The 56,308-nt window shown below is 73.1% G+C and carries 52 protein-coding genes (1 of these 52 cut by a window edge); 24 read left to right on the forward strand and 28 right to left on the reverse strand.

What is annotated here, in order from left to right:
- The 3 genes from ACFQSB_RS26845 to ACFQSB_RS26855 form a co-directional block, all read left to right on the forward strand.
- Positions 1–1,002, forward strand: a 1,002-nt coding sequence (locus tag ACFQSB_RS26845; RefSeq protein WP_380829706.1) for a DMT family transporter, incomplete at its 5' end; no start/stop codon positions are given.
- The gene (locus ACFQSB_RS26850) at positions 999–1,973 is read left to right on the forward strand and encodes a glutathione S-transferase family protein (RefSeq protein WP_380829707.1); all 975 of its coding nucleotides are present in this window, start codon (positions 999–1,001) and stop codon (positions 1,971–1,973) included. The genes ACFQSB_RS26845 and ACFQSB_RS26850, both read left to right, overlap by 4 nt.
- A 501-nt stretch (positions 1,974–2,474) precedes the next feature.
- Positions 2,475–4,730 carry a M4 family metallopeptidase gene (locus ACFQSB_RS26855; protein WP_380829708.1) on the forward strand — a complete coding sequence of 752 codons (2,256 nt, stop codon included), beginning with the start codon at positions 2,475–2,477 and terminating at the stop codon, positions 4,728–4,730.
- Positions 4,731–4,807: 77 nt separating this feature from the next.
- Here ACFQSB_RS26855 and ACFQSB_RS26860 read toward each other — a convergent pair whose 3' ends face one another.
- The 8 genes from ACFQSB_RS26860 to ACFQSB_RS26895 form a co-directional block, all read right to left on the reverse strand.
- Complete coding sequence (locus ACFQSB_RS26860) at positions 4,808–7,639, reverse strand: ATP-binding protein (protein WP_380829709.1); 2,832 nt, start codon at positions 7,637–7,639, stop codon at positions 4,808–4,810.
- A gap of 172 nt (positions 7,640–7,811) precedes the next feature.
- The gene (locus ACFQSB_RS26865; RefSeq protein ID WP_380829710.1) at positions 7,812–10,790 is read right to left on the reverse strand and encodes a CDP-glycerol glycerophosphotransferase family protein; all 2,979 of its coding nucleotides are present in this window, start codon (positions 10,788–10,790) and stop codon (positions 7,812–7,814) included.
- Between the two features lie 71 nt (positions 10,791–10,861).
- The gene (locus ACFQSB_RS26870) at positions 10,862–11,176 is read right to left on the reverse strand and encodes an MGMT family protein (protein WP_380829711.1); all 315 of its coding nucleotides are present in this window, start codon (positions 11,174–11,176) and stop codon (positions 10,862–10,864) included.
- A complete protein-coding gene (locus ACFQSB_RS26875; RefSeq protein ID WP_380829712.1) occupies positions 11,164–11,538 on the reverse strand; it encodes a hypothetical protein in 375 nt (124 codons plus the stop codon). The genes ACFQSB_RS26870 and ACFQSB_RS26875 overlap by 13 nt, the downstream gene beginning before the upstream one ends.
- 124 nt (positions 11,539–11,662) lie before the next feature.
- A complete protein-coding gene (locus ACFQSB_RS26880) occupies positions 11,663–12,841 on the reverse strand; it encodes a S8 family serine peptidase (protein WP_380829714.1) in 1,179 nt (392 codons plus the stop codon).
- Positions 12,835–13,779 (reverse strand): hypothetical protein, encoded by a 945-nt coding sequence (locus ACFQSB_RS26885; RefSeq protein WP_380829716.1) that lies wholly within the window; start codon positions 13,777–13,779, stop codon positions 12,835–12,837. Before ACFQSB_RS26885 ends, ACFQSB_RS26880 begins: the two co-directional genes overlap by 7 nt.
- Positions 13,769–15,064 (reverse strand): S8 family serine peptidase, encoded by a 1,296-nt coding sequence (locus tag ACFQSB_RS26890; RefSeq protein WP_380829717.1) that lies wholly within the window; start codon positions 15,062–15,064, stop codon positions 13,769–13,771. The genes ACFQSB_RS26885 and ACFQSB_RS26890 overlap by 11 nt, the downstream gene beginning before the upstream one ends.
- Before the next feature lie 140 nt (positions 15,065–15,204).
- The gene (locus tag ACFQSB_RS26895; RefSeq protein ID WP_354840491.1) at positions 15,205–15,924 is read right to left on the reverse strand and encodes a hypothetical protein; all 720 of its coding nucleotides are present in this window, start codon (positions 15,922–15,924) and stop codon (positions 15,205–15,207) included.
- Positions 15,925–16,049: 125 nt separating this feature from the next.
- Between ACFQSB_RS26895 and ACFQSB_RS26900 the strand changes: the two genes are divergently transcribed.
- Positions 16,050–16,664, forward strand: coding sequence for a hypothetical protein (locus ACFQSB_RS26900; protein WP_380829718.1), 615 nt, complete (start codon positions 16,050–16,052; stop codon positions 16,662–16,664).
- Positions 16,664–16,969 carry a winged helix-turn-helix domain-containing protein gene (locus ACFQSB_RS26905; RefSeq protein WP_380829719.1) on the forward strand — a complete coding sequence of 102 codons (306 nt, stop codon included), beginning with the start codon at positions 16,664–16,666 and terminating at the stop codon, positions 16,967–16,969. Before ACFQSB_RS26900 ends, ACFQSB_RS26905 begins: the two co-directional genes overlap by 1 nt.
- A gap of 91 nt (positions 16,970–17,060) precedes the next feature.
- Here ACFQSB_RS26905 and moeZ read toward each other — a convergent pair whose 3' ends face one another.
- Together moeZ and ACFQSB_RS26915 are read right to left on the reverse strand one after the other, a co-directional pair.
- The gene (gene moeZ / locus ACFQSB_RS26910; RefSeq protein ID WP_354840483.1) at positions 17,061–18,239 is read right to left on the reverse strand and encodes an adenylyltransferase/sulfurtransferase MoeZ; all 1,179 of its coding nucleotides are present in this window, start codon (positions 18,237–18,239) and stop codon (positions 17,061–17,063) included.
- Between the two features lie 166 nt (positions 18,240–18,405).
- On the reverse strand, positions 18,406–19,317 hold the full coding sequence (locus ACFQSB_RS26915; protein WP_380829720.1) for an alpha/beta fold hydrolase: 912 nt from the start codon (positions 19,315–19,317) through the stop codon (positions 18,406–18,408).
- 327 nt (positions 19,318–19,644) lie between these two features.
- Between ACFQSB_RS26915 and ACFQSB_RS26920 the strand changes: the two genes are divergently transcribed.
- Positions 19,645–20,169 (forward strand): hypothetical protein, encoded by a 525-nt coding sequence (locus ACFQSB_RS26920; protein ID WP_380829721.1) that lies wholly within the window; start codon positions 19,645–19,647, stop codon positions 20,167–20,169.
- A gap of 246 nt (positions 20,170–20,415) precedes the next feature.
- On the opposite strand, the gene ku is transcribed toward ACFQSB_RS26920, so the two are convergent.
- A complete protein-coding gene (gene ku / locus ACFQSB_RS26925; RefSeq protein WP_380829722.1) occupies positions 20,416–21,333 on the reverse strand; it encodes a non-homologous end joining protein Ku in 918 nt (305 codons plus the stop codon).
- A gap of 177 nt (positions 21,334–21,510) precedes the next feature.
- Between ku and ligD the strand changes: the two genes are divergently transcribed.
- The 4 genes from ligD (at position 21,511) to ACFQSB_RS26945 (ending at position 23,817) form a co-directional block, all read left to right on the forward strand.
- A complete protein-coding gene (gene ligD / locus ACFQSB_RS26930) occupies positions 21,511–22,419 on the forward strand; it encodes a non-homologous end-joining DNA ligase (RefSeq protein ID WP_380829724.1) in 909 nt (302 codons plus the stop codon).
- 63 nt (positions 22,420–22,482) lie between these two features.
- Entirely contained in the window at positions 22,483–22,716 is a 234-nt protein-coding gene (locus ACFQSB_RS26935; RefSeq protein ID WP_354840469.1) for a hypothetical protein, read from the forward strand.
- A gap of 111 nt (positions 22,717–22,827) precedes the next feature.
- On the forward strand, positions 22,828–23,448 hold the full coding sequence (locus ACFQSB_RS26940; RefSeq protein ID WP_214412694.1) for a TetR/AcrR family transcriptional regulator: 621 nt from the start codon (positions 22,828–22,830) through the stop codon (positions 23,446–23,448).
- A gap of 138 nt (positions 23,449–23,586) precedes the next feature.
- On the forward strand, positions 23,587–23,817 hold the full coding sequence (locus tag ACFQSB_RS26945; protein ID WP_354840466.1) for a DUF3107 domain-containing protein: 231 nt from the start codon (positions 23,587–23,589) through the stop codon (positions 23,815–23,817).
- 356 nt (positions 23,818–24,173) lie between these two features.
- Here the strand turns inward: ACFQSB_RS26945 and ACFQSB_RS26950 are convergent, their stop codons facing one another.
- Positions 24,174–24,887 (reverse strand): ferritin-like fold-containing protein, encoded by a 714-nt coding sequence (locus tag ACFQSB_RS26950; protein ID WP_380829725.1) that lies wholly within the window; start codon positions 24,885–24,887, stop codon positions 24,174–24,176.
- Between the two features lie 466 nt (positions 24,888–25,353).
- Here ACFQSB_RS26950 and ACFQSB_RS26955 point away from each other — a divergent pair, with 466 nt between their 5' ends.
- On the forward strand, positions 25,354–27,219 hold the full coding sequence (locus ACFQSB_RS26955; RefSeq protein ID WP_380829726.1) for a DEAD/DEAH box helicase: 1,866 nt from the start codon (positions 25,354–25,356) through the stop codon (positions 27,217–27,219).
- 199 nt (positions 27,220–27,418) lie between these two features.
- Positions 27,419–28,294 (forward strand): alpha/beta fold hydrolase, encoded by an 876-nt coding sequence (locus ACFQSB_RS26960; protein WP_354840458.1) that lies wholly within the window; start codon positions 27,419–27,421, stop codon positions 28,292–28,294.
- Positions 28,295–28,335: 41 nt separating this feature from the next.
- Here ACFQSB_RS26960 and ACFQSB_RS26965 read toward each other — a convergent pair whose 3' ends face one another.
- The 3 genes from ACFQSB_RS26965 to ACFQSB_RS26975 all read right to left on the reverse strand — a co-directional run bounded on the left by ACFQSB_RS26965 (position 28,336) and on the right by ACFQSB_RS26975 (position 30,788).
- Positions 28,336–29,256, reverse strand: a complete 921-nt coding sequence (locus ACFQSB_RS26965) for a RecB family exonuclease (RefSeq protein WP_380829727.1) — start codon at positions 29,254–29,256, stop codon at positions 28,336–28,338.
- 1 nt (position 29,257) lies between these two features.
- Complete coding sequence (locus ACFQSB_RS26970) at positions 29,258–29,986, reverse strand: MBL fold metallo-hydrolase (protein ID WP_354840454.1); 729 nt, start codon at positions 29,984–29,986, stop codon at positions 29,258–29,260.
- 121 nt (positions 29,987–30,107) lie between these two features.
- Positions 30,108–30,788, reverse strand: a complete 681-nt coding sequence (locus ACFQSB_RS26975) for a DUF6758 family protein (protein WP_354840451.1) — start codon at positions 30,786–30,788, stop codon at positions 30,108–30,110.
- A 27-nt stretch (positions 30,789–30,815) separates the two neighbouring features.
- On the opposite strand from ACFQSB_RS26975, the gene ACFQSB_RS26980 reads away from it, so the two are divergent.
- Entirely contained in the window at positions 30,816–31,223 is a 408-nt protein-coding gene (locus tag ACFQSB_RS26980; RefSeq protein ID WP_380829728.1) for an NUDIX hydrolase, read from the forward strand.
- Positions 31,224–31,359: 136 nt separating this feature from the next.
- Here the strand turns inward: ACFQSB_RS26980 and ACFQSB_RS26985 are convergent, their stop codons facing one another.
- Both ACFQSB_RS26985 and ACFQSB_RS26990 read right to left on the reverse strand, forming a co-directional pair.
- Positions 31,360–34,941 (reverse strand): hypothetical protein, encoded by a 3,582-nt coding sequence (locus tag ACFQSB_RS26985; RefSeq protein WP_380829729.1) that lies wholly within the window; start codon positions 34,939–34,941, stop codon positions 31,360–31,362.
- A gap of 272 nt (positions 34,942–35,213) precedes the next feature.
- Positions 35,214–36,350, reverse strand: a complete 1,137-nt coding sequence (locus tag ACFQSB_RS26990; protein ID WP_380829731.1) for a CPBP family intramembrane glutamic endopeptidase — start codon at positions 36,348–36,350, stop codon at positions 35,214–35,216.
- Between the two features lie 160 nt (positions 36,351–36,510).
- Between ACFQSB_RS26990 and ACFQSB_RS26995 the strand changes: the two genes are divergently transcribed.
- On the forward strand, positions 36,511–37,209 hold the full coding sequence (locus ACFQSB_RS26995) for a hypothetical protein (protein WP_380829732.1): 699 nt from the start codon (positions 36,511–36,513) through the stop codon (positions 37,207–37,209).
- Positions 37,210–37,356: 147 nt separating this feature from the next.
- The gene (locus tag ACFQSB_RS27000) at positions 37,357–37,941 is read left to right on the forward strand and encodes a DUF6529 family protein (RefSeq protein WP_354840437.1); all 585 of its coding nucleotides are present in this window, start codon (positions 37,357–37,359) and stop codon (positions 37,939–37,941) included.
- A gap of 15 nt (positions 37,942–37,956) precedes the next feature.
- Here ACFQSB_RS27000 and ACFQSB_RS27005 read toward each other — a convergent pair whose 3' ends face one another.
- The gene (locus ACFQSB_RS27005) at positions 37,957–38,898 is read right to left on the reverse strand and encodes an HpcH/HpaI aldolase/citrate lyase family protein (protein WP_380829733.1); all 942 of its coding nucleotides are present in this window, start codon (positions 38,896–38,898) and stop codon (positions 37,957–37,959) included.
- A gap of 143 nt (positions 38,899–39,041) precedes the next feature.
- Between ACFQSB_RS27005 and ACFQSB_RS27010 the strand changes: the two genes are divergently transcribed.
- Complete coding sequence (locus ACFQSB_RS27010; RefSeq protein ID WP_380829734.1) at positions 39,042–39,611, forward strand: biotin transporter BioY; 570 nt, start codon at positions 39,042–39,044, stop codon at positions 39,609–39,611.
- A 407-nt stretch (positions 39,612–40,018) separates the two neighbouring features.
- Here the strand turns inward: ACFQSB_RS27010 and ACFQSB_RS27015 are convergent, their stop codons facing one another.
- Positions 40,019–41,041, reverse strand: coding sequence for an EamA family transporter (locus ACFQSB_RS27015; RefSeq protein WP_380829736.1), 1,023 nt, complete (start codon positions 41,039–41,041; stop codon positions 40,019–40,021).
- A 143-nt stretch (positions 41,042–41,184) separates the two neighbouring features.
- On the opposite strand from ACFQSB_RS27015, the gene ACFQSB_RS27020 reads away from it, so the two are divergent.
- The 3 genes from ACFQSB_RS27020 (at position 41,185) to ACFQSB_RS27030 (ending at position 44,368) form a co-directional block, all read left to right on the forward strand.
- Positions 41,185–42,477, forward strand: a complete 1,293-nt coding sequence (locus ACFQSB_RS27020; protein WP_380829737.1) for a magnesium transporter MgtE N-terminal domain-containing protein — start codon at positions 41,185–41,187, stop codon at positions 42,475–42,477.
- Positions 42,467–42,970, forward strand: coding sequence for a DUF1003 domain-containing protein (locus ACFQSB_RS27025; protein WP_380829738.1), 504 nt, complete (start codon positions 42,467–42,469; stop codon positions 42,968–42,970). The genes ACFQSB_RS27020 and ACFQSB_RS27025 overlap by 11 nt, the downstream gene beginning before the upstream one ends.
- A gap of 258 nt (positions 42,971–43,228) precedes the next feature.
- Entirely contained in the window at positions 43,229–44,368 is a 1,140-nt protein-coding gene (locus tag ACFQSB_RS27030; protein WP_354840420.1) for an Mrp/NBP35 family ATP-binding protein, read from the forward strand.
- A 220-nt stretch (positions 44,369–44,588) separates the two neighbouring features.
- Here the strand turns inward: ACFQSB_RS27030 and ACFQSB_RS27035 are convergent, their stop codons facing one another.
- The 4 genes from ACFQSB_RS27035 to sigE all read right to left on the reverse strand — a co-directional run bounded on the left by ACFQSB_RS27035 (position 44,589) and on the right by sigE (position 48,230).
- Positions 44,589–44,984, reverse strand: coding sequence for a sec-independent translocase (locus ACFQSB_RS27035; protein WP_354840417.1), 396 nt, complete (start codon positions 44,982–44,984; stop codon positions 44,589–44,591).
- Positions 44,985–45,103: 119 nt separating this feature from the next.
- The gene (locus ACFQSB_RS27040; protein ID WP_380829739.1) at positions 45,104–46,819 is read right to left on the reverse strand and encodes a S1C family serine protease; all 1,716 of its coding nucleotides are present in this window, start codon (positions 46,817–46,819) and stop codon (positions 45,104–45,106) included.
- A 227-nt stretch (positions 46,820–47,046) separates the two neighbouring features.
- On the reverse strand, positions 47,047–47,574 hold the full coding sequence (locus ACFQSB_RS27045; RefSeq protein WP_380829740.1) for an anti-sigma factor family protein: 528 nt from the start codon (positions 47,572–47,574) through the stop codon (positions 47,047–47,049).
- Complete coding sequence (gene sigE / locus ACFQSB_RS27050; protein ID WP_354840408.1) at positions 47,571–48,230, reverse strand: RNA polymerase sigma factor SigE; 660 nt, start codon at positions 48,228–48,230, stop codon at positions 47,571–47,573. Before sigE ends, ACFQSB_RS27045 begins: the two co-directional genes overlap by 4 nt.
- Before the next feature lie 187 nt (positions 48,231–48,417).
- Between sigE and ACFQSB_RS27055 the strand changes: the two genes are divergently transcribed.
- Complete coding sequence (locus ACFQSB_RS27055) at positions 48,418–49,068, forward strand: O-methyltransferase (RefSeq protein ID WP_354840405.1); 651 nt, start codon at positions 48,418–48,420, stop codon at positions 49,066–49,068.
- Positions 49,069–49,175: 107 nt separating this feature from the next.
- Here ACFQSB_RS27055 and ACFQSB_RS27060 read toward each other — a convergent pair whose 3' ends face one another.
- Both ACFQSB_RS27060 and ACFQSB_RS27065 read right to left on the reverse strand, forming a co-directional pair.
- The gene (locus tag ACFQSB_RS27060) at positions 49,176–50,615 is read right to left on the reverse strand and encodes a leucyl aminopeptidase (RefSeq protein WP_380829741.1); all 1,440 of its coding nucleotides are present in this window, start codon (positions 50,613–50,615) and stop codon (positions 49,176–49,178) included.
- Positions 50,616–50,720: 105 nt separating this feature from the next.
- Entirely contained in the window at positions 50,721–50,888 is a 168-nt protein-coding gene (locus tag ACFQSB_RS27065) for a DUF3117 domain-containing protein (protein WP_114033903.1), read from the reverse strand.
- 179 nt (positions 50,889–51,067) lie between these two features.
- Between ACFQSB_RS27065 and ACFQSB_RS27070 the strand changes: the two genes are divergently transcribed.
- A complete protein-coding gene (locus ACFQSB_RS27070; RefSeq protein WP_380829742.1) occupies positions 51,068–51,856 on the forward strand; it encodes a PaaX family transcriptional regulator in 789 nt (262 codons plus the stop codon).
- Positions 51,856–52,668, forward strand: coding sequence for an enoyl-CoA hydratase-related protein (locus ACFQSB_RS27075; RefSeq protein WP_380829744.1), 813 nt, complete (start codon positions 51,856–51,858; stop codon positions 52,666–52,668). Before ACFQSB_RS27070 ends, ACFQSB_RS27075 begins: the two co-directional genes overlap by 1 nt.
- Before the next feature lie 14 nt (positions 52,669–52,682).
- Here the strand turns inward: ACFQSB_RS27075 and ACFQSB_RS27080 are convergent, their stop codons facing one another.
- Together ACFQSB_RS27080 and ACFQSB_RS27085 are read right to left on the reverse strand one after the other, a co-directional pair.
- Positions 52,683–53,240 carry a DNA-3-methyladenine glycosylase I gene (locus ACFQSB_RS27080; protein WP_380829745.1) on the reverse strand — a complete coding sequence of 186 codons (558 nt, stop codon included), beginning with the start codon at positions 53,238–53,240 and terminating at the stop codon, positions 52,683–52,685.
- A complete protein-coding gene (locus ACFQSB_RS27085) occupies positions 53,230–54,033 on the reverse strand; it encodes a hypothetical protein (RefSeq protein ID WP_380829746.1) in 804 nt (267 codons plus the stop codon). Before ACFQSB_RS27085 ends, ACFQSB_RS27080 begins: the two co-directional genes overlap by 11 nt.
- A gap of 154 nt (positions 54,034–54,187) precedes the next feature.
- Between ACFQSB_RS27085 and ACFQSB_RS27090 the strand changes: the two genes are divergently transcribed.
- Positions 54,188–54,472, forward strand: coding sequence for a hypothetical protein (locus tag ACFQSB_RS27090; protein WP_380829747.1), 285 nt, complete (start codon positions 54,188–54,190; stop codon positions 54,470–54,472).
- A gap of 12 nt (positions 54,473–54,484) precedes the next feature.
- On the opposite strand, the gene ACFQSB_RS27095 is transcribed toward ACFQSB_RS27090, so the two are convergent.
- Positions 54,485–55,072, reverse strand: coding sequence for an LOG family protein (locus ACFQSB_RS27095; protein WP_354927472.1), 588 nt, complete (start codon positions 55,070–55,072; stop codon positions 54,485–54,487).
- Positions 55,073–55,586: 514 nt separating this feature from the next.
- Between ACFQSB_RS27095 and ACFQSB_RS27100 the strand changes: the two genes are divergently transcribed.
- On the forward strand, positions 55,587–56,308 hold the start of the coding sequence (locus tag ACFQSB_RS27100) for an endo-1,4-beta-xylanase (RefSeq protein WP_380829748.1). It continues 787 nt past the right edge of the window; 722 of the gene's 1,509 nt are visible here — the first part of the coding sequence; its start codon is at positions 55,587–55,589; its stop codon lies off the right edge, out of view.

The following is a 56,308-nucleotide window of genomic DNA, read 5'->3' on the forward strand; positions in this document are numbered from 1 at the left end:
AACGACAGGGCTACGACCCGATTGGGGGGCGCGCGGGCGGCGGCCGGCCGGTGGGGCCGGGCGCGCCGCGCGGCGGGCGCCGGGACGGCGATGTTCTGCGTCGGGACGCTGACCGCGGTGTCCCCGGCGTTGCACCACTACCCCGTCTACGGCGGCCAGGCCCTGCGCTACGCGCTGGGCGGGCTGGTGCTGCTGGCGGTCATGCGGGCGCGTGGGCTGTCCCACCTGCGGCTGACCGGCAGGGAGATGGGGCTGATCACGTTGCTGGCCGTCGTCGGGCTGGCCGTCTTCAACGTCCTGGTCATCGAGTCCACCCGGCACGCCGACCCCGCGACCGTGGGGACGGTCGTCGCGACCGTGCCGGTCGTCCTCGCCCTCGCCGGGCCGCTCATGGAGCGGCGACGGCCCACCCCGCACCTGGTGGCGGCGGCCGCGATCGTGGCGGGCGGCGCAGGGGTGGCCACCGGGCTCGGCGGCGGCACGCCCCTCGGCGTGGTGCTGGCTCTGGGCGTGCTCGCGTGCGAGGTGGGGTTCTCGCTGCTCGCCGTCCCCCTGCTGGCGCGCCTGGGCGCGGTGCGCGTCTCGGCGTACGCGACGATCGCCGCGGTGCCGCTGCTGCTGGTGGCGGGCGTGGCGGTGGACGGACGGGCGGCGCTGCGCGTTCCCACGGCGGCCGAGGCGGCGGCGCTGGCCTACCTGGCGGTCGTGGTGACCGCGTTCGCGTTCTTCTGCTGGTACGACGCGCTGCCCCGCCTCGGGGCCGAGCGCGCGGGGCTGTTCTCCGGGTTCCTGCCGGTCGGGGCCATCGTCGGGACCGTCGTCCTCGGCACCGGCCGGCCCAACGGCGCCGAGATCGCGGGCGCGGCGCTGGTCGTCGCCGGCCTGGTGTTCGGGCTGCGCCCGCGCCGCCGCCCGGAGGCGGCCCCGCCGCGCGAGCCGGGCGGCGATGGTGTAGTCCTGAGCGGGAGGCCCTGTGCCGGCCAGGAAGGAGCACCTCGGTGACAGATACGGCAGCCGTGGCGAGCCCGGTGGACTTCACCGTCCATGGGGACTACGGCCTGAAGAAGTCCACCAGCGCGACCGGCGCGTTCACCCGCCCGCCGTACAGCTTCCGCGACCGCGTGAGCGCCGACGGCGGCGGGTACCCGGCCGAGCCAGGCCGCTACCACCTCTACGTGTCGCTGGCCTGCCCCTGGGCGCACCGGTCGGTCATCGTACGGGCGCTGAAGGGGCTGGAGGACGTCGTGTCGATGTCGGTCGTGGACCCGGTCCGCGACGGGCGCGGCTGGGCGTTCCGCGAGGGCCCCGGCCACACGGCCGACCCGGTCAACGGCTTCACCCTGCTGCGCGAGGCGTACGAGGCGAGCGATCCGGGGTACGACGGGCACGTGTCGGTCCCCGTGCTGTGGGACCGCCAGAGCGGGCGCATCGTCAGCAACAACTTCCCCGACATCTCGATCGACCTCGGCACGCAGTTCGAGCGGTGGGCCGACGCCTCCGTCGACCTCTACCCCGCCGACCTGCGGCCGCAGATCGACGAGCTGAACGACCGGGTGTACGCCACCGTCAACAACGGGGTGTACCGCTGCGGCTTCGCCACCGGCCAGCAGCCCTACGACGAGGCGGTCCAGGCCCTGTTCGCGACCCTGGACGAGCTGGAGGAGCGCCTCGCCTCCGGCCGGTACCTGTTCGGCGACCGGCTGACCGAGGCGGACGTGCGGCTGTGGGTGACGCTGGCGCGCTTCGACGCGGTGTACGTCACCCACTTCAAGGCCAACCTGCGCCGCCTGGTCGACTACCCGAACCTGTGGGCGTACGCCCGCGATCTCTACCAGCGCCCGGCCTTCGGCGGGACGACCGACTTCGACCACATCAAGCGGCACTACTACCAGACCCACCCTCAGATCAACCCGTCCCGCATCGTCCCGGCCGGTCCGCTGACCGACTGGACCGCCCCGCACGGCCGCGGCTGACCGAGCGACCCGTCCCCCGACCGCCCGGCTCCTGACCGCCCGGCCCTCGATCAGCCGGCCGAAGAGTAGCGCGCTGTTCCCGCACGCTGTTCCCGCGCGCTGTTTCCGCATGCTCTCCACCCGGATAAGAGCCACTTCAGAGCATTTTTCCGTACATGTACGGATGTACCTACGGATGTTCAAGCCTCACGCGCGCACCTAGCGTCTCGGGCGCGGGCCGGTTCGCTCCCGGCCCGGGACGCGAGAACAGGAGCGCCCTGACGTGACATTCCCGCCCCTCCCGCCGTAGCCGTCGCTCCCGCCATGGGAGATGTTCTCCGGCGGATGGCGCGGCCAGACCCCCCGCCCATACCGCTCCGTCCGCCGGGCTCGCCATTCATTTCTCTCATCACCCCCCAATCCCACCTGTCATGCCGCCGGGCTACCCCCCTGCGGTGCGACGGCCGTGCCCGCCCGACCGGCGACCGGCGCAGGTGGGAGGCAGAGAAAGGAAGAACGCGCATGAGGCGCAGAGCTCTACTGGCCGCCGTGGCCTGCGTGGCCACGGTCGCCGTTGTGGCACCCGCCACCCCCGCGGGCGCCAAGCCCTCGCCCGGGGCCAAGAAAGAGGTCAACTCCTCCGTCGCCGCGGCCGAGCGCGCCGCCGCGGACCCGTCGCAGCGCGCCGCGGCCGCCGCTGACCAGGCCGTGGCCAGCGGCCTCGACGACCTCCGGCTGAGCCTGAACGAGGTATACAAGCGCACCAACGTGACCGCCGGCGCGGGCGGCGTCTACTCCGTCGCCTACGAGCGCTCCTACAAGGGCCTTCCGGTGGTCGGCGGCGACGCGGTCGTGATCGCCGACTCCTCGGGACGGGTGCGCGACACCGCGGCCGCCTCCGCCGCCATGCCCACCGGCCTGTCGACCACGCCTGCGGTGAGCGCGGAGAGCGCCACCGCGACCGCCAAGACCAAGCTGGAGCGGGTGGACGACAGCGCCGCCCCACGCCTGGTGATGCTCGCCTGGGGCAAGAAGCCGCGCCTGACGTGGGAGGCGACGGTCGCCGGCATCGCCGCCGGCAAGCCGAGCATCCAGCATGTCTTCGTCGACGCCGCCACAGGCGAGATCGCCGACTCCTACGACGACGTGCGCGCGGGTACAGGCACCGGCTACTACTACGGCAGCGTCACGATCAACACCAGCGGCTCGGGCAGCTCGTACTCGATGACCGACTCCACCCGCAGTGGCCTGCGCTGCGGCGGGCAGAACGGCTCGGCGTACACCGGCACCGACGACGCCTGGGGCAACGGCTCGGGGACGAACCTGGAGACCGCCTGCGTCGACGCCCTGTACGGCGTCCAGCGCGAGTGGGACATGCTGGGCTCGTGGCTCGGCCGCAACGGCATCAACGGCAGCGGCGGCGGCTTCCCGACCCGCGTGGGCCTGAACGACGTCAACGCCTACTGGAACGGCAGCTACACCAACTTCGGGCACTCGCAGGACGGCGCCCGCCAGGCCACGCCGATCGACGTGGTGTCCCACGAGTTCGGCCACGCGATCTTCCAGACCACCCCCGGCGGCGCCGGCTCGGGCAACGAGAACGGCGGCATCAACGAGTCCACCGGCGACATCTTCGGCTCGCTCACCGAGGCCTACGCCAACAACCCCAACGACCCGCCGGACTACCAGGTCGGCGAGGAGGTCGACCTCGTCGGGGACGGGCCGATCAGGTACATGTACAACCCGTCGCTCGCCGGCGACCCCAACTGCTGGTCGTCCTCGATCCCGAGCACCGAGGTGCACTCGGCGGCCGGCCCGCTCAACCACTGGTTCTACCTGCTGGCCGAGGGCTCCGCGCCGGGCGGCGGCAAGCCGAACAGCCCGATCTGCTCCAGCGGCCCCTCCTCGGTGACCGGTCTCGGCATCCAGAAGGCCGGCAAGATCTACATGGGCGCCCTGCAGCGCAAGACGTCGAGCTGGCGGTACGCCAACATCCGCTCGGCCTCCCTCGCGGCGGCCGTGGAGCTGTACGGCGCGACGAGCACGGAGTGCGCGACCACCAAGGCGGCGTGGAACTCGATCAACGTGCCCGCGCAGTCCGGTGAGCCGTCCTGCACCCCCAGCTCCAGCAACGACTTCTCGCTGACGCTGAGCCCGACCGCGGGTTCGGTGGCCCCGGGCTCGTCGGCCACCTCGACGGTCGCCACGGCGACCACCGCGGGCAGCGCGCAGACGGTCGCGCTGTCGGCGTCCGGCCTGCCCTCCGGCGCGAGCGCGAGCTTCAGCCCGTCCTCGGTCACCTCGGGCTCGTCGTCCACGCTGACCATCTCCACCAGTAGCTCGACCCCGGCCGGAACCTACAGCGTGACGATCACCGGAACCGGGACGGGCGCCACCCACACCGCGGTGTACTCGCTGACCGTGACGGGCACCTCCGGCACCCGCACGTTCACCAACGGCACCGACTACACCATCAACGACGGGTCCACCGTCACCAGTCCGGTCACCTCGACCGCCAGCGGGAACGCGGTCTCCCCGGTGCAGGTCAGCGTGACCATCAACCACCCCTGCGCGTACGACCTGGGCATCCGGCTGCGCGGGCCGAGCGGAACCTACTACACGCTGAAGTCCAGCGGCAGCGGAAGCTGCGCGTCCTTCGGCACCCGCACCTACTCGGTCGCCGTGAGCCAGGTGGCGGCGGGCCAGTGGGCGCTGGAGGTCAGCGACAACTACCTCCTCGACACCGGCTACCTGGACAGCTGGACCATCACCGTCTAGGCCGGCGCACTTCCAGGCCCCCGGGATCGCACCTGGTCCCGGGGGCTTCCGCGTGCCCGGCGGCCTGGACATCTCGGTCAGACGGGCAGGGTGACCTCGGTCCTGGATCGGACGCCGAGCTTGCGCAGCACGGTGGCGACGTGGCTCTCGACCGTGCGCCTGGACAGGAACAGCACGTCCGCGATCTCCCGGTTGGTGCGGCCGAGCGCGACCAGCCGGGCCACCTCCCGCTCGCGCTGCGACAGCGCGCCGGCGCCGTTGCGCAGCGGCCGGTTGGCGCGCGGACGGGGAAGGTGGATCTCCACGCCGATGTCGCGCAGCACGCGCCGGCACCGGGCGGCGTCGTGGGTGGCGCCCATCTCGCCGTACCGCTCGGCCAGTTCGGTGAAGGCCGCTGCGGCGCCGCCGTCGCCGAGGGCGAGCCTGGCCCTCGCCTCCCCCTCGCCGGCCCGCGCCGCCGCGTACGGCTGCGGCATGGCCGTGTAGGCCTCGCGGGCCTGCGCGTAGCGGGCGGCGGCGTCGGCGTGCCGGCGTTCGGCGGCGGCCAGGGCGCCGCGTGCCACCTCCAGCGCGGCGTCGGCGTTGGGCGCGATGCGCCCGGCGATGCCGCGGGCGTACTCGGCGACCAGGTCGGCGGCCCGTCCCGTCCGCCCGCCCCAGACCATGGCCGCGACGGCCGAGGGCACCAGGCCGGCGCCCCACACCCAGACCCCCTTGCGGCGCAGCAGGCCCACCGCCCGTTCGGCCTCGGTGACCGCGCGGTCGAGCGCGCCGCGGGCCAGGTGCAGCTCGATCATCCCGCCGGCGGCGGCCAGCACGATGGGGACGTACCGCGCCTCGGGCGCGTCGAGGCCGGCGCTGTGGAAGTGCTTGGTGGCCTCGTCCCACTCTCCGGTGGCCACGGCGAGCCAGCCCAGCACCAGCCACAGGTCCACCACGATGAGCGGCGTCTCGGTCGCCAGCTCCCCGAGGGCGGCCGCGCGGTCGCGCAGGCCCTCCCAGCGGCCGGTCAGCCACTCTCTGCGGATGGTCGAGACGTCCAGCAGGTAGGCGGGGTACTTCGCGCCGGTCTCCGCGGCCAGCCGCCGCCCCTCCCGGCCGAACCTCTCGGCGGCGGCGTAGTGGCCGAGCGTCGTCGCCGAGTCGTGCAAGTTGCAGTACGCGCGGGCGGCCTCGCGCCGGACCGCCGTCGACGGGTCGCCGGAGGGCAGCGTCGCCGCCACGGCGAAGGCGCGGGGCGAGCCGATAATCATCTCCAGGGAGGCCCGGTTGGCCAGGACGGCCGCGGTCAGCTCGGGGTCGTCGGCGGTCGCCACGAGCGCCTCGGCACGCTCCATCCACTCCTGGTGCTTGGCCAGCGGCTCGACGCCCCACCCCGGCATGGCCAGGCTGGCCCAGCCGCGGGCGGCCAGGGTCGGCCGGTGGCTCAGCTCGGCGCAGGCCGCCATGATCTCGGGGCGGCCCGCCGCGGTGTCGCCGGCCTGGTTGGACAGCACGACCCCGAGGCTCAGCCGGGCCTCGGCGCGCAGGTCGCGGGACAGGAAGTCGTCTCTCAGCACGTGGCGCAGCAGCCGCACCACCCGCTGGTGGGACAGGCCGGTCGCCGCGAAGCGGCCGAGCATCAGGGCGAGCGGGCCGCGTTCGGGCGCGGGCAGGCCGGGGTCGTCCAGCATGCCCTCGATGACCTCGACCGCCACGGCGGTGTCGCCGAGGGCGGCGGCCTGCTGGGCGGCGGCGGTGCCGTGGCGCAGCCACGCCTCGGTGTCGCCGGCGTGCCGCGCGTGGAAGGCCAGCTGCACCATGGGCGGGGAGTCCATCGCCAGCAGCGCGCCCATCGCCCGTTCGTGCCCGGACCTGCGCTCCGGACCGGGGATCGCGTCGTACACCGCCTGCTGGGCCAGCGCGTGGCGGAAGCCGTACCGGCCGCCCGCGTGCTCGTGCAGGACCCCGGCCCGCAGCGCCTCGCCGAGCCCGGCCGAGGTGCCGCCGACGGCCGTGAGCAACTGCTCGCCCGCGGGGAGCCGCAGCAGCGCCGCCGCCTGCACCGCGCCGACGGCCGCCGCCGACAGCCCGGCCATGCGGTCGGCCATGGCCTCGCGCAGCAGCAGCGGCACGGCGGCGCGGTCGAGCGCGTCCGGGTCCAGCGCGCCGGGCAGGGACCGCACGACCTCCTCCACGACGAACGGGATTCCGGCCGTGCGCTCATGCAGCCGCTCGACGAACCGGGACGACAGGTCGGACCTGTCGAGCAGCGCCCCGGCCAGGCTCGCCACGTCCGAGACGTCCAGCGGGGCGAGCGGCACCACGACGCTGGTGGTGTCGGGCTGGTGGCGGTAGGCGCGGCCGAGGGGCGAGCGGCCCGCGCCCTGGTCCTCGCGCCGGTAGGTGGCCACGAGGGCGACCCCGGCGGGCGGCTGGTCGGCCAGGAAGCGCAGCAGATCGCGGGTGCCGTCGTCGGCCCAGTGGAGGTCCTCGATGACCAGGACGGCGGGCGCGACGGCGGCCAGCAGGGCGCGGATGGCGCGGAACACCCGGTGCCGCTCGGCCCGGGGATCCTCGAGCGGGGGCGGGGACGGCGGCAGCGCGCCGGACAGCTCGGGCAGGTAACCGCGCAGGGCGCCGGTCACCGGGTTGAGCGCCCCGGCCTCGGGGAGCCGGCCGGCGATGTCGCGCAGCGCCTCGAACACCGGGCCGTAGGGGAAGGGCTCGCGGATCTGGTGGCAGTGGCCGAGCAGGACGACCCGGTCGCCCGAGGCCAGACGGCCGAGCGCGGCGCGGACCAGACGCGTCTTGCCGATGCCGGCCTCGCCCTCGACGAGGACCACGGCCGGCGGGCGGGTCATCGCGTCGATCAGAGCCCGCAACTCGGAGGCGCGGCCTACCAGTGCGGGCGCGGGCACGCCGCTCATCCACTGCTCCAAGGTACGGGTTGCATGACCCCCCGGGTCAGTTATCCACGTACCGTCGGTCAAGGTCAACCCTTGGGCGTAACAGGCTTGTTGCGGATGCGGTCAAGCGGCACAAGGGGGGCTCATGTTCCCCCGGTGCCGCGCGGCGCGCCCCCGCGCGGCGTCGGCGGCGTCAGCGGGCGGGGGTGTGGTGGGGGTCCGCCGTGAAGGTGTGGTCGACGAGACGGGTGGTGGCCTTGCCGTCGTCGCGGGGGGCGTAGGTGCGGACGAACTCGTCGTAGCGGTCGGTGAAGTCGCCGGAGAGGGCGTCGATCAGGCGCACGGCCTCGATGACGTCGCCGCTCTCGCTCAGCAGCGGCCCAGGGGCCTGGGTGCGCAGGTCGAGATAGAGGCCGCGGGAGTTGCGGTAACGCTCCAAGTCGTAGCCGAAGAAGATCATCGGGCGGCCGGTGGCGGCGAAGTCGAACATGACCGAGGAGTAGTCGGTGATCAGCACGTCCGCGATCAGCAGCAGGTCGGCGATATCGGGATAAGTGGTGACGTCGAGGGCGAAGGGGTACTCCCGGCTGACCGGCCCCGGCCGGACCAGCGAAGCCGGCCCCGGCACCACCAGCCCGGCGCCCACCGGCGGCGCCTGCATCATGTGGCCCCGCACCAGCAGCACGTGGTCGCGGCCGAGCACCCGCCGGGCCTCGGCCAGATCGAGGCGCACCGAGGAGTTCCTGCGGTCGTGGTCGCGCCACGTGGGCGCGTACAGCACCACCCGCCTGCCCGCCGGGATGCCCAGGCCGCGCCGCACGGCCGCCGCCAGCTCCGCCCGCTCGGGCGAGGACAGCACGTCGTTGCGCGGCAGGCCGGAGGAAAGGATCTCCCCGCCGTACCCGAAGGCCCGGCGCAGCACCTCCGACGCCCACGGACTCTGGGTGACCAGAAGGTCCCAGTTCGCGACCTCGGCGGCCTGGCGGTACCAGGCGGCCGGCCGGGGTTCGCGGGACATGTGGCGCTGGTCGCCGCCGACGCGCTTGAGCGGCGTGCCGTGCCAGGTCTGCACGCAGATCTGGTCCTCGCGGGCCCGGAACCACTGGGGCAGCAGCGTGTTGGTGATGATGTGCCGCGACCGGGCCAGCGCGGTGTAGTGCTCGCGGCTGCCCTCGCGCACGATGGTCGGCGCGATGCCCGGGCCGAGGCCGAGCGCGGCGGAGTCCGGCGGGACGAACGCGCCGTCCTTGACCACCCAGATGTGCTCGCGGTCGTCGCCGCGGCGCAACCGCTCCTCGTACACCGCCCGGGCGTTGTCGGAGTAGGACCGGCCGTCGAAGGAGAGGTACACCGTCGCGTCGCGCAGCTCACGGCGCCGCTCGGCGGGGTAGTGCACCCGGCGCAGCGCCCACAGGCCGCCCGCGCCCTTCTCGTCGTCGGGACGGCGCTCGGCGGCGACCAGGACGGGCACGTCGAAACGCGTCGCCACCAGGCGGTACTCGCGGCCGTCGACGATGTGGACGCCCTCGTCCAGGGTGTCGAGCAGGCGGTGGTCGACGCGCAGCGGCGCGGTGGTGCCCTTGCCGCCCGCGACCGACAGGCTCCAGGTGCCCGACCCCAGCGCCACCGTGCCGCCGAAACGCGGCAGCGCGCCCGGCGGCACGCGCACGGAGAAACCCGCCCCGGAACGCGCCAGCGGCACGCGGTAGGTCAGGCCCGCGCGCTGGCGCAGCACCAGGTCGCGCTGGCCGGGCTCGGTGTCGGGGTAGGTGCCCGCCAGGGTGAGGACCCCGTCGTCGCCCCACCCGGCCGAGGTGATGACCGGCCAGACGCGGTGCGCCGCGACGACGGCGCGGTCGCGGCGGTCGCGCAGCACGGTGATCTCGCGGCGGCCGACCCCGATGCGGGTCTCGGCGTCGTCGTCCATCATCACCGGCGCGGCCGGATCGCCCCGCGGCTCCACCCACAGCCTGCGGGCGTCCTGCTCCTTCATCAGCGCCGGCACGGCCAGCGCGACCGAGAAGCGCGTGCCCCCCTCGACCGGAGTGAAGTCGGCGGCCATGCGGTGGCCGCCGAGACGGGCCCGGCCCTTGGTGGCCGTGACCCCGGGAAGGAAACCGGTCAGCTCGACCTGGTCGCCCTCGTGGGTCACGCCCGTCAGCTCGGCGCGCGTCGGCTGCAGCACCACCTGGAACACCCGGTCGGAGGTCCACGCCGGCCGCACCCACCACCCGGGACGGACCCGCAGGCCCGCGGGCCGTTCGGTGCGGCCCATGACCGGGCCGCGCAGGGCGCCGGTGGCCCGGGCGCCCCGGCTCCAGATGACGATGTCAGCCCACCAGGTCGTGGTGTCGGGGACCGCCGGACGGCCGCGCAGCATGCGCTGGGCGCCGTGGACGGCGGCGCGGAGGGCCGCGCGCCAGCGCAGCGACCACGGGCGGACCTCGGCGACGAAGCCGGCCCAGTCGTAGTTGCACCCGGGCTCGGCGGCGTCGTGCGTGGCCTGCGGCCGGTAGGCGCGACGGGTGCGGGCCGTGATGGGCGGCACCCAGCGCGGGCCGCGCAGCACCACGGTGGCGCGGTTGAGGCGCCGGCTGCGCACCGACAGCCCCACCAGATAGGCGTGCCCGGTGACCCGCAGCCGCCCCTCGTGCCAGGAGACGTCGGCGACCTCGGTCAGCGGGACCAGGTCGGACCTGCGCAGCCGGAACAGCGGCCGCGGCGCGATGACCGGCAGGTCGGCGTACCAGGCCAGCCCCCGCCGCACCCGCTTGGACGGCTCGGCGGTCGCCGCGACCAGCCCCGCGAGCTCGTCGCCCTCGGCGAGCTCGCGCGGGTCGCGGTGCTCGATGAGGTGGTAGGCGAGCCGGCGGGCGACCGGCAGGCGCCGCTTGACCGAGGCGTCGACGCCGGACAGATAGTCGCGCAGCAGGTCGATGGCCTGGCGCAGGCGGGTGGCGTCCCGGCGGGCGGCCGTCTCGAGGCGCAGGCCGAGCGGCCCGTTGAGCGCCTCGTAGTGCAGCCTGCGGCGCTGGGCGCGGGTCAGCCCCGCGGGGTCGACCGCCGCGATCACGGCGTCGAGCGGATCTCCCCTGTCATGGAGGTCCTGGGCGGCCCGCAGCCGGTCGGCGACGATGTCACCGTTCCGCGCGGGCGTGGCACCGGTGGCCATCGGGGAGGCACCGCCTTTCCAGTCTCACCGCGAGGGGCGTTTCTGGAATGGTAATGCGAGTTACTGAGAAATCACTGATGATCTCCCTGCCACCGGGCGTGGCGCATATCTGCTCTTTCCCCCCTCATCGGCGTGCCCTCCTCGCGCCAGCGGGACAGGCACCGGTTCTCGTGCCCCCGCACCGGATGGCCGTCCGCGCGGACGACGCGCCACCAGGGGACACCGCCGCCCCAGGTGGACATCACCCGGCCGACCTGCCGCGGCCCGCCCTCGCCGAGGTACTCGGCGACGTCACCGTAGGACATGACCTTGCCCGGCGGGATGCGCTCGACCAGGTCGAGCACCCGCTCGGCGAAGGGGGGCGGGTCTCCGGTCACGTGCTCCACTGGGCGGGCCCGAGGGAGATGATCTCCTCCAGCTTGCCGAACTCGTAGGTCGCCTCCCCGTTGACCTGCTCGACGATGCCCTCACGGATGCCGTACGCCTCGCCGTCCTCGCCGACCAGGCTGCCGCCCAGCATCTCGGCCAGGCGGGCGAGCTGGGCGACCTGCCAGTCGGAGGTCGGCTCCAGGTACAGGCGCCCCTGCCATAGGGCGACGACGTGCTCGGTCTCGCCGTGGCGGGCGAAGATCTGGCCGGACTCCGGCGTTCCCCGCAGCTCCAGGCCGGCGTCCGCCGACGCCGTCACCTCGGTGAGCTCGGCGTAGGCGAGCGGCGATAGGCGTTGTACGCGCAACTCGTATCCCACGAGATGGGAACCCTAGCGAATCTTGACCGCTCACCGGTATGGAAAAGGGCCACAACGGTCAGAACGCATCCGAAATGCCACCGAACCTCCGCCAAACAGCGCCCTGTTCGCGGCCCGTATGTGATCATTGCCGTTCGGCCCGCCGGGTGAGCACGACGACGGCTCCGCCGAACCCGACCAGGCCGAGCAGGATGCCGGCGCCGTAGACCCACAGCCGCACGGGGTCGGCCCCCGGCGGGGTGGGGGCCGGGGCGGTCGTGCCGCCGCCGAAGTGCAGGCCCTTGCGCACCGCCACCGAGCCGCGGTAGCCGACGAGCTCGCCCGCGCGGGCGAGCGCGGCGGCGGCGTCGACGACGCCGAACCCGGCCTTGTCGTCATAGCCGCCGCGCGGCCCCCCCTTGGTGGAGGAGGAGACCGCCCGGGAGACCAGGTCGGGGGTGAGGCTCGGGTATCTCGCCTTGATCAGGGCGGCCACCCCGGCCACCAGGGCCGTGGCGGCGCTGCTCCCCTCCACCTCCACGTAGCCGCCGCCCGGGACCGCCGCCGGGACGCCGACGCCGGGCGCGCCGACCAGCACCGAGAGGTTGTCGCTGCTGAACGCGGCCGGCCGGCCGCGGCGGTCGACGGCGCCGACGCCGATCACCCCGGCGTAGCCCGCCGGGAAGCTCCAGAAGGAGGTGCCGCGCTTCTGCGCCGCCTGCGTGTCGCCGTCGTTGCCCACGGCCGCCACCAGCACCACCCCGCGCGCCAGCGCGTACGCGACCGCCTCGCGGTCGGCGCGCTGGGCGGCGTACTCGCCCAGCGACATGCTGATGACCTGGACCCCGTGGTCGGTGGCGTACCGCACCGCCCGCGACAGCGGGCTCTCGGCCGGCAGCCCGAGGCCGTCGTCGGGCGCGATCAGGTTGTCCTCGGGCTCGCCCTCGTCGATCACCGGGACCGACAGGATGCGCGCCTCGGGCGCCACGCCGATGAGCCCGCCGTCGCGCCCCGAACCGGCGATGAGCGAGGCCATCGCGGTGCCGTGCGGGCCGGAGGAGATGGTCTCGTCGTCGAAGATGCTCGACCGCATGTCGGGCGCGACGGTGACCTTGTCCTTCAGGACCGGGGTCCTGACGTCGACGATGCTGTCGATCACGGCGACGGTCACGCCCGCGCCGCGGCTGGTCTTCCACGCCTGCTCGGCGTTGATCGCGTCGAGCACCCACCGCTGCCGGTCGCGCACGTCCTGCCCCGCCGCGGGCCCGGCGAGCAGCCCGGCGAGCGCGAGCGCCGCGCCGAGCGCGCCAGCCGCCCTCAACACACGTTCCCCTGCGTGCACCGGGGGATGTCGGGAGGCGCGGCGAGACCGCGGGCGATGTGCCCGGCGATCGACTGGGCCGTCGGCCACAGCTCGCTGTGGGTGATCTCCTCGGGCGGCACGGCGGCGCGGGTGCGGCCGTCGGCGTACCCGGCGGTGGAGAAGACGATGTACGGGCCCGCGCCGGTCCAGCCGGTGCGCTGGCGCTGCGCGGCCCCGAACCGGTCGGTGGCCGTGCCGGGGAAGGCCACCGGCCGGACGCCGACGCGGTCGTCCACGGGAAGGTCGGCGGCGGTGTCCACCCTCTTCTCCTCATCGGCCAGCACGGCCACCCCCACGGTCACCACGAAGGTCGAGGTCTGGTCGACGTAGGTCGCGCGCAGCATGGTGCGGCAACCGTGCTCGCGCAGCACCGAGGCGACGGGGGCGTCGACCACGGAGGGGCACCGCGCCTCGGGAGCGATGCCCACGCGGCGGGCGAACTGGCGGACCCGGGAGAGCCCGAGGTACTCGACCTGGGCCGGGAAGACGGCGTCGGCCCGCCACGCCTGCCAGCGCCGCGCGACGTCCTGCTCGGCGTAGCGGGCGCGCTCGGCGACCGTCAGCGGCCGGGAACGCGTCTCCTGCAGCACCCCGACCGAGCCGAGCAGCACGTTGATCGCGGCGATGGCCAGGATCGTGCCCATGATCAGCAAGAACAGGGAGCGAAACCGGATGCCGCGCTCGAGCTCCTCGCGGTCTCGCGCCGCCCGCAGGCCCGCCGCGCGGGCACGCGAGCCGCTCCACGACCGCGCTCCCCCGCCGGCCGGGCCGGCCTCGGACCGGAAGGGCCCCGAGCGCGGGCGGAGACCGCCCGTGGGGAGCCGGGGCGCGCCGCGCGCGCCACCGGCACGCGCGGGCCAGGGCGTCACCGGCCGCGCCCGTGGCTCCTCAGGCGACATACTTCGATGCTACGTCGGCGCCCGCCGCCACCGGCCCCCTCGCCTCCCTCACATTGCTTGGTGTCCGCCTCGCGCCTCTGGCGGCCCTCGCCCGCCTGCCGCGCCCGCCGCGCCGCAGGAGCACCACCACCGCCGCCAGGCTCACCCCCGTGCCCGCGGTCGCGGCCAGGGCGATCCCGCCGTACAGAGTGATCATGCCCGTGTCGCGGCGCACCACACGCACCGGCGGCAGCGGCGCGGGCCCGGCGCCGAGCCCGGCGGACATGGGCAGGTCGGCGTCCTGGGCGCCGGGCCCCGAGGCGGTGTGGCGGTGGCGCGCCAGCCTCGCCGCCTCGGCGAGCGCGCGGGCGGCGTTCACGACGCCGAAGCCCACGCCCGGGTCGTACCCGCGGGCGGGCCTGCGCGTGACCCCGGTGGTGAGCGCCTGGGCGACCAGCGCCGGGGACATCCGCGGATACCTGGCCTTGATCAGCGCGGCGACGCCGGACACCAGCGCCGTGGCCTGCGAGGTGCCCCGCCCGACCCAGTATTGGTCGCCGGGCCCGGCACCGAAGACGTCGACGCCGGGCGCCGCCACCTGCACCAGCGAGTTGCGGTTGGAGAACGACGCCTTGTGCAGCCCGTGGTCGGCGGCGCCGACCGAGATCACCCCGGGCAGCGACGCCGGGTAGGAGTACGGCCCGTCGCGGCGGCCCGCGCCGTCGTTGCCCGCGGCGGCCACCAGCACCACGCCCTTGGAGACCGCGTACCGGATCGCCGCCCGCTCCTGCCGGGTGGGCCGGTCCTTCGAGATCGACATGTTGATGACCCGCGCGCCCTTGTCGACGGCGTACCGGATGCCGCGCGCGACGACGTTCTCGAACCGCGCCTGGGAGTTGAAGGCGTGGAAGCCCGGCTCGTCGTCCTCCAGGATCACCCGGACCGACAGCACGCGGGCGGCGGGCGCCACCCCGATCACCCCGTCGGAGCGTCCCGGCCCGTGCCCGTGCCCGGCGATCAGCGAGGCCATGTACGTGCCGTGCAGGCGGCGGGGCGGGGTGCCGCGCGGGTTGGCGCCCCGGGTGAGGTCGGGACCGGTGACCACCGAGCCCACCAGGTCGTGGTGCCGGGGGTCGACCCCCGAGTCCAGGACCGCGACCAGGACGCCGGCACCCCGGGTCAGCCGCCAGGCGTGCGCCACGTCCAGGGTGCGCAGCACCTGTCGCTGGCTGCCGCGCACCTGGTCGGCGCGGGCGGGCGCGGCGGCCAGGACGAACGCGGGCGCGAGCACGGCCAGGGCCAGCATCACGGCCCCGGCGAGGAGCAGCGTCGCGCGCGGTCGCCACGCCGATCCTCGCGACGGTTCTCGCGACGGCCTTAGCGCCGCTCCTCGCACCGGCCCTCGCGCCGCTTCTCGCGACCGCCCGGCGCGGACGGGCGTCGTGGTCAGCACTGCCAGTCCTTGCCGGCGCAGTCGGGCCGCGCCGGGGTGGAAAGCGCGGTCAGCACCCGCTCGGCCAGGTCGGAGGCGAAGGCGAAGATCGTGGAGCGCTGGTGCCCGACCGACCGGGCCGGCCTGCCGTCGACCTGGCCCGCCGTGGTGACCACCAGGTACGGGCCCGCCTGCGCCAGCGAGGACGCCTGGCGGGCGGCGGCCGTGAAGCGGTCGGCGACGGTCTGCGGGAAGGTCAGGGCGCGCAGCCCGGGCGAGGGCACGCCGCCCGGCGGGAACGCGGCGCGGGCCCTGAGCGCGGAGTCCTGGTCGGGGAAGGCCGCGACGCCCACGGTCACGACCACGCCCTGGAGGGCGTCCAGGTAGGTCGCCCGGAGCACGGCCCGGCAGCGGGCGGCCTTCAGCGCCGCGCGGAGCGCGGCGTCCACCGCGGCCGAGCAGTCGGTGCGGGAGGAGATGCCGACCCTGCGGGCGTACTCCTGCCCGCCCTGCTCGGCGACGTACGGCAGGGCCGCGGGGAAGATCCTGCCCGCGGGCCACACCTGCCAGCGGCGCGCGGTCTCCTCGGCCGACGCCCGATGGACCTCGGCGGCGCTCGGGCCGCGGGTCAACTCGGTGCCCGCGGCTCCGGCGGACACGGCGGCGGCCACCGCGCAGACGAGAGTGAGCGCTGACGCCACCACCAGGGACGGCCACGTACGCAGGACACTCACCTGCCCGACCTTAACGCCCCGGACAAGCGGACATCCGGCGTTCCATCCGCATAAACCCCATTGGAAAGTACTTGACGCTATGGAAAGTGGAAAGTACTTTCCTAAGTGGAAAGTGAGGAGCCGACATGGACGCCACCCCCGAAGACGCCCCCCGCGTCACCCCCCGAGACCCCGCCCACGCCACCCCGCAGGACGCCGCGCACACCCTTTCCGAGCACGCGTCGCACACCACCCCAAGGGGTGCTGCACACACCCCTTCGGGGCCCGCGTCAGACATCTCGCCCGAGGAGGCCGCGCGCACCCTGCGCGAGATCCGCGAGTCGCAGGCCCGGATGATCAGGTCCCGGCCCTGGTTCCCCGCCTGGTACACCACCGGCGTCGCCCTCTTCGTCACCGGCATGCAGTTCCTCACCGAACCCGGCACCCCGGGCGCGGCGACCGCGGCGGGCATCGTCGTCCTGACGCTCGCGCTCACGGGGTCGGTGGGCGCGCTGGTGCTCTTCGAGCGGCAGCGGCCCCACCGCAGCCTGGTCACCGGCTCGATCCTGCTCTGGTTCATGGCCTGGGTGGCGGTCTGCGTCGGCGTGTGCCTGGCGGTAGCCCTGCCCCTGTCGGGGGCCGGGGTGCCCTACGCCCGCACCTACGCGGGCCTGGCGATGACGGCGTTCATGGCGGTCACCGGCCCGCTCGTCGGCCGGTGGATCACCCGGCGCATCGCGGCCACCGTCGAGGCCGGCTGATGACCGAACTGAACCCGGTGATCCACGCCCCCGTGCGGCTGCGCGTCATGTCGCTGCTCGCGGCGGTGGAGGAGGCCGAGTTCGCCTTCGTCCGCGACGAGGTCGAGGTCAGCGACTCGGTGATGTCCAAGCACGCCGCCGCGCTGGAGTCGGCCGGGTATGTAGCGATCCGCAAGGGCCACGTCGGCAAGCGTCCCCGCACCTGGCTGCGGCTCACCCCGGAGGGCCGCCGGGCCTACACCTCCCACGTCGCCGCCCTCCGCGACATCGTCGCCCGCTCCGGCCTCTCCCTCACCGACGGATGACCCCGCACCCGGCCTCATCCGGAAACACCCGAATCTTGAAATGACGCGACCCGCCCTCCGCTGGGGAGGGCGGGTCGCGTTCGAGGTCGCGTCAGTAGGTGGGCAGCGAGGGGTCCACCGTCTTGATCCAGCTCAGCACGCCGCCGCCCACGTGGACGGCGTCGGAGAAGCCGGCGCTCTTGACGACCGCCAGCGCCTCGGCGGAGCGGGCGCCCGACTTGCAGTGCAGGACGATCTTCCTGTCCTGCGGCAGCCGCTCAAGAGCCGTGCCCCGCAGGAACTCGCCCTTGGGGATCAGCACGGCGCCGGGGATGTTGACGATCTCGTACTCGTTCTGCTCGCGGACGTCCACGACGAAGATGTCGTCGCCGCGGTCCATCATGTCCTTGAGCTCCTGGGCGGTGATCGTCGAGCCCGTCGCGGCCTGCGCCGCCTCGTCGGAGATCGTGCCGCAGAACGCCTCGTAGTCGATCAGCTCGGTGATCGTCGGGTTCTTGCCGCACAGCGGGCACTCGGGGTCCTTGCGGACCTTGACGTCCCGGTACTTCATCTCCAGCGCGTCGTAGATCATCAGACGGCCGACCAGCGGCTCGCCGATGCCGGTCAGCACCTTGATGGCCTCGTTGACCTGGATGGAGCCGATGGAGGCGCACAGGACGCCGAGCACGCCGCCCTCGGCGCACGAGGGGACCATGCCTGGAGGGGGCGGCTCGGGGTACAGGCAGCGGTAGCAGGGCCCGTACTCGGCCCAGAAGACGCTCGCCTGGCCGTCGAAGCGGTAGATCGAGCCCCAGATGTAGGGCTTGCCCAGCAACACGGCCGCGTCGTTGACCATGTAGCGGGTGGCGAAGTTGTCGGTGCCGTCCACGATGAGGTCGTAGGCGGCGAAGATGTCCATCACGTTGTCGGTCGTGAGGGCGACGTTGTGGATGACGACGTTGACCAGGGGGTTGATCTCGCGCACGCTCGCCGCGGCGCTCTCGGCCTTCAGCCGGCCGACGTCCGACTGGCCGTGGATGATCTGCCGCTGAAGGTTTGACTCATCAACGACATCGAAGTCGACGACGCCGAGCGTGCCGATACCGGCCGCGGCGAGGTACATCAAGGCCGGGGAACCGAGGCCGCCGGCGCCCACACACAGCACCTTGGCGTTCTTCAGCCGCTTCTGCCCGGCCATCCCGACGTCGGGGATGATCAGGTGGCGAGAGTAGCGGCGCACCTCGTCAACGGTCAGCTCGTCGGCCGGCTCTACCAGCGGTGGCAACGACACAGTTCTACGCTCCCGTTTCAGGGGATTCACTAATTGGCGGCTCGCCCGTCAGGCTACGCGCCCCGCCGTCTGTCACAACCTAACCCGGTCGCCCCCGCATTCCCGAATCGGCGATCTTATCCGACGAAGGCCGTATCCCTCGACTTCTGGGCTTTCTGCGGATATTTCACCCCGTCCTCGCCAGCGGCCGTCGGGCGCCGTCCTGCAGCAGGAGGCGCACGTGGCGGGCCACGAGGCCGGGACACTCCATCTGTGCGACGTGCGCCGCGTGCGGCAGCAGCACCAGGCGCACGTCGGGGAACGTGCGGCCGGCGCGCGCGGCCATCCGCGGGTGCACGAGGCGGTCGTGCCGGCCGTGGACGACCAGCGTGGGCGCCGTGACCTGCCCGGCCAGCCGCCACAGGTTCTCCTCGCCCCGGCGGAAGTACTCGCCGACCAGGGCGCGGGCGGAGCCGACCAGGGCCGTTCCGGCATAGGGCAGCTCGTCGCGTCGGAGCAGTTCGGCCACGGCGTCCTCCAGCCGGTCGGGATGGACCCGGCCGGTGTCGGCGTAGCACATCTCCATGGTCGCGCGGATGCGCCGTTCGGCCGGCAGCGCCCGCAGCCGGGTCATCGCCCATTCACCGATGCGCGGGGTGGCCGACATCGCGACGCGGGCGGGACCGTAGCGGGGCAGCAGGTCGGGCAGCGCGGGTGAGACGAGGGTGAGCGTGCGCACCAGGTCGGGCCGGGTGGCCGCGACCCGCACCGAGACGGCGCCGCCCATGGAGTTGCCGAGCAGGTGGACCGGGCCGCCGAGCCGCTCGATCAGCGACGTCACCGCCGCGGCGTGCGCCGCCACGGAGTAGTCGCCGCCGGGATGCTCGGGCGAGTAGCCCGCTCCGGGCAGGTCCAGGGCGTAACCTCTGACCTCGTCCCGCAGCTCGCCCATCAGGTCGGTCCAGTTGGTGGCCGAACCCGCCAGCCCGTGCACGAACACGGCCTTCTCGGGCGGCCCCTCGGGCGTCGAGCGCACATAGACGGCCAGGTCGCCGAGGTCGATCAGCTCTCCTGGCCAGTGCGGTATCGGTTCGTCCACCGTCTTTCCCCCTCGCGTTCACCCTCGGTTTCGACGATAACCCCCGTCCAGGGCTGCCGGGGCCCCTGCGGGCCGGGGCTGGGGTCCTGAGGGGTGGGGGGAGAGGGTACAAGATCGCGGGAAATATCGGACAAATCGGGAAATAACGATCTGAAAGATATAAGGGCAGGTTAAGTAGCTGCCAAAAGGCAGCGATCACCGTTTGTCGTATGGGTCGCCCGGAAAACTAGACATGTGGGAAGACTCATAACGAGTCATCCGGCATTTACTTCCTAATCCAGTAAATGCATCCGCTGGGCAACCCGATGCGTCAAGGGGGAAAACGCAATGCCCGACGTCAAGAAATACGCGGCCATGCTGACCGTCACCGCTGCACTCACCGGTGGCGTCGTCGGCCTCGGCGCGACCACGGCCACGAGCGCGTCCGCGTCCGCGGCCGTCACCACCAACTTCGGCTGGGGCGACGACTTCGGCGGCTTCGACGGCGGCTTCGGCGGCGGCTTCGGCGGCGGCGGCGGCGGCTTCGGCGGCGGCCAGTGCCACCACGGGGGCGGCCAGGGCGGCCACGGCGGCCACCACGGCGGCTGGGGCGGCTACGGGGACGACGACGGCGACGGCGACTGGGGCGGCAAGGGCTTCAGCAAGCACCGTCGTCACCACCACAGCCGCGGGGGCGGCCACCGCAACTGCTTCTTCAAGGTCGTCGAGGCGCGCTTCTTCCGCGCCATCATCGGCCACAACAGCCACGGCGGCGGGCACAACAACTGGTTCCGCGACGACCGCCGTCACTGGAAGCCCGAGCACCACTGGCACGGCAAGAAGCACCACCACGGCGAGCACGGCGACCGTTGATCCGAGATCCTAGGCGGCCCTCCGGGTGGCGAGCCCACCCGGAGGCACGACGGGCCGCTTAGCACCTAATGGAAGGCCCCGGAGCGATTCCGCTCCGGGGCCTTCCCCGCGCGCGGTGACCGCAGGCGTTTCGACGACACCACCATTCAGGCTTGATTCCGTCCATTTCGGGAAAAGCCCCGGCACACCCCCTGCCCGGTGCCCGCCGTCCCCGCCGTGGATGACGCACGGCGGAAACGGCGGCCGTCAGGCGGACTTGCGGGCGCGACGCTTCGGCGCCTGCTTCTTGGTGTCCTTCTCCGCCTTTTCCGATTTCTCCTCAGCCTGGCCGGCGGTGGCCTTCGCGGCCGGCTTCCTCTTGTCCGCCGGGGCCTTCTCGCGCCCGCCCTCGCGCTCGCGCTTGGCCGCGTCGACGCTGGCGCGCAGCGCGGCCATCAGGTCCACCGCCGGGCCGGCCTGCTCGGCCGCCTCAGGCCGCACGAGCTCCTTGCCCGCGACCTTGGCCTCGATGACCTGCTGGAGCGCCTCGCGGTAGGCGTCGTGGTACTCGGTGGGGTCGAACTCCCCGGCCATGGTCTCGATCAGCGACTCGGCCATCTGCAGCTCCTGCGGGCGGACCTCGACGTCCTCGTCCACGAACTCGAAGCCGGGCTCGCGGACCTCGTCGGGCCAGAGCATCGTCTCCAGCACGAACACCCCCTCGCGGATGCGCAGGGCGGCCAGCGACTCGCGCTGGCGCAGCGCGACCTTCACGATCGCCACCTGCCCCGTCCGTTCGAGGGCGTCCCGCAGCAGGACGTACGGCTTCACGCCCGCGGACTCGGGCTCCAGGTAGTACGACTTGTTGAACAAGATCGGGTCGAGCTGCTCGGCCGGGGTGAACTGCAGCACGTCGATGCGGCGCGAGGTGCTGAGCGGCAGGTCGGCGAAGTCCTCGTCGGTGAGCACCACGATCTCGCCGCCGGCCAGTTCGTAGCCCTTGGCGATCTCGGAGTACGGGACCTCCTCGCCGTCCACCGAACACACCCGCTTGTACCGGATGCGGCCGGCGTCCTCGCGGTGCACCTGGTGGAACGACACGTCCTTCTGCTCGGTGGCCGAGTACAGCTTCACGGGAATCGTGACAAGACCGAACGAGATGGCACCCTTCCAGATGCTACGCATGACCTCTCCTCACCTCAGCCCCACTATCGAACTCATGTTCGCTAGCGGCAAGGGCGCAAAGCAGTATCCAAATGGGCAGATACCCAGTGTGGAATGCCGTATCCGGTCAAGCCACTATCTGCTCGAACGGTGATGGACGAGAGCACGGGAAAAGAAACCTCAGGGGAAGTGGTGCGTGTGGCGGACAAGGTCCGGGTCAAGGTCGATCAACGGGAACTGACCCTGACGAACCTGGGCAAAGTGCTGTATCCCGAGGCGGGGTTCACCAAGGCAGAGGTGATCGACTACTACAGCCGGGTCGCGCCCGCGATGCTCGCCCACCTCAGCGGGCGCCCGCTCACCGTCAAGCGCTACCCCGGCGGCGTGGACGGCCAGTTCTTCTTCGAGAAGAACCGCCCCGCGCACACGCCGGCGTGGGTGCGCACGGCCCGCCTGCCCGCCCCGGGCAGCACCAAGGACCGCGACACCATCGAGTACGCGATCGTCGACGACCTGCCCACGCTGGTCTACTTCGCCGGCCTGGCCGCGCTGGAGTTCCACACCCCGATGTGGCGGGTGGACGAGGAGGGCCGCGCGCTGCCGCCGGACACCATGGTCTTCGACCTCGACCCGGGCGCCCCAGCGACGATCGTCGAGTGCTGCCGGGTCGCGCTGCGGCTGCGCGAGGCGCTGGCCGAGGACGGCCTCACGGGGTGCCCCAAGACCAGCGGCAACAAGGGCATGCAGGTGTACGTGCCGTGGACCGGCCGCGAGGACGACCCGTCCGGGTACGCCAAGGCCCTCGCCCAGCGGCTGGAGAAGCAGAGCCCGGAGGAGATCGTCAGCCAGATGGCCAGGAAGCTCCGCCCCGGCAAGGTCTTCATCGACTGGAGCCAGAACAATCCGGCCAAGACCACCGTCACCCCCTACTCGCTGCGCGCCAACCCCGTCCCCACCGCCTCCACGCCGATCACCTGGGAGGAGGTCGCCGGCTGCGCCCGTCCGGGCGATCTGGTCTTCACCGCCGAGGACGTCCTCGACCGCGTCGCACGACTCGGCGACCTCATGACGCCGCCGGAGCGAAGTCAGGCCGGGGAGGGGCCGTAGTCTGGACGCATCGGGGTATGGAGCGCGCGAACCGAGCGCTCACCGCCTACGGAGGGACGGAAGATGTCGGAGATGGACCTGAGCGGCCGCGAGGTCCCGCTGGACGCGCTGGAGCCCCTCGACGACGTCGCCGAGGAACTGCGGACCGAGGTCCCCGAGGCCGACGCCATCGAGCAGCACCTCATCATTCGCGGCGAACGGCGCGAGTGGCCGCTCGAGATCCCCTACGACGCCGACCCGGCCGACGCCGCCGACCAGGAGCGCGTCGTGGACCTGGACGACGACGACTATCGCTGATCCCGATTACCCGCGCGTAGGATGTCAACCTCGCACCGGAACCATGATCAGCACCGACCGCCGCGCCGCCAGCGGCCGCGCGGCGGGTGAACCGTCCTCAAGGAGAGACCCGTGACCGCTACCCCGGACGCCAAGCCCCGGGGCACCCGGCTGCCCCGGATGGCCCGTCGCCGCCAGTTGCTGAACGCGGCGCAGGAGGTCTTCGTGGAGAACGGCTACCACGCGGCCGCGATGGACGAGATCGCCGAGCGGGCCGGCGTCAGCAAGCCGGTGCTCTACCAGCACTTCCCGGGCAAGCTCGAGCTCTACCTGGCCCTGCTCGACCTGCACGTCGACGACATGGCCAACCGCTGCCGCGAGGCGCTGGCCTCCACGACCGACAACAAGCAGCGCGTCCAGGCCGCCATCGGGGCGTTCTTCGACTTCGTCTCCAGCCAGGGTGAGGCCTTCCGCCTGGTCTTCGAGTCCGACCTGCGCAACGTCGCGCCGGTGCGCCAGCGCATGGAGCGCTCGCTGCGCGAGAGCGCCGAGATGATCAGCCAGGTGATCCAGGAGGACACCGGCTGCTCCAGCGACGAGGCCCACCTGCTCGGCGTCGGCCTGGTCGGCATGGCCGAGGTGAGCGCCCGCTACTGGCTCGCCAGCCACGGCTCCATCCCCAAGGACGTCGCGACGCAGCTCATGGCCCGCCTTGCCTGGCGGGGCATCGGCGGCTTCCCCCGCACCACCTGAGCCCTCGTCCCGCTGTTCGCCTGCGGCGATCAACGGCCTCCGGCTGTTCGCTTGACGCGATCAACGCCGGTCGCCCGCCCGTCGAAGAGTAACGATGGCACCAGCACATCTTCCCCGCCGACGTCGAAAGGCAGCCCGATGGAAGTCAAGATAGGCGTGCGCTCCGTGCACCGAGAGATCATCGTCGAGACCGAGATGTCCGTCGAAGACGTGGAGCAGGAACTGCGCAACGCCCTGGCGGCCGATCGAGGGGTCTTCTCCCTCACCGACGTCAAGGGCAAGCGCATCGTCGTCCCGGTGTCCGCGCTCGGCTTCGTCGAGATCGGCGGCGACGAGACGCGTCCTGTCGGGTTCGGCGGCACCGTCTGACCGTCCGCTTCGGGGGCGCGTCCCCCGGGGCGCGGGCGGTGAAGCGGGGGCCCGCGCTGAGGCCCCCGGCGACGACCGTCGCGGGCTCTACACGCCCGCGCACTCTTCTCGCGACTGGAGCGAGCAACCACAGGGACGGCGTGCGGGCCGCACCTCGTCCCGCTTGTGACTGACCGCCGGGCAGCCGGCGCTCCCCCTTCGCAACACCGGCCGGGATGTCCAGCGGTTCGGTCCACATCTCATCAGGAAACTGCCGTAGCGGCGCGAGGCCCTCATGTTCGCACGCTACAACCGCTCGGGGCATTCGCGCCCCTCGATCACGGCACCTGTTCCGCCAGAAGTCCGAAACTCCGCGTTCAGGGCCCCGGGACGAGGCCGAGTGCCGACATGCGCCGGCCGTGCTCCTCGGTGAGCCGGGCGAACAACCGCCCGATCTCCACCAGGTCGGTCACCGCTTCGGCCCGTCCGCCGGCGGCCTCGGAGGAGGCGTCGTCCTGGGCCTGCGCGATGGCCGAGACCAGCAGCAGGGCCAGGTCGGGGCGCGCCGCGGCCACCCGGTGGGCCTGGCTGAGCGCCTCGCCGACCATGCGCCGCGCCCACAGCGCGAGCCTGCCGCCCAGCTTGGGGTTGTCCGCCAGGGCCGCGCGCACCCGCTCCACCACGAACTGCGAGCGAACCTCCTCCGCCAGCGCCTCGTCGACGATCTCGCGGGTCTCCTTGTCCACGTGCCGGGCCGCCTCGCGGTAGAAGTCGGCCGCGATGCCGGTGCCGACGTACGCCTTCACCAGCGCCTCCAGCCAGTCGCCCGGCCTGGTCTGCGCGTGCCAGTCGTCCAGCGCCGCCACGAACGGCGCCATGGCGCCCTCGGGGTCCACGCCGAGCGAGGACAGCCGATCGCGCAGGAGCCGGAAGTTGGCGTATTCGGCGGCGGCGAGATCGCTGAGCTCGGCGCGGTCGGTCAGCGTGGGGGCGAGAGTGGCGGCGTCCTCGGCGAGCCTGAGGAACGCGGTCAGCTCGGCGTAGGCGAGGACGCCGAGCAGATCGACCACACCGGCAGGGGAATCACTCATGGATGCAGGGTACGAGTCCCGCCCCGGCCCGTGGGCCCCCGCCCGTGCGCCCCGGCCGCGAACCTTGTCCGCGGAGCCCGTTCTGGGGGGCAGGGGATGGCCTCGAGGCGGGAGAAACCCCTGAAGACACGGCCGTTCGCGATGTCGAACACCAAGAAATCGGCTCACTCTTGTGGTATCGAGTACACTGCTCTGTAAGAGTGCGACCGCAGTATGTCGTCAGGGAGATCATCGCCTGATAGCCCCCACGCGCGTTACGCCGCGGGCGGTCGCCGAGACGAGATGAGGGTTGGCTTTTCCGCGCGGACCCGGCACGAGGTTCCTTCTGCCAGCGGTCCCGGAAGCCCGCCTTCGCAGGAGACTTAGGCAGGCCGAGCTGACCACGTTCCGAGACCTTGGAGTCATACCCGAGATCGCCGATGCCCTGGAGACCGAGGGCATCGTCTCCCCGTTCCCGATTCAAGAGATGGCCCTACCCCTCGCGATCAGCGGGCAGGACGTCATCGGCCAGGCGCGCACCGGCACCGGCAAGACCTACGCCTTCGGCGTGGCGATGCTCCAGCGCGTCGGCAAACCCCGCAAGAACCGCAAGAAGCCCCGCGGCCTGGTGGTCGTGCCCACCCGCGAGCTGGCCCTGCAGGTCACCGAGGACCTCGTGGTCGCCGGCGGCAAGCTCGGCTCCCGCATCCTCACCGTGTACGGCGGACGGGCGTACGAGCCGCAGATCGAGGCGCTCAAGCAGGGCGTGGACGTCGTCGTCGGCACGCCCGGCCGCCTGCTGGACCTGGTGAAGCAGAAGCACCTCGACCTCGGTCAGGTGTCCATGCTGGTCCTGGACGAGGCCGACCGCATGCTCGACCTGGGCTTCCTGCCCGACATCGAGCGCATCATCAAGCTCGTCCCGGCCGAGCGGCAGACCATGCTGTTCTCGGCCACCATGCCGGGCGAGATCGTCCAGCTGTCGCGCCGCTACCTGTCGCGCCCGACCCATGTGCGCGCCGAGAACGCCGACGCCGACAGCGAGGACGTCTCCAAGACGATCCAGTTCGTCTGGCGTACCCACCGCATGGACAAGATCGAGATCGTCGGCCGCATGCTCCAGTGCGAGGGCCATGGCCTGACGATGGTGTTCTGCGAGACCAAGCGCGCCTGCGACATGGTCTCAGAGCAGCTCAAAGAGCGCGGTTTCGCCGCGGCGGCCGTGCACGGCGACCTCGGGCAGGGGCAGCGCGAGCAGGCGCTGCGCGCCTTCCGCAACGGCAAGGTCGACGTCCTGGTCGCCACCGACGTGGCGGCGCGCGGCATCGACATCGACGACGTCACCCACGTCGTCAACTACGACTGCCCGCAGGACGAGAAGACCTACGTGCACCGCATCGGCCGCACCGGCCGGGCCGGGCGCACCGGCGTGGCGGTGACCTTCGTCGAGTGGGAGGAGCTCACCCGCTGGAAGGTCATCAACAACGCCCTCGGCCTCGACTTCGCCGAGCCGGTGGAGACCTACTCGACCTCCCCGCACGTCTACACCGACCTGCACATCCCCGAGGGCACCAAGGGCGTGCTCCCGCGTGCGCAGCGGTCCCGTGCGGGCCTGGAGGCCGAGCAGATCGAGGACCTCGGCGAGACCGGCCGGCACCGCTCGCGCCGCGACCGTGACGATCGCCGTGACCGCGACGACCGCCGCGAGCGCGAGGAGCGCCGCGAACGGCCGGCCCGCAACCGCCAGCGCCGCCGCACCCGCGCCGGCCAGGCGGCGGAGGCGGGGCAGCCCGTGGGCACGGACGCCGGCACGGTGTTCGAGGGCGACATCCTCGCCCCCGAGCCCGCCGATCCGGCCGTTCTCACCGCCCCGGCACCCGTGACCTCACCGGAGCCCGTGCCGTCCACGGCCGTGCAGGCTCCCGAGCCGGTCGCGGTCAGCCAGGCTCCCGAGCCGTCCACGGTCGAGCGGGCTCCCGAGCCGGCCGCCGCGGAGGCGCCGGTCCTCAAGCGCTCCCGCAGGGGCGCGAACAGGGCGGCCCTCACCGAGGCCCTGGCCGAGGTCGCCTCTCCCGTCGTGCGGGACGACGACGCGATCGCGCCCGTCGCCCAGGAGGCGCTGATCGGCGTCGACGAGCTCGACGCGGCGGCGCCTCCCGCGCCCGTCGCGCCCATCGAGCACGAGGCGCCCGTCGCGCGCCCCGAGCCGGAGCGGATCATCCCGCCCTCTCCATTCTCGATCATCTTCCGGTCGCCCGACCTGGCGACCGACGATGACGTGGCCCCCTCCGCGGCCTCCGAGCGCCAGCAGCAGCGCCGCAGGCCGTCCAACCAGCGTCCCCGGAGGGGCTGACCAGGCGGCACATGAAGTTCCGTGGCCTGAGCGGCCGGAACGGCGGGACGCCCTCGGGGGCGGCCCGCCGTTCGAGCGGCGCGCGCTCATCGCGGTGAACCGCCATCTGATCGGGTGAGAGAGTGGAAAGTCAACCAGCAAACCGGCATAGGGCGTTTGACGGTGTCGCGCTGATGGACCGTCAGTATTGTGGGGCCGCGTGAGCACGCCGCGATTCCTGACCCTGCCTCCCGGTGTCCGCGCGCAGCGGATCACGACTCCCGTGGGCACGTTCGCGGCCCTGGAGGCGCTGCCCGTCAGCGGCGTCCCCGAGCGCTGGCCCGCTCTGCTGGTGCCCGGGTACACCGGCAGCAAGGAAGACTTCATCGCGATCTTCCAGACGCTCGCCCAGGCCGGGCGCCGCGTCGTGGCGATCGACATGCGCGGGCAGTACGAGACCGAGGGGCCCGACGATCCGGCCGCCTACACCTGTGAGGCCCTCGGCGAGGACATCGACCACGTCGCCGCGGCCGTCGGCGACGGCGAGCCCGTCCACCTGCTCGGGCACTCCTTCGGCGGCCTGGTCACCCGCGAGGCCGTCATCGGCGGAGCCACGAAGCTCGCCTCGTACACGCTCATGAGCTCGGGCCCGTCCGGCATCACCGGGCCCAGAGAACAGGCGTGCCGCCTCATGCTCCGCGAGCTGCCCGAGGTCGGCCTCGCGCACCTGTGGACGCACCGCCTCGAACCCGAGGCCATCGTCGCCGGCCTGCCCGACGACATTCTCGCCTTCCTGCGCAGGAGGCTGTTCTCCAACTCGCTGACCGGGTTGGTCGCGATGGCCCGGCAGGTGCTCGACACCGCCGACCGGCTGGAGGACCTCCGTGAGGTCGGCCTGGCCACGCTGGTGCTCTACGGCGAGCACGACGACGGCTGGTCCCCCTCGATCCAGTCGGAGATGGCCAAGCGGCTCGACGCCGAATGCGTCGTGGTCCCCGGCGCCCTGCACTCCCCCGCCGTGGAGGCACCCGAGACCACCGCTCACGCCCTGACCCGCTTCTGGAACCACGCCGAACAACATCTCCCCCACACCTGACCTGCGGCGCCACCGGCCGCCGGCCATGCCGGGGGGCGGGGTCAGCCGGATTCGGCGGCCAGGCCGTCCCAGGGCTGGTGCGGGGAGCCGGCCGCCTGACCTTCGGGGCAGTGGCGCCGGTAGTCGCACCACGAGCAGACCGGGCCGGGACGCGGCGGGAAGCCGGCGTCGATCTGCGGCGGCACGGTGACGGGCCCGCCGGCCGGGACGGCCCTCGGCGCGCCGGCCGAACCCGCACCGGCCGTCCTCGCACCGGCGGACCATTCGCGGTAGCGCTCGTCGGCCTCGGAGGCCTCCGTGGCGATGTCCTCGGCGCGGCTCAGGTGCCGGCCGAGCGACTCGCCGGTGTGCTCCCACGCGAGGACCTCGCCGGTCGGCACGTGGTGCAGCTCGACCTTGTGGCACGGGCGGTGCAGGACGCGCGAGGACGCAACGGCGTAGATGGCCAGCGCGAGCGACGAGCGCGCGTCGTCCTCGGTCAGCGGGCGCCGGCCGGTCTTGTAGTCGACGATGACCAGCTCGTCGCCGCGCCGGTCGATGCGGTCGACCCGCCCGGACACCGCGATCACCGCCGTGCGCGTGGCCACGGTCCGCTCGACGCCGACCGGCTCGTCCGCCGGATCGAGCGTGCTGGTGTAGCCCGACACCATGGCCCTGGCGCGGTCGCGCCACAGCGTGGACTGCTCCTGGTCGCGAAAACCCTCGGTGATCCAGCCCTTGGTGAGCAGGATCCCCGCCATGGCGGGGGTCCTGCGCTCGTACGGCTCGCGCCACCAGCCGGCCAGGGCGTTGTGGACCGAGGCGCCGACGCTGTTGTGCGCCCATGGCGGCCCCTTCGGCGGGGCCGGCCGGTCGAGGTAGGTGAAGCGGTAGCGACGGGGGCAGTCGAGCCAGGTGTTCAGCCTCGACGGCGTGCAGGAGTACAGCCGTCGCGGCATGCCTTCCAGGCCGAGTTGCTGCACGTCACTCGTCGAAGCTCAGCTTGATCCCCGACACGCGCGTGCCGTCGGCCAGCGGCCCCTCGGCCACGGCCTCGTCATCGTCGTCGGCCGCTCCCGTGCGGGTGAGCGACCCGGCCAGCCAGTCGTCGAAGTGCGGCTCCTGCTCGCCGATGGTGGTCTCTTCGCCGTGCGCGGGCAGCACCCGCGTGTCCGGCGGCAGCGTGAACAGCCGCTCGCCGATGGCGGTGAGCTGGTCGGCCAGGGCGGGATACTCCCCGCCCAGCTTGCCGGGGCCGTCGGCCAGCAGGGTCTTGCCGGTGAAGACCACCCCGAGCGCCTCGACGTACAGCGAGACGCCGCCCTGCGTGACGCCGGGCGTGGCCATGACCTCCAGCTCGACATCGGCGACGCCGAAGATGCCCTCGTCCTCCATGTCGATGTCGGGGTAGGTCTCCGCCCAGGTCTCACGCCAGAGCTGGCGGTCCTTGCGGTTGAGCGCCACGACCGCCTCGTCGCGCGCCGCCACCTCGATGGCCCCGCCCACGTGGTCGGGCAGGCCGTGGGTGCAGACGACGGCGAGGATCTCGCGGTCGCCCACGTTGGAGAGGATCGTCTCCGCGTCGCGCGCGGGGTCGATGACGATGACTTCCTCGTCGTCACCCACGATCCAGGTGTTGTTCTCGACCTTGTGCTCGGCGCCGTCGATCGTCACGACGCCTTCGGTCACCACTCGCTCGATACGCGCTGTCACGGCCACGACCTTACCGAACACTCGTGCCCGTCTCGATATTTACCGGGGACGCATTGTCGCCGATCGGCTCCGGCGCGCCCGTCCCCCCGCCGGGGACGGCCGTGGAGCCTCGCGGAGGGGGTCACGGCTCCTCGCCCAGCCGGGGCGAGAAGGCCCCGTAGGGCAGGTCGAGTTCCTGGTCGTGCTCGCGGAGGTCACGCAGCGAGAGCTGGGCCAGGGCGACCAGGCACCCCGCCTCGGCCGGCCAGCCGATCACCCACAGCCAGTCGCCCATCGCCTCGCCGACATAGACGGCGCGGTCGGGCCGCCCCTCGACCCACCACAGCGCCGTGGGGTGCCCGTGCGCCTCGACCTTGGCGTTGGGCGGCCCCGCGTCGAAGCCGGGACCCGGGTCGGGGCCGTCCAGGCCGGCGAAGGCGGCGCCGAGTCCCATGCCGGGCTCCTCCGCGACGATGATCAGGTCGGCGGGCCCGTGGGTGACCGAGGGACCCGAGCAGACCACCACGCCCGCGCGGGCGCCCGTGCGCTCGTCGCCGGCGTCGCCGAAGCCGGTCACCAGCCAGTTCGGCGGCAGCGGCCACGGCAGCCAGAAGGGGACCGCGGATTCCTTGCGGATCGCCTCCAGCGCCTCACTGGAGGGACGCCGGGTGTGGAAGGGCAGTACGGCGCCGTGCACGCCGCAACGCCAAGCGCTTGACCATGCGCTTGGCGGCCGTAGCGTGCCGAAACACCGAGGGCAGGTGGGCGCGGCTCTCACAGTTACCCACGGTGCTTCCGCCGGCGCGGGTAAGTCAAGGGCCATCCCGTTATCGCGGCGTAATCTTGGCACATGCGGGAGAGGTGCGTTGGCGGAGTCGTGCTCGACGGCGCGGGCCGGTTGCTTCTCGTCCGGCGCGGGCGGCCGCCGGGCAAGGGGCTGTGGTCACTGCCCGGCGGCCGGGTGGAGTCGGGCGAGTCGGACGAATCGGCGCTGCGGCGCGAGCTGCTGGAGGAGACGGGGCTCACGGTGTCGGTCGGCGGGCTCGCGGGCACCGTGGAGCGCCCGGGTCCCGGCGGGGTGGTGTACGAGATCCACGACTACTTCGCCACCGCCGGGGCGGGGACGCCGCACGCGGGCGACGACGCCGCCGCGGTGGGCTGGTTCGCCCCGGACGAGCTCGCCGGTCTCCCTCTCACCTCGGGCCTCCTCGAGGTCCTGACCACCTGGCGCGTCCTCCCCGCCGCATCCGGCGCGTGAGCCGGGGTCCCGGGGCGGGCGGGCCACGGTCCTCGGCGGACGCGCCACCTCCCCGGGCGGACAGGACACGGTCCCGGGCGTGCGGGCCACGGTCCCGGGCGTGCGGGCCATGGTCCCGGGCGGGCCGGACGGGAGGTCAGCGGCTGAAGGAGGTGCGCCACAAGGTGAGGTGGTCGGAGGTGTAGGTCGTCGAGCGGCCGACGGCCACGACGCGGTCGCCGTCGACGGCGATGGCGCCGAGCCACTGGGCGCCGTCCCCGGTCATGCCGTCGCCGGTCAGCGTGTGCCGCTGCCAGTCTGTGCCGTCCTGCGACGTCCAGACCGCGCTGTCCTCGGTGGCCGGCGGCCCGTAGGAGCCGACGGCCACCAGCCCGTCACCGGATGCCGCGACATCGAGCACGGTCGCCGTCGCGTCGGCAGGCAGCCAGGAGTACGACCAGGTCACACCGTCGTCGGTCGAGACGGCCGCGAACGGCCGCTCCACACCCTTGTCGTCGGTCGCGCCGCCCACCGCCACGATGCGCTGATCGTGCACCACGACCCTGCGCAGGCTCGCCGAGCGGGCCCCCTCGGGGATCACCCGCTTGCGCGCCGTCCAGTTCAGCCCGTCACGCGACGACCAGACCACCCCGGACGTGCGGCCCGCCGCGCCCGACCCGCCGACCGCGAGGTAGCCGTCTCCCGTGGCGACGATGTCCTCGACACGCACGTCGGCGCCGCCCGCCGGGAGGCTCTGCGGCGCGGCCCGCGAGAAGCGCTTGAGATCGGGCGAGAACCACAGGGCGGCCACCACGCCGCCGGGACCGCTGTCGTCACCGGCCAGGACGTAGCCCTTCCGCCCGGCCGCGACCACGCGCGGGACCACGGCGTACCGCCCGGAGGCCCCGAGCGCGGGCGACTCGGGGCCCGCGCGCCAGGTTCTGCCGTCGCCGGAGGTGGCGAGCAGCGGACGGACGAACGCCGAGTCGGCGGTCGTGCTGCCCACCGCGAGCCAGCCGTGGGGGCCGTGGACGACGTCGTTGAACGCCTGCCGGCCCGCCCCTCCCAGTGCGGGCGAGGCGACCGGCTTCCAGCTCTGCCCGGTCGCGCTGGTCCAGATGCCGGCGTCCCCCTTGACCGAGCCGACCGCGACGAACGACTCCCCGGCGGTGACCAGCGCGGTGGTCTCGCGAGCCGAGCGGGTGAGCCCGCTGATCTGCGCGAGCGGCACCGGGGCGGCCGGCTCGCCCTTGCCGGCCATCATCAGCACCGGCAGGTTGTCCAGGCCACCGGACCGCTGGTCGCCGGCCGCCACCAGCGTGCCCGCGTCGGTGATCGCCAGGCCCCGCAGGGTGCCGGGGATCTGGCCGAGATCGGTGCTCTCGGTCCAGCTCTCGCCGTCGGTGCTGGTGAACACGGCGTACCTCTCCCAGCCCGACTCGGCGACCGCCGCGACGCCCGCCGCGGAGGAGGCCAGGCCGCGCACGCCGGTCGCCTCGCGCCCGAGCCCGCCGATCACCCCGCACTGGCGCCACTCGTCCCCGAGCTCGGAACAGTAGACCCGCACCTCGCCCGCGCCGGACTTCTGCAGGGTCGGGACCAGCAGGAACCCCTTGCCGGTCACCGCGAGCGCGCCGGGCTCCGGGCGGACGCCGGGCAGCGCGGCGGCGGTGCGCAGCCAGGTCCTGCCGCCGTCGGGGGAGCGCAGGATGACCGAGGTCGTGTCGCCCTTGCCCGGGTCGGCGAGCGCCACGACGGCGTCCCCCCTGGCCACGACGGCGCGGATGGCGCGCACCTTGTCGGTGGCGCCGATCTCGCCGGTGTCGACGCGGCTCCAGGCGAGCCCGTCCGGCGAGACCCAGGCCACCGGGCCGCTGCCGCCGTCCGTCAAGGTCGTGGAGCCGACGGCCACGAAGCCGCCGGCGGTGCGCGCCAGGTCGGTGATCCGGTCGCCGCTCCAGAAGGCCGACAGCCGGGAGGGGTCGACGGCCGTCCACGAACGCCCGTCGGTGCTGGTCCACATGCCCCTGACCCCGGCCGCGCCGGGCACCTCGGTGCCCGCGGCGAGCCAACGGCCCTCTCCGCCGGTGACCAGGCCGGCCGACCCGGCGGGCTGGTAGCCGGTGGCGCCGCTCACCCGGCCGAGCTGCCAGGTCCTGCCGCGGTCGGAGGAGACCAGGAACAGCGGCCTCGGCACCGGGCTGGTGGTGTCGCTGCCGACCGCGACGACGGTCGAGCCGACGGAGGTGACGGCGTTGAGCACCTGGCTGGAGCCGTTGCCGCTGACGCCCGGCGGGGCCACGAACGCCTGGTCGCCCGAGCCGCCGTCGCCCGCGGCCAGCCGCAGCCCTGAACTGGCCGGGGAGTTCACCCAGTTGACGATCACCAGTCCGAGGCCGGCCGCCGCGAGCAGCACGACGACCACGAAGATCGGGGTCAGCAGGCCGCGTCCCCGGCCACGCCACCGGGGGCGGCGGGTCGGGCGCGGAGTCCGGGGGGCGGGCTGGTCGCGGTGGTGGCGGCCGCGCCCGCCGCGCGGCCGGGGCGGGCCGGAGGCGACCAGGACGTCGGGCGGCACCGTCCGTCCCTCGGGAGGCCGGCCGATGCGCTCCTCGGGCTGCGCGCCGAACGCCGGGACGTCGTGAGCCCCGTGGCCGGCCGGGTAGGGGTCACCCGCCGTGGCGGCCTCATCGGAGAGATCGCCGGAAGCGTGGGAGTCGTCGTAGGCCGCGTACGGATCCCCCTGCGCGGACAACCCGCCGGTCGCGTACCGATCCCTCCCGGACGCGTCGCCGGTCGCGTACGGATCCCGCGGGAACGGGTCACCGGGCGCGTACGGGTCGCTCTCGGACGCGTCGCCGACCGCGTACGGGTCGTGCGGGAACGGGTCACCGGGCGCGTACGGGTCGCTCTGCTGGGGCGCGCCTGGGGACGAGGCGCCGTGGGAGCGCGATCGGCGCGGGGCGCGGGGCTCGTCCTCGGGTTCGGCCGGGATGCTGGGCTCGACCCGGATCTCCGGCAGGTCCCGCGAGATCCCCTGCGCCGGCGGCCCGCCGGACGGTGTGCGCGGGGGCCCGGAGGCGACCAGCTTGTCCGGCCGGTCGACGATGCGGCGCGGCGGCCAGGCCGGCTCGTCCTGCGCCCGCGCCACCTCGTGCTCGTACTCCGCCGGAGCACCGTAGTCGGGCTCCGGCGGAGTGCCGTAGTCGGACTCGGCCGGAGCGCCGTAGTCGGAGCGGGCGCGATGGTCGCGCTGGGCGCCGTACCCGGGTTCGGCGCTGTACTCGGGATGGGCGTCGTAGTCGTACTGGGGGGTGTGCTCGGACGGGACGCCGCGCGGGGAGGGGGCCTCGGGGGCCCAGGCGGAGGAGGTCTCCACCGGCGGCTCCGGCGACGCCCGGCCGGCGCTGTGGCGCGGCTCGGCGGCTCCGCCCCCGTACGGCCGCGCGTAGGGATGGCGGCCCGCCGAGGACGGCCTGGACGCCTCGGCGCGCTCGTCGTCATCCTCCGCCGGGGGCCGCTCGTCCGGGGTCGGCGCGCCGAAGGGCGGAAGGGCCCATGGGGAGTCCAGGGGCAGGCCGCGCGAAGGCGAGTCGGACGGCCCCGGCGGGGAGTGGTGCAGAACGTGGGGAGAAGTCCGGGCCTGGCGGGGCCTGGAAGGGTGTGGCGTGACGTCGCGGTCGGCGTCGTCGTCCGCCGGCCGCCATGACGAGCGCGGGTCGTGGGGGCCCGAGACCACGCTCAGCACCTCCTCGTCGGCAGGCTACCCCGGCGTTCGGTCCGCATATTGGGACCGTTCCACCGGACTCCAGCGCATCCGTCGCCCGTGCAACGGATCACGTGCGATCGTACCGATACCCAAACCCTGCCCGTTGATCACATAACGGGACAGAACCATGGCCGCTGCTCGCCCTCGCCGGCACCGCGCACCTCCCTGGGGCCGACCACCGGCCCGCACATCTTTAGGGCAACACGCCGAGGGGCATTCTGGCGAGACCTCTCTAGTCAGATTTATCGAGCGACAGCCTGAATTGCCCGCTTTTGGGCGATTATTACGACGACAACCGCGAAAAAGGTCAACTGGACCAGGGTGCCGGAAAGGGCCTGCCATGGCACCGCGCCCTGCCGCATCGCGCCCTCCAGTTCGCCCGCGGCCGCGGCCGGCAGGAAGCTCAGGACGTTGTTGACCACGTGCAGCGCGATGGGCGCCTCCAGGCCGCCCGTGCGCACCGCCAGCCAGCCCATCAGCACACCGAAGCTGAACACGTCCAGAATGCCCCAGTCGGTGTAGGCGTGCAGCGAGGTGAACAGGGCCGCGCCCAGCAGGATGCCCGGCCACGGCGTCCGCACGTACGCGCCGAAGGCCTGGATCACCCAGCCCCGGAACATGTACTCCTCGGCCGCGGCCTGGAAGGGCACCAGCAGGAGGATGACCACGAGCCCGGGCAGGAAGCGGCCCCACCCGGCCCAGCCGAACAGGGCGCCGATGTCCTCCCCGGTCACGGCGTAGGTGGCGATCATGGCGGCCTGTCCGAGGATCAGCGCCCCGAAGGCCACCCCGACGCACAGCAGCAGCCACCGCCAGCGCAGCCGCCCGGCCACCGACGAGAGCGTCCCCGGCCGCCGGCGCTGGACCAGCCACGCGGTGAGGAACACCACCGGCAGGACCACCGCGATCGACAGCAGCAGGACGGCCAGCTCGAACACCGGCTGCCCGAAGAGCCGGTCGTCCGACATGAGAACGGGGACGCCGGTGAACTCGGCGACGACCACTCCGACGAAGATCACGACCAGGCCCGCGCCCATGAAGGCGATGGCGATGATGGCCGTCCCCACGATCGGGCGCCACCAGCGGTGGGCCGCGTTACGCGCCAGGTGGTCATAGCGCGCGCCACAGTACGGCGGGACGGCCCACGGAGCCGGCTCCGGCGGCCCCTGCCACGCCTGCGGGCCGCCGTCCACAGGACCGCCCTCGCCTGACGCGCCGGACGCATGCGCCAGCGCGTTCTGGGCCGGTGTGTCCTGGGCGGGGGCCGGGCCGTTCCCGGGCGCGGGGTGCCGGTGGGGCGGCCGGTCGGCGGGCGGATGCTCCTGGCCCGTGGACCCGGAATCCGGCTGTGGCTGGTGCGCCTGTGACGGGTCGTGCATATACGTCATTGTCCTCGCACCCTCTCACCGCCCGGCGGTCGCCCGGCGCTCTGGGAGAACCTCTCGATCCTGGCAACCGTTGTGCGCATTTCTTCATAGACGCCGCCGTGCCCAGGATCGATGCTGCATGCGACAACCCGACATCCTTCAGGAGTAGATCATGAAAAGGCCAGGGCCATTTCACACGCTCGGCGCGGGGGTGGTCCTCGCCCTCGGGATCGGCGTCCTGAGCGCGCAGACCATGCCGCGCACCGACAGCGCCTCCGCCTCCTCCGCCTCCGCCGGCGCCCCGGTCGCCAAGGCGACCACCTCGGTCGCTCCGGAGCCCGGCGAGACGGCCGCCGCGACCGCGTCCGCCTCTCCCTCGGCCGAGCCCGCCGACCCCACCCCCAAGCGTGCCGAGTACGCGGGCGTCGCCCAGGGCAACGGCGGGCTGGTGGCGGTCTCGATCAAGAACGGCAAGGCGGTCGCCTACTTCTGCGACGGCCGCATCGAGTCGTGGCTCAAGGGCACCGCCGAGAACAACACGCTCACCCTGACGGGCAAGGGCGGCTCGCTGATCACCGCGGCGCTCGGCGGCGGTAAGGCCCAGGGCAGGCTCCAGGTCGGCAAGACCAAGTGGCGCTTCTCCGCCCCGCTCGTGAAGAAGCCGTCGGGCCTGTACCGCGCGACCGCGGTCGTCCGCGGCGCCAAGGTCGTCGGCGGCTGGATCGTCCTGCCCGGCGGCCGCCAGGTAGGCCTGGTGGACGTCGGCGACGCGGCGCAGGCCGCTCCGAGGCTCACCCCCGGCTCCCCGGTGACCGTCGGCGGCACGCGACTGATCCCCGAGGACACCGACGCCTTCATCGACACCCTCTGACGCCACCACCCCCCGACGACCCCGGATCCGGCCGGACTCCCGACGGCCGCCGATTCCGACCAGCCCTACCGGGACGACCCGCGCGTTCGTACGACCGCCGGTCGTCGCCGGGACAGACGATCTCCCTCACGACAAGGAACGCCCGCCATGACCGTCCCCGATCTTCCTCCCGTTCAGCGGCAGGACCCGCCCGTGCGGGTTTCCGTCTCCGCTCCCTACCTCGTCCCCCTCATCGTCGGCGGACTGGTGGCCGTCGCCCTCGGCGTCTACGGGCGCGCGCACACCCCGACCGGATACGCCGTGGGCCTGGCCGGCTTCTCCGGCGCCCAGGCCATGAAGTCGTGGCTGGCGACCGCCGCGTTCGTGCTCGCGATCGTCCAACTGGTCTCGGCGCTCGCGATGTACGGCAGGATCCCCGGCCTGCGGGCCCCGTCCTGGACGGGCACGCTGCACCGGTGGTCGGGCCGCGCGGCCTTCCTGGTGTCGGTGCCGGTGGCCTTCCACTGCCTGTACGCCCTGGGCGCGCAGTTCGACGTGCCGCGGGTGCTGGTCCACTCGCTGCTGGGCTCGTTCTTCTACGGGGTGTTCGTCGCCAAGATGCTCTCGCTGCCCAAGCGCGACCTGCCCGGCTGGACGCTGCCCCTGCTCGGCGGGCTGGCCTTCGCCGCGCTGACCGGCCTCTGGCTGACCTCGTCGTTCTGGTTCTTCACGACGTTCGGCGTGACGTTCTGAGCCGGCGCCGCGCGGTCAGGAGGCGGGGGGCTCGAACGCCTTGGTGCGGGGAAGACCGGCGGCGCGGCCCTTGGCGGCGATGACCAGGGCCATCTTGCGGGAGGCCTCGTCGATCATCTCGTCGCCGAGCATCACCGCGCCGCGGCGGTCCACCGTCGTGGCGTGCTCGTAGGCGTCGAGGATCAGCTCGGCGTGGTCGTAGTCCTCCTGTGAGGGGGAGAAGACCTCGTTGGCCGCTTCTATCTGCGTCGGGTGGAGCACCCATTTGCCGTCGAAGCCGAGCGCCGCCGACCTGCGGGCGGCCAGGCCGAACCCGTCGAGGTCCTTGATCTGCAGGTACGGGCCGTCGATGGCCTGCAGGTCGAAGGTACGCGCGGCCATCAGGATGCGCATCAGCACATAGTGGTAGGCGTCGCCCTCGGTGTATCCGGGGGGCTGCCGCCCGACGACCAAACTCCTCATGTTGATCGAGGCCATGAAGTCGGCCGGGCCGAACACGAGCGTCTCGAGGCGCGGCGAGGAGGCGGCGATGGCGTCGACGTTGACCAGGCCGCGGGCGCTCTCGATCTGCGCCTCGACGCCGATGCGCCCGACCGGCAGCCCGGCCGCCTTCTCGATCTGGGTGAGCAGCAGGTCGAGCCAGGCGACCTGGACGGCGTCCTCGACCTTGGGCAGCATCAGGCAGTCGAGCACGTCTCCGGCGCCCTCGACGACGTCGATCACGTCGCGGTAGGTCCACGCGGTGGACAGGTCGTTCACCCGCACGACCCTCGTCCTGCCCGACCAGTCGCCCTCGCGGAGGGCCTGGACGACGTTCTTGCGGGCCTGCTCCTTGGCCTGCGGCGCGACGGAGTCCTCCAGGTCGAGGAAGACCTCGTCGGCGGGCAGGCCCTGCGCCTTCGCAAGGAAACGCGTGTTGCTGCCGGGCACGGCGAGGCACGAACGACGTGAACGCATGCGCACACGCTAGCCTCCCGGCCTCCTCGGCCCGCTGTGGGCCGGTCACAAAGGGGGGGACCCGTTGTTGGCACGGATCCTGTACCGATTTCCGAGTGTTTGTACGGACAATGTCGTACATAGCCTCGGTAAGGGAGATAGTCATGGCTTCTGATGCCTCTGCGGCGCTTCGGCCCGCCGTCCTGTCCGATCTCATCCCCGGAAAGCTGGTTCGGGATGTCGTGCTGGTCGTGGGGGCGGCGGGTCTGACCGGGCTCGCGGCGCAGGTCAGCATCCCGCTGCCGGGCACCCCCGTGCCGTTGACGCTGCAGACCTTCGCCGTCCTGCTGGCGGGCGCGGCGCTCGGCCTGCCCCGCGCCTTCCTCGGCATGTCGCTGTACTTGCTGATCGGCCAGCTCGGGGTGCCGTGGTTCGCCTCTTCGGGCGGCAACGCCACGCTGGGGTACGTCGTCGGCTTCATCCTCGCGGCCTCGGTCGTCGGCGCGCTCGCCGGCCGGGGAGGCGACCGCACCCCGGTGCGCACCCTCGCGACGATGACGCTCGGCACGGTGCTCATCTACGCCGTCGGCCTGCCGTGGCTGATGGTGGCCACCGGGATGGACTTCCCTGCCGCCTTCGCCGCCGGTGTGGTGCCGTTCCTGATCGGCGACGCGATCAAGGTCCTGGCGGCCGCGGGCCTGCTCCCCGCGGCCTGGAAGCTCGCCGGCCGCTGAGCCGGCGAGCCACATGAGCCGCTGAGCCACACGAGCCGCTGAGCTCTGTGAGCCCGCCCAGCCGCCCAGCCGCCGAGCCGTTGAGCCGGCGGTCTCCTCGGGCGCCCGCGCGATCGCGGGCGCCCGGGGTGTGGGACGGCACGGGACCCCGGCCGTAGATTGCGAGGTATGAGTCTCTCGCTGATCGAAGAGGGCGCCAAGAAGTCGGGCGTCCTGTGGGTCTCGCTGGCGGGCCGCGACCGGCTGGCGTGGCACGTCTGGCACGACGGCGCGATCTACCTGGTCACCGGCGGCGGGGAGCAGGCGCTTCCCGGCCTCGCCGAGTCCTCGCGCGTCCGGGTGACGCTGCGCAGCAAGGACAACGGGGCCGAGCTGGTCTCCTTCGAGGCCGACGTCACTCCGGTCGATCAGTCGGCGCCGTCGGAGACCGAGGCCGGAGCGCTGGCGGCCCTGGTCAAGGAACGGCTCAACGCCTCGGACGCGACGGGGCTGGCGGGCCGGTGGGCGGCCTCGGGCGCCTCGATCGTGCGGCTGACGCCCGACGTGGCGGTCTGAGCCAGCAGCGCCCCGCCGAGGACGATCGCGCCGCCGATGATCTGCGCGGCGCCGAGCCGCTCGGCGAGCAGCGCCCACGCGATCACCGCGCCCGCGACCACCTCCAGGGACGACACGGTCGACCCGATGGCGGCCGACAGGCGCCGCACGGCGGTGACGCCGGTGACGTAGGCCAGGACGGTCGCGACGACGATGAGCCAGAGCGCGGCGGCGAGCACGGGGATGGTGCGGCCGTTGACGGTGACGCTCGTCCCGAAGGCGCTCCAGGGCACCTCCCAGGGCCGGGCGAGCGGCGCGAGCACCAGCGCGGCGCCGGCCATGCCCCAGGCGATGAGCCCGAGCGGGTCGACGTCGTCGCCGTAGCCGTCGCTCATCAGGAAGTACCCGGCGCAGCACGCCGAGGCGATCAGGCCGAGCAGCAGGCCGAGGCCGTCCAGGGCCATCCCGTGCCAGACCTCCACCACGACGCCGAGGCCGGCGAGGACGACCACCGCCCCCGCGTAGGCGGCGCGCGGCAGCCGCACGCGGCGGACCAGCCGCACCCAGCAGACGACCAGAACGGGCGAGGCGTACTCCAGGAGCAGCACCACGCCGACCGGCAGCCGGGTGATGGCCAGGAAGAACAGCGCCTGCACCCCGGCGACGGCGATCAGCGCGTAGGCGGTGAAGAAGCCGCGACGCCCCTTGGGGACGCGCAGCGCCCGCGGCCGGAAGACGGCGAGGATCGCGGCCAGCAGCAGCGCGGCGCCCGCCATGCGCACCCACACCGCCTGCAGGGGCGTCAGGCCGCCCAGGCCGACGAGTTTCGCCATCGAGCCGGAGAACCCGAAGCACGTGGCCGACCCGACCGCTATGGCGAGCACTCCGCCTCTCATACGCCACCGTCCTGTAATGACCGTCAGATACTTTTGATCCTGTCACATGGCGTCCGGCGGGATCAAGGCGCGACCGTAGGTTGAGACGGCTTTTACGGGGGCCGGGCGCGGCGCGCGTGCCGCGACCTCGTACGCTGCGGTAGGTGAGGATCTTCGTCGCCCGGCTGGCCGGCACCCCGGTGTTCGACCCCGCGGGCGACCAGATCGGCCGGGCCAGGGACGTCGTGGTGGCCATGCGCCCTAACGACGCGCCCCGCGTGCACGGCCTGGTCGTCGAGGTGCAGCCACGCCGCCGGGTGTTCCTGCCGATCACCCGGGTTCGCAGCATCGAGGCCGACGCCGTGATCTTCACCGGCACCATCAACCTGCGGCGCTTCGAGAAGCACTCCACCGAGTCCCTGGCCATCGGCGAACTGCTCGACCTGTCGGTCGACCTCGCCGGCGAGAAGGTCACCGTGCTCGACCTGGCCATGGAGCAGAGCAGGACCGGCGAGTGGCTCATCACCAAGGTCGCGGTGCTGCGCGGCGCGGCGGGCCGCGGACTGCGGCGGCGGCGCGGCGAGACGCTGGTCGTGGGCTGGTCGGACGTCACCGGGTTCGGCGTGGCGCAGGCCGACCAGGGCGCGGCCGGCCTGCTGGCCGCCTTCGAGGAGACCCGCCCCGCCGACCTGGCCAACGCCCTGCGCCACCTGCCCGACAAGCGGCGCGCGGAGATCGCCTCGGCGCTGGAGGACGAGCGGCTCGCCGACGTGCTGGAGGAGCTGCCCGAGCGCGACCAGATCGGCATCCTCAGCCGGCTGGACGCCGAGCGCGCGGCGGACGTGCTGGCCGCCATGGACCCCGACGACGCGGCCGACCTGCTGCAGGACCTGCCGGCCGCGGAGGCGGAGGCGCTGCTGGCCCGCATGGAGCCCCGCGAGGCGGCCCCGGTCCGGCGCCTGCTGACCTACGCCGAGAACACCGCCGGCGGCATGATGACCAGCACGCCGATCGTGCTGCCGCCGCACGCGACGATCGCCGAGGCGCTCGCCGAGCTGCGCCGCCAGGACATCACCCCCGCCGTCGCCGCGCAGGTCTACGTCGCCCGGCCGCCGAGCGAGACCCCGACCGGCAAGTTCCTGGGCGTGGCGCACTTCCAGCGGCTCCTGCGCGAGCCGCCGTCCTCGCTCGTGGGCGGCGCGATCGACAGCAGCATCGACCCCATCAGGCCGCACCTGTCCCTGCCCGGGGTGACGTCCTACCTGGCGACCTACAACCTGGTGGCGGCCCCGGTGGTCGACGAGCTGGGCCGGCTGGTGGGCGCCGTCACGGTCGACGACGTGCTGGACCACCTGCTGCCGCCGGACTGGCGCGAGCGCGACGAACGCGAGCCGAACGGGGACGGCCTCCCCGGGACGACCGGCGGCCCGGCGCGGGAGGTGGGCGGTGGCGGTTAACCGGCTGGACCAGCCCCGCGAGATCCGCCGCACCATCCGCCCGCACTACGACCCCGAGGCGTTCGGCCGCCTGTCGGAGCAGATCGCCCGCTTCCTAGGCACGGCCCGGTTCCTGGTCTACATGACCGGGTTCATCGCCGTGTGGGTGCTCTGGAACGCCCTGGCCCCGGGGAACCTGGCGTTCGACCCCTACCCGTTCATCTTCCTGACGCTGATCCTGTCGCTGCAGGCGTCGTACGCGGCCCCGCTGATCCTGCTGGCGCAGAACCGCCAGGCCGACCGCGACCGTGTGCAGGGCGAGCAGGACCGGTTGGCGGGCGAGCGCAACCAGGCCGAGGTGGAGTACCTGACCCGGGAGATCGCCGGGCTGCGCCTGGCGCTGGGCGAGCTGGCGACCCGCGACTACATCAGGGGCGAGCTGGAACACCTGCGGGAGGACATCCTCCAGTCCCCGGCCCGTCCCGACGGCGCCGGCGGCGCTCAGCGGGAGTAGGCGCTCCGCGGGAGTGGTGCACGCGCGCGACCGCGTCGCGTCGCGGAGCCGGTCGGTGTGCGCCACGAGCCGTGCTCCCCGGCCCCGCCGGCCGCCGCGGGGACCCGCTCCCGCGCGAGTGATCTCCGTCACCATGGACGTCGCGCGGTCGTCCCGGAAGGCCGCGTGAAGCCGCCGCGGCTTCCTCGCCGATCACTCCCATCCGTTACGGGAGAGGCGGAGTTCGTCGGATCGGCCCTGGGTTCGTAGCATGGATCCATGGCACCCACCCCAGATTTGGTGACGGCCGCCCTGGCGACGGTCAACGACCCGGAGATCCGCCGGCCGATCACCGACCTCGGCATGGTCAAGAGCGTCGATATCTCCCCCGACGGGGTGGTGCGGGTCGGCGTCTACCTCACCGTCGCCGGCTGCCCGATGCGCGACACGATCACCCGTGACGTCACCGCCGCCGTCTCCAAGGTCGAGGGCGTCAGCGGCGTCCAGGTCGAGCTGGACGTCATGAGCGCCGAGCAGCGCAAGACCCTGCAGACGAGCCTGCGCGGCAACCGGGGCCCCGAGAAGGAGATCCCCTTCGCCAAGCCCGGCTCGCTCACCCGCGTCTTCGCCGTCGCCAGCGGCAAGGGCGGGGTCGGCAAGTCGTCGGTCACCGTCAACCTGGCCGCGGCGATGGCGTCCTCGGGCCTGAAGGTCGGCGTCGTGGACGCCGACATCTACGGGCACTCCGTCCCCCGCATGCTCGGCGTGAGCGACCGGCCGACCAAGGTCGAAGACATGATCATGCCGCCGGTGGCCCACGACATCAAGGTCATCTCGGTCGGCATGTTCAAGCCCCCGGGCAACAGCCCGGTGGTGTGGCGCGGCCCGATGCTCGACCGCGCGCTCCACCAGTTCCTCGCGGACGTCTACTGGGGTGACCTGGACGTGCTGCTGATGGACCTTCCCCCGGGCACCGGCGACATCGCGATCTCGGTGGCGCAGCGCATGCCCGGCGCCGAGATCCTGGTCGTGACCACCCCGCAGCAGGCCGCGGCCGAGGTCGCCGAGCGCGCCGGGTCCATCGCCTCGCAGACCCACCAGCAGATCGCCGGCGTCATCGAGAACATGGCGTGGCTGCCCTGCCCCCACTGCGACGAGCGCATCGCGGTGTTCGGCGAGGGCGGCGGCCAGGCCGTCGCCGACGGCCTCACCCGCACCCTCGGCACGCGCGTCCCGCTGCTCGGCCAGGTGCCGATCGACCTGCGCCTGCGCGAGGGCGGCGACGAGGGCAAGCCGCTCGTGCTCACCGACCCCGACTCCCCCGCCGCCACCGAGCTGCGGCGCATCGCCGATGGCCTGAGCAGGCGGTCCAGCAGCCTGAAGGGCCTGCAACTGGGCCTGTCCCCGTCCGGCCGCTGAGCGCCCCGCCCTTCCGGCCGCTCGGCGACCGGGAGGGCCCGTCCTACGACGGACACGCGAAAGGGCCGCCCCCGGTCTCGGGGGCGGCCCTTCGGCATGTCGTGCGGCTCGGACCGGCCTCGCCGGCGCGGCGGCCTCGGACGCCACCCGGCCGGATGGCCCGGCGTCACGGGCTCAGGCGACCTCGGCGCACGGGCTCAGGTGGCCTCCGCGTCGCGGCTCAGGTGGCCTCGGCGTCGTACGGGGGGATCTCGCCGTAACCGAGCTCGTCGCCGGCCGTGGTGGCGTACACGTCGGCCGTGCCGCCGTAGGCGTCGGTGTACGGCTCGCTCTGGCCGGGGGTGTGGTCCGCGGCCGGCCGGTTCCAGTCGTCCTCGAGATCTTGGAGCAGGTGCTTCCTGACGAAGTTCTTCGGATGCAGGTCGGTCGGGTCGAAGTTGGCGAACTCGGGACCGAGGTTCTCCTGCAGGTCGCTCTTGGCGTTGTTGGCCATCTGGCGGATCTGCCGCAGCGTGCGGCCCGCCTGGGCGGCGGCCTGGGGCAGCTTCTCGGGCCCGAAGACGAGAAGGGCGATGACCACGAGTGCCAAGACCTCAGGCCAGCCGAGTCCGAACACGGTGATCTCCTACGCTTTCCTACGCCCACGCCTGGCGTCGGCCGGGTTCGTCCGACGGCGACATGGTTCTTCCCAGAGTAATGCGTGACCCGGCATGGGGCGCAATGAGCCGGCGCCGATCAGGACGGCTGCGGCGTCGGGACGGGCACGGCGTCGATGGTCACGGTGGTGGTGCGCTCGCCGCCGTTCCGCTGGTACTTGATGGTGACCTTGTCGCCGGGCGCCTTGCTGCGGATGGTGACGATCAGCTCCGACGGCTGGGTCACCGGGGTGTCGTCGACCGAGAGGATGACGTCGCCGGGCTTGAGCCCCGCCTTGTCGGCCGGGCCGCCGGGGGTGACCGGCTGCTGGCCGCCCTGCGGAGTGGCGGCGATGCGGACGCCCTCGCCGGTGTAGTTCTCGTCGATCGAGACGCCGATGCGGGACTTCTTGGCCGTGCCGGTGGTGACGAGCTCTTCGGCGATGCGCCGGACGTGGTTGACCGGGATGGAGAACCCGAGCCCGATGCTGCCGCTCTGCCCGCCGAGGGAGGAGTTGCCGAGCGTCGCGATGGCCGAGTTGACGCCGATCACCTCGCCCGCGGCGTTGACCAGCGGGCCGCCCGAGTTGCCGGGGTTGATCGCCGCGTCGGTCTGGATGGCGTTGATGAACGACGACTCCGAGCCGCTCTCGCCGCCGGCGGTGACCGGGCGGTTGAGGGAGCTGACGATGCCGGTGGTGACCGTGCCGGACAGCCCGAGGGGCGAGCCGATCGCGATGACGGGGTCGCCCACGACGACCCGGTCGGAGTTGCCCAGGAAGATCTCGGGGGCGCCGAAGGTGTCGGCCGGCCTGACCACCGCGATGTCGGAGCTCGGGTCGCGCCCGACGATCGTGCCCGTCGTGGACTTCTTGTTGTTGAAGGTCACCTTGATGGTGCCGGTCTGGGCCGCGGCGGCCACCACGTGGTTGTTGGTGACGATGTACCCGCCCTTGATCAGGAAGCCCGAGCCGGTGCCCGCCTCGCTGTTGCCCCGCACCTCGAGGGAGACGACGCTCGGCAGGACCTTCGAGGCCACGCCGGCCACGGAGTCGGGAGGACGGTTGACGACCACGCCGCTCGGCGTGCCGAGGCTGTAGGAGGGGTTGATGCCCGAGCCGCCGGACCGGGTGAGCAGGTAGGTGCCGAGGCTGCCGAGAATCGAGGCGACCAGCGCGATGACGACGGCGAGGGTCGCCACCACGCCGGTGCGCGGGCGGCGCGAGCCGCAGCCGCCGGTCTCGGCCGGCGGCGCGCCGGGCGGCGGCAGCCAGCCGGGGCCCATGCCGTAGGCGCCGCGCGGCGGCGGGGGCGGCGGCGCGCCGTACAAGCCGCCGGGGCCGCCGAAGCCCGCGGGGCCTCCCGGGCCTCCCGGCGAGGGCGGCAGCGGGCCGCCGGCGGGGTTGCCCCACCCGGAGGCGGAGTCCTCACCGGGCCGCCTGCCCTCGGCGGCGAAGGGGATCAGTCCGGTGGCGTCACCGGAGTGCGGGGCCGGACGGTGGCCCTCGGCCCCGAACGCCATGGTGCCGCCCTCGGCGGTGAACGGGTCGCGCGCCGGGGCGCCGGGCTCGGCGGCGAACGGATCGCGCCCCTGCGCCCCGTACTGGGCGGTGGAGACCTCACGCCCCTGGCCGGAGTGCTCACCCGCGAAAGGGTCGCGCCCCGGCTCGCCGGACGGCCAGGCGTCGGACGCGGGCAGGAACTCGGGCCTGACCCGCATGCCGCCGCCTGGAGACTCCGATGTCGAGCCATCCCCGGACCGCTGGGGTGGAGTGGCCACGTCCCCGCTGTCGAAGGTACGTGTCTCGTCGGTCATCGAAGGCTCACTCCCGAGGCCGGTCTACGTGGCTACGACAGATTGTCGCTCGGACCGCATACGAGCGCCGTAAACGCCCTGACGGGTCCCTCCGATCGTATGCCCGCCCCGGCCGTGACGTAGACCGGACGGCTCGCTGACCGGCCTCTGGAGCCACTACAGCGCCGGGAGCGGCCCGCACGGGACCGGCTCCCGGCCTGACGGCGCGGCCCCGCGCGGGCCGGGCGTCAGGGCTGGCCGGTGGGCGTGACGCCCCTTCCGGGCACGACCTGGCCGGCCGGCGCGGTCGCCCGGTGCTGGTTGGCGAACATCTCCACCGGCGGCGTCGGCGGCCGGTTGTTCACGCCGCCCACCATGAACAAGGTGCCGAGTGCGACGGCCGCCGAGGCGACGCCGACCGCGACGTACCCGGCGCGGCGGCCGCCCGCCTGCCGTCCCGGCCCCGAGAAGCCGCCGCGGCGGCCCGGCCGGTTGTCGGCCGGTGCGCCGTTCAGCGAGTACGACGGAGTGGGAAAGGGACGCACGCGCGGCGGGACGGGGCCCCCCGGCTCGGACATCCGCAGCAGGGACATGGTGAGGTCCGCCGGCACGGCGGGCGGTTCGAGTGACCTGAGACGGCTCTTGAGCGCCCGCATGGCGTCCAGCTCCGCGCGGCAGTCCGCGCAGAACGTCAGGTGCGCCAGGGCGCGCTCGCGCTCGGCGTGGCCGAGCTCTCCGTCGATCAGCGCTGAGGCGCGCTCTCCGAGATGGCTCATGCTCCCTCCCTGCTGACGGTCGGGGGGAGTTCGTCGCGACGGGGCGCACGGTGCTCGAGCGCCTCGCGCAACTGGCTGCGACCGCGATGGATCCGGCTGCGGACGGTGCCCAGCTTCACGCCGAGCGTCGCCGCGATCTCCTCATAGGACAGGCCTTCGATGTCGCAGAGCACCACCGCGGCGCGGAACTCCGGCTGCAGCGAGTCGAGCGCCGCCTGGATGTCCGGTTCGAGCTGGGCGTCGTCGTACACCTGCGCCGGGGACGGCTCGCGGCCGCGCAGACGCTCCCCCGCGTCGTCGCCGAGCCCCTCGAAGCGGATGCGCTGCCTGCGCCGCGCCATGTCGAGGAACAGGTTCGTCGTGATGCGGTGCAGCCAGCCCTCGAAGGTGCCCGGCGTGTAGCTCGACAGCGACCTGAACACCCGGACGAAGACCTCCTGGGTGAGGTCCTCGGCGTCGTGGACGTTGCCGGTCAGCCGGTAGGCGAGGCGATAGACGCGCGCCGAATGGGCGCGGACGACCTCCTCCCATGTGGGAGGCGTCCAACCTCCGTCGGGTAGCCGGGGATCGCTCCCCGGCGACGCACTGTCGGGAGTATCGGCCTGGTGGTTGTCCTCCACCAGCACTCCTCTCTCCGGGACCACCGCTACAGCCATAGTGCCTGCTTTCGTCCCTTCCTGCGTACCCACCGGCCATTGAGGCCGGACCGTGTTCTTCGAAGGCCTTGAACAAAGGTCGTTCAAAGCGTGCAACGTACCCGTTGTGGCGTGAGTTCCCGTTCGGCCCCGACTCCCCTAGGCTGCGACCAATACGTGCCACGGCGAAGGCGGGGAGGAGAGGCCGATGGCCCCGACGCCGACCAGTCCGGTGGAGGCCACGCTGGCCTACGCGGAGGAGTTCCATTCCGAAGACGAGGTGCTCAGCGCCGCGAGACGGCGCGGCATGGAGGTGGGCGCCGTCCCGATCCTGCCCGGCGGCGGCGCGGCCCTGTGCTTCCTCGCCACGGCGATCAGCGCCAGGTCCGTGGTCGAGGTCGGCACCGGCTGCGGCGTCTCGGGGTTGTGGCTGCTGCGCGGCATGCGTCCCGACGGCACGCTGACCAGCGTCGACGCCGAGCCCGAGCACCAGAGGCTCGCACGGCACGCCTTCGCGGAAGCGGGCTTCTCCGGCAGCAGGGTGCGCCTGATCGGCGGCAGGGCCCTGGACGTTCTGCCGCGCCTGGCCGACGGCGGCTACGACATGGTGTTCTGCGACGCCGCCAAGCAGGAGTACGGCGACTACCTGGCGGAGGCCGTGCGCCTGCTGCGGCTCGGCGGCATCGTCGCCTTCGACCACGCGCTGTGGCACAACCGGGTCGCCGACCCGGCGCAGCGCGACCCGGACACCGTGGCGATCCGCGAGCTGGGCAAGCTGATCAGGTCGGACGACCGGCTGCGCGCGCTGATGATGCCGCTGGGCGACGGCCTCCTGGCCGCCGTCAAGATCGCCAACTGACGGGCGGCACGGGCGGCGGGCCGGGCTCAGGCGTGGTGCGCGGTGGACCCGGTCCAGGCGTGGCCGGCGGTCGGCCCGGTTGAGGCGTGGCCGGCGACCGGCCCGGCTCAGGCGTAGTGCGCGGTGAACCAGTCGAGCAGCAGGCGGGCGCCGAACCCCGTCGCGCCCTTGGTGAAGACCCCGTCGTCCGCGGTGGTGCGGGCCACGCCGGCGATGTCGAGGTGGGCCCAGCGCCGCCCGCCGGTGAACTCGCGCAGGAACAGCGCCGCGGTGATGGAGCCGCCGCCGTACTTGTTCGCGGAGTCCACGTTGGCCAGGTCGGCGATCTCGGAGTCGAGCGCGGCGCGGTACTCGTCGATGAGCGGCATCCGCCACAGCGCCTCGCCGGACCTCGCGCCCGCCTCCAGCAGTTCCTTGGCCAGGTCGTCGCCGGTGGAGTACACCGCGCCGATGTCGCGTCCCAGCGCGATGCCGACGGCCCCTGTGAGCGTGGCCAGGTCGATGACGGTGTCGGGCTCCAGCACGTCGTCTGCGTAGGCCAGGGCGTCGGCGAGCACGAGCCTTCCCTCGGCGTCGGTGTTGAGCACCTCCACCGTGCGGCCGCCGTAGTGGGTGATCACGTCGCCGGGCCGCTGCGCGCTGCCCGAGGGCATGTTCTCGGCGGCGGCGACCAGGCCGGTGACGCGCGCCCGCACGCCGAGCCGGCGCAGCGCCCCGAGCACGGCGATCACCACGGCGCCGCCCGCCATGTCGGTCTTCATGAACTTCATGCCCTCGGTCGGCTTGAGGGACAACCCGCCGCTGTCGAAGGTGATGCCCTTGCCGATCAGCACGATGTGCGGGCCCGCGGGAGCCTCGGGCTCGTAGGAGAGCTGGATCAGCCGCGGCGTGCTCACCGACCCCTGACCCACCGCCAGGATGCCGCCGAACCCGCCCTCGGCCAGCTCGCCCGGCTCCCACACCTTGACCGCGAGGCCCTCGCGCCCGGCGATCTCGGCGGCGCGGGCGGCCAGCCAGGCGGGGTTCTTCTCCGAGGACGGGGTGTTGGCCAGGTCGCGGGTGAGGGCCGTGGCGCGGGCGGTCACCTCGGCGCGCTCGACGGCCGCGCGGGCCCGTTCGGGGCCCGACAGGCGGATCTCCTCGACGGCCCTTGCCCGGACCGCCCCGATGCGCATCGTGTAGGAGCCCAGGAGCGCTCCCTCGGCCAGGGCGGCCCAGCCCGCCTCGCCGGCGCCGGGGGGCAGGGCGATGTCGATGGCCCGGCGTCCCCGGGCCCGCCGGGCGAGCACGCCGCCGGCCTTGCGCAGGGCGCGCGGCCCGCCGTCGCCGATGCCGTACAGCAGGACCCGCCGCACCGCGTCGCCGTGCGAGATCGGCACCTCCACGACCTCGCCGGGCTCGCCCTTGGCGTCGTGGTGGGCGAGGAGGGCGGGGACCGGCACGGGCAGTTCCACCTCGGCGGTGAGTTCGCTCCCGAACGGCACCGCCAGCAGGTCGGCGTCCTGCGCGGGCGATTCGACGAAGCTCAGCTCGGTCTCGATGGGCATGGTGGCCTCCCCGGCCTGGAAAGTGCGACAGCCCCGGCGTGGGGGTCTGACCCGGCCGCCGGGGCCGTCAAGTCGCCTGTGTCGATGGGTCGTATCAGGGGTATGTCAGCCGACGACGTTCTTCAGAGCGTCGCCAAGGGCTCTGGCCTCGTCCGGTGAGAGTTCGACGACGAGCCGGCCGCCACCCTCCAGAGGGACCCGCATGACAATGCCCCGTCCTTCCTTGGTGACCTCCAGCGGACCGTCGCCAGTCCGCGGCTTCATCGCCGCCATGCGTGTATCCCTTCCTGCCTCGGCCGGACGACACCGCCGCGCTCGTGTGCGCGCCCGGCCGCCCGCCGCTTTCACGTCTTCTGTGACGTCCCATTATCCCGCCTCGCGAGCGCGCATGGGTAACGATCTCCTCCCAGAATGCGTTGTCCGGGGCCCTGCGGCCGATCAAACTGGTCTATGTGAACGCCCGCGCCGCGCTTTTCGACCTCTACGGCGACCACCTGCGCATCCGCTCCGGACGGGCGTCCGTGGCCGCCCTGGTGCGGCTGCTGGCCCCCCTCGACATCGCCGCTCCGGCTGTCCGCACGGCGATCTCGCGGATGGTGCGGCAGGACTGGCTCACCCCCGTCCGGCTCGCCCAGGGGCCGGGGTACGCGCTCACGCCCAAGTGCCTGCGCCGCCTGGACGAGGCCGCTTCGCGCATCTACCGCACGGGCTCGGCGGTGTGGCCGGGCCGGTGGCACGTGCTGGTCTTCCAGCCGGTGCGCGACCGGGCCAGGCGCGAGCGGCTGCGTGCCGACCTCGCCTTCCTCGGCTACGCCCCCCTGTGCGAGACCACCTGGGTCGGGCCGCGCGCCTCGCCGGAGCTGGACGCCCTGCTGGAGGAGCAGCGGGTCCGCGCCGACCACTTCGTGAGCACTCTGGACGGTGACCCGCGCGAGCTGGTGGCCCGCGCGTGGGACCTGGGCGCCATCGCGCGGGCCTACGAGGAGTGGATGGGGCAGGCGGCCGACCTGGTCGGGGCCGTCTCGTGCGACGCCCCGGACGACCAGATCTTCGCCGCGCGGAGCAGGCTGGTCCACGGATGGCGCAACTTCCTGTTCCGCGATCCCGGCCTGCCGGCCGAACTCCTCCCGCCCGCCTGGCCGGGCGACAAGGCCCGTGCCTATTTCGAACAGGAGGCGGCCCGGCTGCTCCCGGCGGCCGCCGCCTTCGTCGACCGCAACCTGGACAAAGGAGTCCACTGATGGAGCAGCCGATGGACGCGCGGCCCGGCGGCGAGCAGGTGCTCTACGCCGTCGAGCAGGGCGTCGCGACGATCACGCTCAACCGTCCCGACGCGATGAACGCCCTGACCATCGTGATGAAGGCGGCCCTGCTCGAAGCGCTCGAACGCGCGCGGGACGAGGCGGACGTGCGCGCCGTGCTGCTCACCGGCGCCGGGCGCGGGTTCTGCGCCGGCCAGGATCTGCGCGAGCACGCCGAGAACCTCGCGGCCGGGGCCGGTCTGGACGACACCGTCCGCGCTCACTACAACCCGATCGTCCTGGCGATCACCGGCATGGGCAAGCCGGTGGTGGCCGCGGTGAACGGCTACGCCGCGGGCGCGGGCGTGTCGCTGGCGCTGGCGTGCGACTTCAGGGTCGCGGCCGAGAACGCCCGTTTCGCGATGGCCTTCAGCGCCATCGCCCTCGCCCCCGACTCCGGCGCCTCGTGGACCCTTCCTCGTCTGGTCGGAGCGGCCAAGGCGCGCGAGCTGCTGATGCTGGGCGACCCCGTGGACGCCGCCGAGGCGGCGCGGCTCGGCATGGTGACCTCGGTCGTGCCGGCCGAGGAGCTGGCGCGGAGCGCCCGTGACCTGGCCGTGCGCCTCGCGCAGGGCCCCACGCTCGCGTACGGCGCCATCAAGCAGGCCCTGGACTTCTCCGCGGCGCAGCCCCTGGAGGACGCCCTTTCGATGGAGGCCGACCTGCAGGACGCCTGCGCCAAGACCGAGGACCACCACAGCGCCACCCGCGCGTTCCTCGCCAAGCAGCGGCCCGTCTACGAGGGCCGCTGACGCCCCCGCCGTTCTCAGGCGATGCCGTCGCGCACCCAGCAGTCGGCGACGTGGTCGTTGACCAGGCCGATGGCCTGCATCAGCGCGTAGGCCGTGGTCGGGCCGATGAAGCGCAGGCCGTGGCGCTTGAGCTCCTTGGCCAGGGCCGTGGAGCCGGGCGTGGTCGGCCGCAGGTCGGCGAGGGTGCGCGGCGCGGGCGAGGAGGGGTCGGCGTAGCGCCATACCAGCTCGGAGACCCCGCCGGGGATCGCGGCGGCGGCGCGGGCGTTGGCGATCGCCGCCTCGATCTTGGCCCGGTTGCGGATGATGCCCGCGTCGGCGAGCAGCCGCTCCACGTCGGCCTCGCCGAACGCGGCGACCGCCTCGATGGAGAACCCGGAGAACGCCTTGCGGAAGTTCTCGCGTTTGCGCAGGATCGTCAGCCACGACAGGCCCGACTGGAAGCCTTCGAGCGTCAGCCGCTCGAACACCAGGTCATCACCGCGGACCGGCCGGCCCCATTCATCGTCGTGGTAGGAGATGTAGTCAGGAGCGCTGGTCGCCCAGCCGCATCTGATGAGCTCAGGTTCCACGAACGTCGAGGTTACCGCTCTGGCCGGTGGACTCGGGGCGGTCGTCCGACGCGGCGGTGTCGCCGCCTGGGGCGCCGTGCCCTGCGGGCGGTTCGCCGTCCGGCTCGGGCGCGGAGGCGCCGGCGTCCCGCGGCGCCTCCGGCGCGGGCGGCCGGTGGTGCTTCGAGCCCGGCTCGGGGTCCGGCGAGCGCCTGCTCAGCCCCGAGGCGGTCCCCTCCTCCGCCGGCCGCTCGTCCAGCGGGCGGGCCGTCAGGCCCGAGAAGGTCCTCGGCGGCGCGGGATACTCCTCCGGCATGGCGATGGGCTCCGACGTCGCGATCACCCGGGGCCCCGTGGCGCCGTCGTACCGCGACGGGCCCTCCGGCCCGGAGGACAGCGTCTCGGCCTCGCCGAGGGGGTGCGGCGCGGCGGCCAGCCCCTGGCCCTTCCTGACCGGCCCCGGTTCGGGGGCGGGCGCCCAGGACGGCCGCGTCTGCGCCTCCTGACGGGCCTGGACGCGCCCCGCCAGCAGTTCGGCGACGCGCTGCTCCAGCACGGCGATGTGGGTGTCACGCTCGCCGATGGCCACCGCGGCCCGCTGCAGCGTCTCGTCCACCGTCTGTGTGTGGTAGCCGACCAGGCTCATCGGCAGCCGCAGCGCCATGAAGTCGACGGCCGTGAGCTGCCGCGGGGTGGGCAGTTCCAGAGGCGGGACGTCGGGGGCGAACTCCGTCAGCTCGCCGCCGCGCCCTTGCGAGACGATGACCACGCAGTACAGCACGGCGATCGCGGCGACAGCGAGAAGGACCAGCACATACGAATCGTGCCACATGGGTGCCTTTGAGCGCGCCTTGTTGATCCCGTACGCCGCCACGCATCAGCGGAGGGGCCGCTCGGAGCGGCCCGCCGGGTGAGGCGACCGGCATGGGGCACCGGTATGGCGGCACCGGTATGGCAGCATCGGTCGCATGACGCCCGTGCTCGTGACCGGCCCCAACCGCCCGCTCGACCCCTCCTGGACGGTGGCCCGGTCGGCCGCCGAGGTCGAGCGGCTCGCCGGCGCCGGGCGCACCGTCGTGGTGACCCTGTCGGGCGACGAGACCGCCCAGCTCGCCGCGGCGGCGGTGTTCGCCTGGCTGGGGGCCCGCGTCTTCCGCACCGATCACCAGGAGCAGGTGCGGCGCGCGGTCGACATGACCGAGTCGCTCGCCGGCAGGCGCCCCCCGGCCCTGGCCCGCCGCGGCCTCGCCTGAACGGGGGGCCGGTCAGCCGGTGGCCGACTCGCCGATCTCGTCGGGGTGGGGGGTGAGGGGCAGCGCGGGCTTCTCCAGGTGTTCCAGGGCCTCGGTGACCGTCGTGGTCCAGGAGATGGCGTCGAAGACGTTCGGGCGGGTGAACCCCTGCTCGTACATGCCGTCGACCAGGCGGCGCAGCGGCTCGTACAGGCCCCACGGGTCCAGGATGACCAGCGGCTTGTCGTGCAGGCCGAGCACGCGCGCGGTCCAGATCTCGAAGAGCTCCTCCAGCGTGCCGATGCCGCCGGGCAGCACCAGGAACGCCTCCGAGCGCGCGTCCATGGTCCCCTTGCGTTCCCGCATGTCGCCCGTGATGATCAGCTCGTCGGAGTCGGTGTCGGCGATCTCCAGGTCCACCAGCGCCTGGGGCATCACGCCCACCGTGCGCCCGCCGGCCCGGCGGGCGGCGCCGGCGATCGCGCCCATGCACGACACCGTGGCTCCGCCGCTGACAAGGGTGTGCCCCCTGCGGGCCAGCTCGGTCCCGACCTCCTCCGCGAGGTCGAGGTACTTCTGATCGATCTTCTGGCTGGACGCGCAGAACACACAAATCGCCATCGCCACGGCGTCACCTTACATCGCGCCCCCTTCTCGGTCGGATGGGTCGAGGTGGTGGTTGGGCGGAGCAAATACGAGCCGGAACGCGCAGTCAAGGCCCCAGGGCGTCGCGCGCGACGGCCGGCGAACGTGGCGGAGGGACTCATCTGCCGTTATGGCGGCCACCGCACCCGGCTTCGCCAGGGCGGTGATGAAAGTTACACCCCGATGTCGTTCCCCGGCCCGACGCGACCGCAATTTTCAGACCGCTATGACCGAGGTCAGAGCCCATATGCGAACTTCAGGGAAACCGAAAGTTTCGCGATGGCCTTGACTTGTTTCGGCCAGGTTTCCAGACTGACTCCCCGAGGCGGCCTCCTCCTGCCAGCTCGGTGGTGCTGCGACGAGGGACGCCGTCCGCGACGCCTCGGTGGTGTGCGTTCCGGCGACGGGACGCGGCGTCGATCCCGCCGGCCATGCCGCTCACGCGGCTTCCCCGCTTCTTCCTGATTCAGTAACTCATGGAGGTTCAGGCATGGGCACAAACGCCCTACCCCCCACCGGAACCAAGCGACCGCTCAAGGGGCTTCGGGTCGCGCTCGCCGGCGCTCTCGGCGTGCTCGGCACGGTCGCGGCGCTGACGTTGCCGGGCCCGGCCGACGCCGCCGCGAGCACGCTGGGTGCGGCGGCGGCGCAGAGCGGGCGGTACTTCGGTACGGCCATCGCCTCGGGCAAGCTGGGTGACTCGGCGTACACCACCATCGCGAACCGTGAGTTCAACATGGTGACGGCCGAGAACGAGATGAAGATCGACGCGACCGAGCCCAACCAGAACCAGTTCAACTTCAGCGCCGGTGACCGGGTCTACAACTGGGCCGTGCAGAACGGCAAGCGGGTGCGCGGCCACACGCTGGCCTGGCACAACCAGCAGCCGGGCTGGATGCAGGGCATGTCGGGCAGCAACCTGCGCAATGCGATGATCAACCACATCAACGGCGTGATGGGCCACTACAAGGGCAAGATCGCCTACTGGGACGTCGTCAACGAGGCCTTCGCCGACGGCAACTCCGGCGGGCGGCGCAGCTCCAACCTGCAGTCGACCGGCAACGACTGGATCGAGGTGGCCTTCCGCACCGCGCGCGCCGCCGACCCGGCCGCCAAGCTCTGCTACAACGACTACAACATCGACAACTGGTCCTGGGCCAAGACGCAGGGCGTCTACAACATGGTCCGCGACTTCAAGTCGCGCGGCGTGCC

The organism is Sphaerisporangium rhizosphaerae (assembly GCF_042665155.1).
Taxonomy (GTDB): Bacteria; Actinomycetota; Actinomycetes; order Streptosporangiales; family Streptosporangiaceae; genus Sphaerisporangium; species Sphaerisporangium rhizosphaerae.

Excerpts from the sequence above, each read along its gene's own strand:
- sigE (WP_354840408.1), bottom strand. The coding sequence starts at position 48,230 with ATGGCTGTAGCGGTGGTCCCGGAGAGAGGAGTGCTGGTGGAGGACAAC.
- ACFQSB_RS26945 (WP_354840466.1), top strand. The coding sequence starts at position 23,587 with ATGGAAGTCAAGATAGGCGTGCGCTCCGTGCACCGAGAGATCATCGTC.
- ACFQSB_RS27010 (WP_380829734.1), top strand. The coding sequence starts at position 39,042 with ATGGCTTCTGATGCCTCTGCGGCGCTTCGGCCCGCCGTCCTGTCCGAT.
- ACFQSB_RS26860 (WP_380829709.1), bottom strand. The coding sequence starts at position 7,639 with ATGAGCGGCGTGCCCGCGCCCGCACTGGTAGGCCGCGCCTCCGAGTTG.
- ACFQSB_RS26900 (WP_380829718.1), top strand. The coding sequence starts at position 16,050 with ATGGACGCCACCCCCGAAGACGCCCCCCGCGTCACCCCCCGAGACCCC.
- ACFQSB_RS26980 (WP_380829728.1), top strand. The coding sequence starts at position 30,816 with ATGCGGGAGAGGTGCGTTGGCGGAGTCGTGCTCGACGGCGCGGGCCGG.
- ACFQSB_RS27005 (WP_380829733.1), bottom strand. The coding sequence starts at position 38,898 with ATGCGTTCACGTCGTTCGTGCCTCGCCGTGCCCGGCAGCAACACGCGT.
- ACFQSB_RS26865 (WP_380829710.1), bottom strand. The coding sequence starts at position 10,790 with ATGGCCACCGGTGCCACGCCCGCGCGGAACGGTGACATCGTCGCCGAC.
- ACFQSB_RS26935 (WP_354840469.1), top strand. The coding sequence starts at position 22,483 with ATGTCGGAGATGGACCTGAGCGGCCGCGAGGTCCCGCTGGACGCGCTG.
- ACFQSB_RS26975 (WP_354840451.1), bottom strand. The coding sequence starts at position 30,788 with ATGGCCCTTGACTTACCCGCGCCGGCGGAAGCACCGTGGGTAACTGTG.
- ACFQSB_RS27040 (WP_380829739.1), bottom strand. The coding sequence starts at position 46,819 with ATGACCGACGAGACACGTACCTTCGACAGCGGGGACGTGGCCACTCCA.
- ACFQSB_RS27030 (WP_354840420.1), top strand. The coding sequence starts at position 43,229 with ATGGCACCCACCCCAGATTTGGTGACGGCCGCCCTGGCGACGGTCAAC.
- ACFQSB_RS27090 (WP_380829747.1), top strand. The coding sequence starts at position 54,188 with ATGACGCCCGTGCTCGTGACCGGCCCCAACCGCCCGCTCGACCCCTCC.
- ACFQSB_RS27055 (WP_354840405.1), top strand. The coding sequence starts at position 48,418 with ATGGCCCCGACGCCGACCAGTCCGGTGGAGGCCACGCTGGCCTACGCG.
- ACFQSB_RS26855 (WP_380829708.1), top strand. The coding sequence starts at position 2,475 with ATGAGGCGCAGAGCTCTACTGGCCGCCGTGGCCTGCGTGGCCACGGTC.
- ACFQSB_RS27060 (WP_380829741.1), bottom strand. The coding sequence starts at position 50,615 with ATGCCCATCGAGACCGAGCTGAGCTTCGTCGAATCGCCCGCGCAGGAC.
- ACFQSB_RS26990 (WP_380829731.1), bottom strand. The coding sequence starts at position 36,350 with ATGCACGACCCGTCACAGGCGCACCAGCCACAGCCGGATTCCGGGTCC.
- ACFQSB_RS27000 (WP_354840437.1), top strand. The coding sequence starts at position 37,357 with ATGACCGTCCCCGATCTTCCTCCCGTTCAGCGGCAGGACCCGCCCGTG.
- ku (WP_380829722.1), bottom strand. The coding sequence starts at position 21,333 with ATGCGTAGCATCTGGAAGGGTGCCATCTCGTTCGGTCTTGTCACGATT.
- ACFQSB_RS27015 (WP_380829736.1), bottom strand. The coding sequence starts at position 41,041 with ATGAGAGGCGGAGTGCTCGCCATAGCGGTCGGGTCGGCCACGTGCTTC.
- ACFQSB_RS27075 (WP_380829744.1), top strand. The coding sequence starts at position 51,856 with ATGGAGCAGCCGATGGACGCGCGGCCCGGCGGCGAGCAGGTGCTCTAC.
- ACFQSB_RS26955 (WP_380829726.1), top strand. The coding sequence starts at position 25,354 with ATGGCCCTACCCCTCGCGATCAGCGGGCAGGACGTCATCGGCCAGGCG.
- ACFQSB_RS26920 (WP_380829721.1), top strand. The coding sequence starts at position 19,645 with ATGCCCGACGTCAAGAAATACGCGGCCATGCTGACCGTCACCGCTGCA.
- ACFQSB_RS26995 (WP_380829732.1), top strand. The coding sequence starts at position 36,511 with ATGAAAAGGCCAGGGCCATTTCACACGCTCGGCGCGGGGGTGGTCCTC.
- ACFQSB_RS27045 (WP_380829740.1), bottom strand. The coding sequence starts at position 47,574 with ATGAGCCATCTCGGAGAGCGCGCCTCAGCGCTGATCGACGGAGAGCTC.
- ACFQSB_RS26905 (WP_380829719.1), top strand. The coding sequence starts at position 16,664 with ATGACCGAACTGAACCCGGTGATCCACGCCCCCGTGCGGCTGCGCGTC.
- ACFQSB_RS27065 (WP_114033903.1), bottom strand. The coding sequence starts at position 50,888 with ATGGCGGCGATGAAGCCGCGGACTGGCGACGGTCCGCTGGAGGTCACC.
- ACFQSB_RS26885 (WP_380829716.1), bottom strand. The coding sequence starts at position 13,779 with ATGTCGCCTGAGGAGCCACGGGCGCGGCCGGTGACGCCCTGGCCCGCG.
- ACFQSB_RS26950 (WP_380829725.1), bottom strand. The coding sequence starts at position 24,887 with ATGAGTGATTCCCCTGCCGGTGTGGTCGATCTGCTCGGCGTCCTCGCC.
- ACFQSB_RS26890 (WP_380829717.1), bottom strand. The coding sequence starts at position 15,064 with ATGCTGGCCCTGGCCGTGCTCGCGCCCGCGTTCGTCCTGGCCGCCGCG.
- ACFQSB_RS27095 (WP_354927472.1), bottom strand. The coding sequence starts at position 55,072 with ATGGCGATTTGTGTGTTCTGCGCGTCCAGCCAGAAGATCGATCAGAAG.